The following is a 55,690-nucleotide window of genomic DNA, read 5'->3' as shown; positions in this document are numbered from 1 at the left end:
CGAGCGCGGAAAAATCCAGCGATTCGATCAGGTCGCCCTGCTGGAGCAGCAGAGTGTAGACGGCGGGCACCGCGCCCGCCTGCGTGCATTTGTACTCCGCGAGCGTGCGCAGGAACCGCCGGGGTTCGAAATCCGGCAGCAGCACCACCGAGCCGCCGCAATGCAGCATGGGCTTGATCGCGCCGGCCATGGCGTTCTTGTGATAGAGCGGCACCGCCGCCAGCGCCCGGGATCGCGCCTCGCCCGGCCAGTATTTCTGGCAGGCCCTGATCCACCACAACTGCCCGGCATGGGTCAGCACCACGCCTTTCGGGCGGCCGGTGGAGCCCGAGGTGTAGGGCTGGAACGACGGGTGATCGTCGGCGATCGCCGGCGGGTCGAAGGCGTCGGACGCCGCCGCCAGCGCCGCGTCGTAGCCGATCCAGCCCTCGGTTTCGTCGCCAAGGGTCAGGCGCACCCCCAGACCGGCGGCCTGCGCCACGCCCATGGCGGCGGGGTTGCAGGCGGGGTCGATCACCGCGCCCTTGCAGCCGGCGTCGCGGATGATGAAATCCAGCGCCTCGCCGCCCAGCTTGGTGTTGAGCGGCGTCGGCACGACGCCGGCGCGCATGGCCCCATACATGATTTCGACGAATTCGAAGCGGTTGCCGACGACCATGGCCATGCGGTCCCCGGGGGCCAGCCCCAGACCGGCGATCAGCGAGGCGAAGCGGTTCATGCGGCTGTCGATCTCGCCGTAGCTGAGGCTGCGCGGGGCGTCGCCGCACAGGTCGATCATCGCCACCCTGTCAGGGGCCTGCGCCACGGGCGCGTCGCACCAGTAGCCCATGTTGTTGTCTCGATTGGTCATCGCCGATCCTGCCTTTCCACTGCGCGTTTGGCGGCCTGCGCGCCGGCGATCTCGCCGCCGATGAAGCATTCCGCGATGTTCCCGCCCGACATGTAGAGAAACCCGAACGCGCTGCCGAGTTCGCCCGCCGCGTAGAGCCCGGCGATCGGCGCGCCGCGCACGCCGAGCACCCGCTGGCGCGGGTCGTGCACCGGCCCGCCCTGGGTGTTGTTCACCACCGGCCAGATCTGCGCCGCGTAGAACGGCGGCCGGCGGATGGGCGTCATGCTTCCGGCGGGGCGCGCGAAATCCGCGTCGCCGGGCATGGCGCACATCCGGTTCCAGCGGTTCAGCGTCGCCTCCAGCGCGCCCGGCGCGAGGCCGGTGATCGCCGCCAGTTCCCCCAGATCGTCGGCGCGGCGCAGAATGCCCAGCCCGACCTCGCGCAGGTTGTCGGGGCTCCAGTCGAAATCCATCCCGGCCTGATGATAGGCGGGGCGCCCGAACGCCATGCGCCGACGGCCGTCCTCGTCGGCGATCAGCCAGGCGGGAATGCGCGGAAAATCCTGGATCTGCGGATCGAAATGCGCGAAGGGCCGCGCCCCGGTGTCCTGAAGATAGGGGTCGTATTCATTCATGAACCGCCGCCCGGCCCGGTCCAGCAGGATCCAGGGCATCTTGACCTCCGGGCCCGGCGGGCGGCCCGGGACCCAGTCGGGGAACCGCTTGGTGCGGATCGCCAGCCGCTGCGCCGGGTCGGCGTGACGGAACCCGTAGGTCCCGTGATAGTGCCACATGTGCCAGAGATCGGCGCCCACGGATTGCGCCATCCTGATCCCGTCGCCGGTATTGCCGAGAAAGGCGGCGCTGCGCGCCGTGACGCCGTTCCAGTATTGCCGCTGCATGGCCTCGTCGGCCTCGAAACCGCCGCAGGCCAGCACCACGCCGCCCGTGGCGGCCAGGCGCAGCGCCCGCCCGCCGCGTTCGACGATCACCCCGTCGACGCGCCCCGGGACCGGGGCGGCCAGCGCCGTCGCCGGGGCGTTCAGGCGCAGTTCGACGCCGCGCCGGGTCAGCGCGGCCTCCAGCAGCCGGAACAGCCGGTGGCCATCCGCGCCGCCCCTGATCCCGGGGGGCGGCGGCGCCATGCGGGCCAGCGCGGTCACCGTGGCGAAACCGAAGGTGCGATGCCCGTCAAAGGGGTAATTGGCGTCGGCTTGCCGCAGCGCGACCTCGGCGCCGCACTCCCGCGCCAGGGCGCGCAGCCTGTCCGCCAGCCCCGCCATGCCCTGCGCCAGCGTTTCCAGCACGTCGTCAGGGGTCGCGCCGCGATTCGTCGCCTTCAGATAAGCGAAGGCCTGCCCGGCGTCCTCGGCGATGCGCAGCCCGCCGGCCGAGCAGATCGAGATCCCGCCCGCGTCCGGCATCTTTTCCACCACCAGCACCCGGGCGCCGGCGTCATGGGCGGCGATCGCCGCCATGGCGCCGGCATAGCCGCAGCCGACGACGATCACGTCCCATCGCTCGTCCCAGGCCGCGCCCACGCACCGCGCCCCTATGTCCAGCGGGTGAGGAATTCGCGCACCTCCGGGCCCCAGACCAGCGCGCCGGCCTTTTCGAACAGGTGGCCCTCGTCCTTGCTGATGCCGAAGGCGGGGTAGATCCGGGCCTTTGAATCGGGCTTTTCCCGGGCCACGATCTCGCCCAGTTCGCGCGTCGGCGCGGTGCTGTAATCGGTTTCCGATTGCAGGAAGAAGATCGGCCGGCCGATGCGCCGGGTCGCGGTTTTCATGGAGTCGCGCAGCTTGGGCGTGCGTTCCCAGTTCATCGCCGCGCCGGCGAATTCCACCGCGCAGGCGAACCGGTCGGTCCGGGAGGCGGCCAGCAAGGTGACCGTGCCGCCGAACGAGCTGCCCATCACCGCGATGCGCATCGGGTCGATCTCGGGCTGCGCGCCGACCCAGTCCAGCGCGGCGAGCACGTCGTCGCTTTCGCGCCCCAGCCGCGCCGCGAGCTGGTCGTCGTAGTCCGGGGTTCCAAAGGGCGCGGAGACCTCCTCCAGCCACGGCGCCCCCGGCGAGGATCCGTAGCCGGCGCGATGGGGCAGGAAGGACGCGAACCCCCAGCTGAGCAGCAGCGAGGCGGCGCCCGGCCGGCACAGATCGCTGCTGCCCTGGCTGATGGAGCTGCCGTGATTGGTGATCACGCAGGCGAAGGGCCCCGGCCCCGGCGGCAGATACAGGAACCCGGTCAGCAGCTTGTCGCCCGATCGGAACGTCACCTCGCGCGGGACGATGGGCGCCCCGGCGACCGAAACCGGCGCCAGCCCCGGGCGCGCCGCCTCGATCCGGGCGACATGGCGTTCGAACCGGTCGATCAGGCCGCCGATCTCGGCGCGGACATCGCCGAAATCGCCGCTCTCGGCGCGCGCCCGCATGTCGCGTTCATGCGCCGCCACATCGGCGAAGCGGCATTCCCAGGTGACGTCCGGCCCCTCGCCCTGCGCGCCGTGCTTGACGTGGATGGCGCCGATCGGCAGTCCGAGGCGGCGGCGCACCTCGCAGGCCTTGCGCCGCACCGCAAGAACCCTGTCCGCCATTCCGGGCTTGGCAAAGTAGTTCGTTCTTTCGACATACATGGCTTGGCGCCTTACTGTTGCAACGGGTGCATGAATTCACCGGGCTTGTGGCAGCGGACCTTGCGCCCGACGCCGATGTCGATCAGCGGCGGCATGGCCTTGCGGCAATGGTCGTCGGCGATCGGGCAGCGGGTGGAGAAAAAGCATCCCGGGGGCGGGTCGAGCGGGCTGGGGATCTCGCCGGTCAGCACATAGCGGCCGGTTTTCGCGCCGCGCCCGGGTTCCGGCGCGGCCGAGATCAGGCAGCGCGTATAGGGGTGCAGCGGGTCGTCGAACAGTTGGTCGTTGCCCGCCAGTTCGACGATCTGCCCCAGATACATCACCGCGACCCGGTCGGCGATGTGGCGCACCACGCCGAGGGAATGGGAAATGAACAGGATCGTCAGGTCGTAGTCGCGCCTGACGCCCGACAGCAGATTGAGGATCTGCGCCTGGATCGACACGTCGAGCGCCGACACCGCCTCGTCGCAGATCAGCAGCCGGGGCCGCGGGGCCAGGGCGCGGGCGATGCAGATGCGCTGGCGCTGGCCGCCGGAGAATTCATGCGGGTAGCGGTTCTGGCAGTCCGGGCTCAGCCCCACCTCGCCCAGCGCCTCGCCGACCCGCGCCGCGATGTCGCGTCTGGGGGTTTTCAGGTTGCGCAGCGGCTCGGCGACGATGTCGCCCACCTTCATGCGCGGGTTCAGCGACGAGAACGGATCCTGGAACACCACCTGCATGTCGCGACGGGCGGCGTCGAGGTCGGCCCGCGAGGCCGTCGCCATGTCCACGCCGTCGAACAGGATCCGCCCCTCGCTGGGGTCCAGCAGTTTCAGGATCAGCCGCCCGAGCGTGGACTTGCCGCAGCCGCTTTCGCCGACCAGCCCGAGGCATTCGCCCGACTCGATCGCCAGATCGATGTCGTTCAGCGCCGTCAGCGCGCGCCGCGCGCCGCCGAACGCCGCCGCCCTGACCCCGAAAACCTTGGTCAGCCCCTCGACGCGCACGATCGGTCCGGCGGGGGGGGCGCTCATGGCGTCGGCCCCGCGAACCAGCAGCGCACCCGCCGGCGATCGCCGCAGGGCTGCAGCTCCGGCATGCGGGCGCGGCATTTGGCCTGCACGCGCGGGCAGCGGTCATGGAACCGGCACCCTTGGGGATAGGCGGTCGCCGCCGGGGCGTTTCCGGGGATCGCCGGCAGTTCGGCGCGGCGCGCGCGCACCGAGGGGATCGACCGCATCAGCAGGCCGGAATACGGGTGCATCGGCGTCGCGAACAGGTCGTCCACGGGGGCCTCCTCGACGATCTGGCCGGCATACATGACGATCACCCGGTCGGTGATGTCGGCGACGACGCCGAAATCATGGGTGATCAGCAGGATCGACATGCCGCTGTCGCGCTGCAGCTGGCGCAGCAGGTCGAGGATCTGCGCCTGCACCGTCACGTCGAGCGCGGTGGTGGGTTCGTCGGCGATCAGCAGCCGCGGCGCGCAGGCCAGCGCGATGGCGATCATCACCCGCTGGCGCATGCCGCCCGACAACTGGTGGGGATAGTCGTTGAGCCGCGCGGCCGGGGCCGGGATGCCGACCTTGTCCAGCAAGTCCACGGCGCGGGCCTCGGCCGCGCGCCGGCTCAGGCCCAGATGCTCGCGCAGCACCTCGGCGATCTGCAGCCCGATCGTGAACACCGGGTTCAGGCTGGTCATGGGTTCCTGGAAGATCATCGAGATGTCGCGCCCGCGCACCGCCGTCATGTCGCGTTCCGGCTTCGCCGCCAGATCCGCGCCGTCAAACACCATGGCGCCGCGCTCGATGCGCCCCTGCGCGCCGAGCAGCCGGATGATCGAGAACGCGGTCACCGACTTGCCCGAGCCGCTTTCCCCGACCAGCCCGACGATCTCGCCCCGCCCCACGTCCAGCGACACCCCGTCCAGCACCCGCACGTCGCCGCGCAGGTTGCCGAAGGACACCGCCAGGTCGCGTATTTCCAGCAGCGGGTCGTTCATTTGCCGCCGCCCTTGGGGTCGAAGATGTCGCGCAGCCCGTCGCCCAGCAGGTTGAATCCGATGATGGTGATCCCCAGCGCGCAGCTGCTGAAGATCGCCAGATACGGATCGAGCCGCAGCGACACCAGCCCGTCGCGGATCATGCCGCCCCAGCTTGGCAGCGGTTCCTGCACGCCGATGCCCAGAAAGCTCAGCGTCGCCTCGGCGGTGATGATGAAGCCGACGCCGACCGAACCGCGCACGATCAGCGGCGCGACGATGTTGGGCAGGATGTGGCGCCACAGGATCAGCCAGGACGGCGTGCGGCTGACGATCGCCGCATCGACATACAATTCGTCGCGCACCGACAGCGCCAGCGAACGGGTCAGCCGCGCGATCCCCGGCCACCAGACCAGCGACAGCGCCACGATCACCGTCGACATCCCCGGCCCCATCACCGAAGCCACGAGGATCGCGAAGATCAGTTCCGGGAACGCGAAGATGACGTCGACCACCCGCATGATGACCGCGTCGAGCCAGCCGCCGTAATAGGCCGCGATCATGCCCAGCGCGATGCCGACGGTCATCGTCGCGGCCAGCACCGACAGCGCGATGATCAGCGTCACCCGCGCGCCCACGATCAGCCGGCTGAGGATGTCGCGGCCCAGTTCGTCGGCGCCCAGAAGGTGATCGCCCCCCGGCGCCGCCCAGACCGCGAGCAGATCGGTTTCCTTGTAGTCGATCGGCGCGAGCGCCCCGGACGCCAGCGCCACCAGCGCGATGGCCCCGACGATGGCGGCGCCGATCACCGCGTTGCGGCTGCGCCGGAATTTCAGCAGCCAGTCGCGGCGCGGCGGCGCGCCCGCGCCCGCGCCCGCCGGCGCCCCGCCGCTGTCGCCGATGACCGCCATTCAGGCGTCCCGCCCCAGCACGCGGATGCGCGGGTCGATCACCCCGTAAAGCAGGTCGATGCCGAGATTGATCAGCGAATAGATCACCGTGAACACCAGCACGATGGCGATGGTCACCGGGTAGTCGCGCGCGAAGATCGAATCGATCGCCAGCCGCCCGAGGCCGGGAATGTTGAAGATCGTCTCGACGACGAAGGTGCCGGTGATCATCACCCCGAAGATGATCCCCACCGTGGTCACCAGCGGCACCAGGACGTTGCGCAGCGCGTGGCGGTTGATCACCAGCCGTTCGCGCAGGCCCTTGGCGCGGGCGGTGCGGATATAGTCCTTTTCCAGCACCTCCAGCATGTAGGTCCGGCTCAGCCGCGCCAGATAGGCGATCGGGTGCAGCGACAGCAGCAGCACCGGCAGCACCGCCTGATCCCAGCTTCCCCATCCCGCCACCGGAAACCAGTCGAGCCGGATCGACAGCAGGTAGACCAGAAACGCGGCCATGGCGAAATTGGGGATCGAAATGCCGACCAGCAGCAGCAGCATGACCGAGGTGTCGGCCCAGCTGTTGTGGCGCAGCGCGGTGAAGATCCCCAGCGACACCCCGATCGGCGCCGAGATCAGGATCGCCAGCGACGCCAGCAGCGGGCTGATCCTGAGCCCCGGGGCGATGATTTCGGTCACCGGCACCCCGACGTATCTGTAGGACAGGCCCAGATCGCCAACGAACACGCCGCTGACATAGTTGACGAATTGCCGCCACAGCGGCAGGTCCAGACCGTATTGACGGCGCAGCGAGGCGGCCAGCGCCTCGTCGCTTGAACGGTCGTCGAGCATGATCAGCACCGGATCGCCCGGCGTCAGATGATTGGCGACGAAGGTCAGAAGAAGAACCGCGCCGAGGATCGGTATCAGGCCCAGAAGCCTCCTGACGGCGTAGATCAGCATTGCGCTTCTTCCCCTGTTTCGCGGCCAGCCTCCCCGATGGTCAGTTGATCGTCACGTCCCAGAAGGGCATGTAGCCCATGGGCGTCAGATGGACGTTCTTGACCGAAGGCTTGACGATGCCGACCTGCATGCGCACCGTCGTCGGGATGGTGCCGAAATCGTTGATCAGCACCCGATCGGCCTGATTGTAGAGCGCGAAGCGCGCCGCGTCGTCGGCGGTCTCCAGCGCCTGGTCGATCAGCGCGTCATAGGCGGGGTTGCTGTAGCGCACCCGGTTCCATTTGCTTTTGGAATAGTAGAGGTCGCGCAGGAAGGTCGCGGGATCGGCGTAATCCGCAGTCCAGCCCCAGGGGAAGAACGCCACCTGACCGCCGTTCATGTCCTTGATGTGGGTGCCGCGTTCGACCACCTTGACCGTCACGTCCATGCCGAGGGTCTTGTTGTAGTTGTTGGCGTAGAAGGCCAGCAGCGTCTTGTCCCGCGGCGTGCCCTGGATGGTGAGCGGCGGCAGGCCCTTGCCGTCGGGGAAGCCGGCCTCGGCCATCAGCGCGCGCGCGCGGTCCGGATCGTAGGGGATTTTCGGCGTGTCGGCGTCATAGCCCGGAAATTCCGGCGGGATCTGGCCGTAGGCGGGGAAGGCCGCGCCGCCGTAAAGCCCCTTGACCATGGCGTCCCGGTCGATGGAGATCGCCATCGCCTCGCGCACCCGGATGTCCTTGAACGGCGCGTAGAGGGTCTGGTTCATGCCCAGATAGGCCACCTGCGCGGCGGGCTTCTGGATCAGCTGGCCGTCAAAGCGCGGGTCCTTGATGGCGTTGCGGACCGAGGAGCGCGGCACCGAGACCAGGTCCAGCTCGTCGGCCTCGTACATGGATTGCGCGGTCTCGATGTTGGGCACCACCAGGAAGGACACGCCGTCGATGGTCGCCGCGCCCTGCCAGTAATCGTCATGGCGCGCGATGTTGACCGCGACGCCCCGATCCCATCCGGCGAACTTGAAGGGGCCGGTGCCGCCCGAGGCCTTCTGGGTCCAGTCGGCGCCCAGCTCGGCCTCGATGCCGCTGTCCACCACGAACAGCTCGTAAAGCGGAAACACCACGACGGGCTGCTTGAAGCGCACCTCGAAATTCAGATCGTCGATGATCTTGAACCCCGCCAGTTCGGTGGCGGCGCCGTCGAGCATGGCCTGCGCGCCGACGATGCGATCAAGGGAATCGACCATCAGGCCGCCCTTCTTTTCGGGCGTGAGCACCTGTTCGAAGGTCCATTTCACATCCGCCGAGGTCATCGTCCGGCCGGAATGGAACTTGACGCCCTCGCGCAGGGCGAAGCGGAACCCCTTGCCGTCGTCGAAGCCTTCCCACGACACCGCCAGCCCCGGCACGACGTTGCCGTCGACATCCAGCGTGGTCAGGGTTTCGTAGATGTTGGAGATGATCCGCCCCGAGATCAGTTCGGAATTCTGGATCGGGTTGAGCGTCTTGGCGTCGGCGCCGATATTGGTGCGCAAGGTTTTCGCGTCAATGCCGGTCGTCGACAGCGCCATGCCGGCGGCGAAGGCCAGCGCGCTGAAAAACAACGATGTCTTCCTGTGCATGATAAGTATTCCACCCCCTGTTGCGAAGCTCTGGAAAGCGGCGCTGCCGATAGCGCCGCCGATTCGAGACTTTGCTGCTGTTATGGCTCCCCCGCCGCCGCGAATTCAGATCGGCGATATGCGCGAGAACAGGCTTTTTTTTCGGCAGAATTACCGTAATCTGCGCTCAACTCGGCTTCAACCCGGCAATACGCTGGATATTCGGCGTAAAAAGTCAAAACGACGGAGTTTGACGCGCAGATGGACAAGATTGATCGGGATCTGATTCTGCTGCTGCAATCCAACGGGCGCGAACCGACCGCCTCGCTGGCGCGCAAGCTGAACCTGTCGCGGACCACGGTTCAGGAACGCATGACCAAGCTGGAGCGCAACGGCGCCATCGCCGGCTACATGGTCAAGCTCGGCGCCGGCGCGGGCGTCGACCGGCTGCGCGCGGTGGTGCGCATCACCACCAGCCCGAAGATGAGCAAGACCATCATCACCCATCTGAAGGCCATGCCCGAGGTCGAGGTCTGCTACGCGGTGTCCGGCGCCTATGACCTGATCGCGACGCTGGGCGCGGAAAACCCGTCGCACCTGCACCAACTGCTTGGGGAACTGGGGAAAATGCCCGGCGTGGAGCGCACCACATCCTCCATCGTGCTGGCCACGGAAATCGACCGGCGATCATAGGAAGGCAATCACTTGACCCAAGTCGCGAACCCGGCCCCCGCCCGCGGGGCCTATCTCGAAGACCTGACCTGGCCGGAGGCCCGGGACTGGATCGCCGGCGGCGCGCAGGTGGTCATCCCCATCGGCGCCCTGTCCAAGGAGCACGGCCACCACCTGCCCATGAACACCGATTTCCTGCTGGCCCGGGCGCTGGCGAAAGGCGTCGCCGACGCAATCCCGGCGCTGATCGCGCCGGTGGTCGGCTTCGGCTACTACCCGGCGTTTCGCAACTACCCCGGCAGCCAGCATCTGCGCGCCGAGACCTTCATGGCCCTGCTGCGCGACATCATCGAAGGGTTCATCGCGCAGGGCGCGCGAAAGATCGCCATCATCAACACCGGCGTCTCCACCGAAGGCCCGATCCAGATCGTCGCGCGCGAAATCCTCGCCGCGCATGGCGTGCGCCTGTCGGTGGCCGACATCCGCCGGCTGGGGGCCGCGACCGACGGCCTGTTCACCCAGAAGATCGGCGGCCATGCCGACGAGCACGAAACCTCGATCATCATGGCGATCAAGCCCGAGGCCGTGCGGCTCGACCGGGCGGTCGAGGATTACGGCAATCAGCTGACGCAGCCCGACACGGTTTTCTATCAGCCCAGCATTTTCAGGAACGACCCCGCTTCGGGCCCCGATCACAGCGCCCAAGGCGCCCGCGGCGACCCGACCCGCGCCAATCGCGAAAACGGCCAGGCGGCGCTGGCGGCGATGATCGACGACCTCGTCACCGGCCTGCGGCTGCTCGATCGCGCGCCATAGGCGGCGGCGTTGGCGCGTCAGCCCGCCCCCATGGCGTAGATGCACCGCCCCGTCGCCACCAGCCGGCGCTCGGCGTCGAACACCTCGATATCGGCGTGGCCGATGGTCCGGCCCTTGCGCAGCGCCCGGGCCACGACCCGAAGATCGCCGGCGGCGGGGCGCAGATAATCCGTGCGCAGATTGATCGTCGGCACGAAATGGCCAAGTCCGGTCGACAGCGCGTAGTCGCCGGCGATGTCGATGATCGACGCCACCACGCCGCCATGCACCTGCGGTCCGCGCGCGGACCGCGCCAAGGCGGGCTTGAACGGCAGCAGCATCTCGACGACCCCCGCTTCGGGATCGACAGCCAGCGCGCGCAGGCCCAGAACCGCCTGAAACGGCGACTGGCCAAGCGCGATCTGGATATCCTCGACGGTCTTCAGGGAAATCTCGACCATCCGCAGCCCCCGCCAATGACGTTCGGGAAAATCAGGCGATCGGTAGCACCGGCGCGGCAAAGCGTCAATGAACGCGGCCGGAGGGGTGGGGGCTGCGCATGCGGCGCTGATTGATTCGGATGGTCCGGGTGGGGAATGGTGGAGCCAAGGGGGGTCGAACCCCTGACCTCTTGCATGCCATGCAAGCGCTCTCCCAACTGAGCTATGGCCCCATTTCCAGTCGCCGGATCCGCGGTGCGGGGACCTTGCCCCGCGTCTCTCCGGCTGAGACGCTGTGTATGCAGAGGCGCGGGGAGTATCAAGCGAAAAATTCGCCCTTTTCCGCGTGGTCGCGCCAGACGCCGCGCGCCCGGCCGATGCGCCGCGATCGTCGCGCGCCAACCGGGCGCGCGGGCCGACAGCAGGCGCGGCGGGCGCGGCGGCGGTCAGGTGTCCTCGTCGTCTCCGGCGGGCTTCTTGATGGCGATCGGCGCGTCCCCGTCATCATCGTCATCGACGAGCAGCGTGTCGTCGGCGACCTTCAGATCGGCCTCGACATCCTCGTCATCGTCGATCAGCTTCGCGTCTTCGACCTCGGCGACCGCCACGGGCGCGGCCTTGGCCTTGCGGCGCGGCGGCGCCGGCGCGAAGATCTTGCGCGCGCTCAGCGCCGAAAGCTTGTGGCTTTCGCCGCAGGCGGGACATACGGTCGGGTCGTTGTTCAGGTCGTAGAAACGCGCCGAGCAACTCGGGCACACGCGTTTGACGCCCCATTCAGCCTTGGCCATCGAGACCCCCATTTCGTCCGGATCCGCGCGCGGCGGCGCCGGAGATCATCAAAGTTGCGAACGCGCCTGCTGACACATGTTCGCGAGGCTGTCAAACGCAAACCGGCGCCGCGGCGCCCTGCGCCTGGCGCGCGCGCGCGGATCCCGCGCGGATCCTGCGCGGGCCGCCCGCTGCGCCGGCGCGGAAACTTGTTTGTGCACTTGCAAAAAAATCTTGTGTGCAGCGCGACAAGCGCCTAGCTTCGCCGTAAATGGAATATGAACGAATGTGGATTATCGTTAACGCCGGATCGAACACGGCGCGAAACGCGGGGCCGACTTCATGCTGTACTACGCCTATGAACTCACGCACGCCGCCATCTCGCCCATGCGCGCGGCGGCGCAGATGGGTCAGCGGGCGCTGCGCAACCCGATGAACCCGATGTCCATGACCTATCAGGCCCGCGCGACCGCGGCGGCGTTCGAGATGTTCGTGAACGCCACGCGGCGCTACGGCAAGCCGGATTTCGGCATCGACGCGGTGGAGATCGACGGCCGATCCCACGCGGTGACCGAGGAGGTCGCGCGCACCCGCCCGTTCTGCGATCTGCGGCATTTCCGGCGTGAAGGCGTGGCCGAGGGCGCGCAGCCCAAGGTGCTGATCATCGCCCCCATGTCCGGCCATTTCGCCACCCTGCTGCGCGGCACCGTGCAAAAGATGCTGATCGGCCATGACGTCTACATCACCGACTGGACCGATGCGCGCAACGTGCCGCTGACCGAAGGGCGCTTCGACCTCGACGACTACGTGGACTATCTGATTGATTTCTGCCGGTTTCTGGGCGAGGGCGGCGAGCGGCCCGCGGTGCTTGCGGTGTGTCAGCCGGGCGTGCCGATGCTGGTCGCCGCGTCGATGATGGCCGAGGATGCGGATCCCTGCCGCCCGGCCTCGGTCACGCTGATGGGCTCGCCCATCGACACCACGCGCAATCCCAAGCAGCCCAACGAACTGGCGACGCAGCGCCCGCTGAGCTGGTTCGAGAAAAACGTCGTGGTCACCGTGCCCTACCCGAACATGGGGTTCATGCGCCGGGTCTATCCGGGTTTCCTGCAGCTCTCGGGCTTCATGGCGATGAATCTCGACCGCCATGTGGACGCGCATGTGAACCAGTTTCGCCACCTGATCAAGGGCGACGGCGATTCCGCCGCCGCGCATCGCAGCTTCTACGACGAATACCTCGCGGTGATGGATCTGACCGCCGATTTCTACCTCCAGACCATCGAGCGGGTGTTCCAGAAACACCTGCTGGCCGAGGGCAGATACCTGTATCGCGGCGACCGGCCGGCGCGCCCCGAATGCATCGCCGACATCGCGCTGATGACCGTCGAGGGCGAGAAGGACGACATCACCGGGCTGGGCCAGACCCGCGCCGCCCATGACCTGTGCGTCAACCTGCCTGCGGCCATGAAGCTGCATCACGAACAGGAAAAGGTCGGGCATTACGGGGTGTTCAACGGATCGCGCTGGCGCCAGAACATCCAGCCGAAGGTGCAGGCCTTCATCCAGGCGCATCGCGCGCCGGTCGCCGCGCCCGTCGCCGCGCCGGCGGCGAACGTCACCCCGATCCGGGCCGCCGAATGAGCGCCGCGCGCGCGCGCGCCTGAGCCGCGATGGTCGAGCATCTGACACTCGACCATCCGCCGGTGAGCGTGCGACTGCGCCGCTCGTCCCGCGCCCGCCGGCTCACCCTGTCGGTGAGCCGCGTCGACGGGCGCCCCACCCTCACCCTGCCGAGCCGCGCGCCGCTGGCGCAGGCGCGCATGTTCCTGCTGCGCCAGTCTGACTGGCTGGCGGGCGCGCTGGCGCGCGCGCCGGGCGCGACGCAGGTGGCCGACGGCGTGTGGCTGCCGGTGCGCGGCGAGGATCTGCGCCTGACCGCGACCCCCGGCCCGCGCCGCCGCGCGCCCCGGGTCAACGCCGACCGACTGGAGGTCCCCGGCCCGCCCGAGACCGCCGCGCGCCGGGCGCTGGCCTTCCTGAAAACCGAGGCCCGCGACGCGCTGGCCCCCGCCGCCGCGCGCTACGCCGCCATGCTGGACCGGGCGCCGGGGCGCATCGCGCTGCGCGACACGCGCAGCCGTTGGGGATCGTGCAGCGCCAACGGCAACCTGTCGTTCAGCTGGCGGCTGGCGATGGCGCCGCCGGCGGTGCTCGACTACGTGGCCGCGCATGAGGCGGCGCATCTGGTGGAGATGAACCACGCGCCCGCCTTCTGGGCGCTGGTGGAGCGCATCCGCCCCGACTGGCGCGAACAGCGCGACTGGCTGAAACGCCACGGCGCCGGGCTGCATCGGTTCCGATTCGACGCCGCGCCCTGACCGCGCCGGCAGGGCGCCTCAGCGATCGGCGCCGCCGCCAACGCCGGCGCCCGACCCGCCCGACCCGCCCGACCCAGCCGACCCGCCGATCAGATCCGCCGCCTGCCGCACGCCGCGCCCGACGAAATCCGCCACCTCGCCGAGCGCCCGCCCCGCCGCGTCGCCCGCCGCCTCGATCCCGGCGATGGTCTCGCGGCCAAGGCCGGGCCCTTCGGGGGGGATCGCGTCGAGCGGGCGGATGGGGCGGCCTTCATGCACGCGCAGCATGGTCTCGCGCCAGATCGCCGCGGGCAGCCCGCCGCCGGTGACCCCGGTCAGCGGCGTGTTGTCGTCATAGCCCATCCACACGCCGGTGACGAAATCGCCGGTGAACCCGATGAACCAGGCGTCGCGCGCCGCCTGCGTGGTGCCGGTCTTGCCCGCGGCCGGGCGCGGCCCCAACGCCGCGCGCCGGCCGGTGCCGCGCAGGATCACTTGCTCCAGCATGCCGGTCAGCCGCCGCGCCGCCGTCGCGTCGATGGCTTGCCGATCGCGCGCCGCGCCGCGCGCCATCAGCGGCGTCCTGTCGCCCAGCAGGGTGATCTTGCGCACCCCGTAGGGCAGGCTCCGCAACCCGTGGCGGGCGATGGCGGCATAGGCGCCGGTCATCTCGATCAGCGTCGCCTCCGAGGCGCCCAGCGCCGTCGCCGGCCCCGGCGCCAGCGGCGAGGTCACGCCGAGGCGCCGGGCGGTTTCGCGCACCCGCGCCGATCCCACCCGCTGGAACAGCCGCACCGCCACGGTGTTGATCGAGCGCGCCAGCGCGTCGGTCAGCGTCACCCGCCCGGCGAAGCCGCCGCCGTAATTCTTCGGCCGCCAGCCCTTGATGGCGATCGGGCGGTCCTCGATCACCTCGCCGGGCATGGCCCCGGCCTCCAGCGCCGCGGCGTAGACGATGGGCTTGAAGGCCGATCCCGGCTGGCGGCGCGCCTGGGTCGCGCGGTTGAAGCGCCCCGCGCCGCCGCCGTCGTTGCGCCCGCCGATGATGGCGCGCACCGCGCCGTCCAGCGACATCACCACCACCGCCGCCTGCGCCCTTGACCCGGGGCGCACCCGGTTTTCGAACACCCAGTCCAGCGCCGCCTCCGCCGCCCGCTGCACCGCCGGGTCAAAGGTGGTGGCGATGCGCACGTCCTCGGCCGTTTGCCCGGTCAGATAGGCCGGCCCGGCCTCCATCACCCAATCGGCGAAATAGCCCCCCGCGCGGGCCGAGGCGGCGCGCGACAGCGCCGCCGGGCTGGCCAGCGCCCGCGCCGCCTGCGCCGCGCTCAGATAGCCCTGATCGCGCATCAGCCCGACGATCACCGCCGCGCGGCTTTGCGCCTGGTCGAGATCCGAGGTCGGCGCATAGCGCGAGGGCGCCTTCAGCAGCCCCGCCAGCATCGCCGCCTGCGCCGGGCTGACCTCGCGCGCGGAAATGCCGAAATAGCGCTGGGCGGCGGCCTCGAACCCGTAGGCGCCGGCGCCGAGATACACGCGATTGAGGTAGATCGAAAGGATCTCCTCCTTGGTGTATTTCAGCTCCATGGCCAGCGCCATGGGCAGCTCCTTGAGCTTGCGCTCCAGGGAACGCTCGTTGCTGAGGAAAACGTTCTTGGCGGTCTGCTGGGTGAGCGTCGAGCCCCCCTGCACCAGCCCGCCGGCGATGAAATTGGCGTATATGGCGCGCGCCAGCCCCAGCGGGTCGATGCCGAAATGATCCCAGAACCGGCGGTCTTCGGTGGCGATCACCGCGTTGACCAGATAGGGCGAGACCTCGCCCGCCCGCAGCGCCCCGCCGAACTGCTCGCCGCGCCAGGCGAACACGTCGCCGTTGCGATCGAGCAGCGTCACCGAGCCGCGGTCCCGCCCGTCGAGCAGCGCGCGGGCCTCGGGCAGCTGGGTGAGAAACCAGACGGTGGCCGCCGCCAGCATCAACGCCAGGCCAAGCGCAAAACGCGAGCCCAGCCGCCAGATCCACCGCCCGGCGAACAGCACCGCGGCGCGCACGCCGCGATCCAGCCAGCCGCCGCGCCGCCGCGATGCGCCCTTGTCCTTGCCCTTGCCCTTGGCGCGCAGGCGCGCGGGCCCGCCGGCGGCGGGTTTCGGGGATCGGTCGCGCCGCGACACGGGCGGCTCCGCCCGGGCGGCTGATTTTCGTTTTCGCGCCACGCTCTTTGTTCTTTGTCGCCATCGGTTTCGACGGAGGGATTCGGCCTGCTCGACCGAGCGCATTGTCGCCGGCAACAGACTACGCCAGCATGGCCGATTTGTGGAGCGACGTTTTCGCGGCGCCGCGCCAACTGGATGCATATTTCTTAGTCATATATTATTTTTTGCTTATTTTTATGGCGACTTGCGCCGATTTCGGAATGGTCTCATTTGGTATTTCGATATTTTTTTACTATTTTTCAGTTATTTACAAGACTGATTAAAAATTGGCCTGAAACTTGAAATGCCTTCTGCATGCAATACGCATCGCCAACAGCAGAGGGAGCGGAATGAAGCTCATCATCGCCGTCATCAAACCATTCAAGCTCGAGGAGGTGCGCGAGGCGCTCACCGACGCGGGCGTTCAGGGGCTCATGGTGTCCGAGGTCAAGGGCTATGGCCGGCAGGCCGGGCACACCGAAATCTACCGCGGCGCGGAATACGTCGTGAATTTCATCCCCAAGATCAAGCTGGAGATCGTCGTCGACGCCGCCGATGCGGACCGCGTGACCGAGGTCATCGCCGGCGCCGCCAGGACCGGCAAGATCGGCGACGGCAAGATCTTCGTGCTCGACGTCGAACAGGCCCTGCGCGTGCGCACCGGCGAGCAGGGCGCCGAGGCGATCTGACCCGCCCCGCCCCGCCATCCAACCAACCTGTCTGCAAGGATTTCCAAATGCTCAAGACAACCGCCCTCATCGCCGGGCCGCTGGCGCTGGCCGCCGCCCCGGCGCTGGCGCAGCAGGACCCCGCGCCGGTGTTGGTGCCCGCGCATTCCGTCTTCGTCTTCAACACGCTGCTGTTCCTGATCGGCGGCATTCTGGTGATGTGGATGGCCGCGGGCTTCGCCATGCTCGAAGCCGGGCTGGTGCGCTCCAAGAACGTCACCATGCAGCTCACCAAGAACATCACGCTGTTCGCCATCGCCGCCGTCGCCTACTACCTGATCGGCTACAAGCTGATGTATCCCGGCGACGGATGGTCCCTTGACGGCGTGATCGGCGCCTTCGGCCTCACCGAGCTTGAACCCGTCGGCGTGTCCCCCGACAAGGCCGATGATCTGGGCTACGCCTCCACCGCCTCGGATTTCTTCTTCCAGCTGATGTTCTGCGCCACCACCGCGTCGATCGTGTCGGGCACGCTGGCCGAGCGCATCAAGCTGTGGCCCTTCATGGCCTTCACGCTGACGCTGACGGCGCTGATCTACCCGATCCAGGCAAGCTGGAAATGGGGCGGCGGCTGGCTCGCCAACGAGGACGCCGACGGGTTCATGATGTCGACCTTCGGGCAGGTGTTCCAGGATTTCGCCGGCTCGACGCTGGTGCATTCGGTGGGCGGCTGGGCGGCGCTGTCGGGGGCGCTGATCCTCGGCGCGCGCATCGGCAAGTACAAGAACGGCCGCGTGCACCCCATGCCGGGCAACAATCTGCCCATGGCGACGCTGGGCGCCTTCATCCTGTGGCTGGGCTGGTTCGGCTTCAACGGCGCCTCGCAGCTGGCGCTGGGCTCGGTGGGGGACGCGGCGGACGTGTCGCGCATCTTCGCCAACACAAACACCGCGGCGGCGGGCGGGGCGATCGCGGCGATGATCCTCACCCAGCTGAAATACGGCAAGATCGACCTCACCATGGTGCTGAACGGCGCGCTGGCCGGGCTGGTGTCGATCACCGCCGAACCGCTGACCCCCGGGCTGGGCGCGGCGACGCTGATCGGCGCCGCGGGCGGCGTGCTTGTGGTGCTGGCGGTGCCGATGCTCGACCGGCTGAAGATCGACGACGTGGTCGGCGCCATCCCGGTGCATCTGTTCGCCGGAATCTGGGGCACCGTCGCGGTGGTGTTCACCAACCCGGACGCGACCCTTGGCGGCCAGTTGCTGGGCATCGCCGCGATCGGCGTTTTCGTGTTCGCGGTCTCCGGCGTCATCTGGCTGCTGCTGGCCAGGACGGTGGGCGTCCGGGTCAGCGCCGAGGACGAGGCGCTCGGGCTCGACGCCTCGGAGCTGGGGCTCGAGGCCTATCCCGAATTCGGCAAGGGATCGCAGATCATGTGACCGCCGCAGGGCGCCGCGCGCATGGCAACTTCGGAACAGGCATAACCGAAGACCGCGCCGGAACCGGTTCCCCCAGACCTCCCGCTTCTGCGGCCCGGCCTCGCGCCGGGCCGTTTTTCATGCGGGCGCCAGGCGTCGCAAAACGAAAAACCACGCCGAATCGGGGCCTGAAATCCAGGTTTCGGCCCCAGCCCCGGTTGACCATCACCGGGCCGCCCTTAAGGATGAGGCGGAGAAAAACAACAGGGAGACTCCCATGAAGCATCTATTCGCAGCCAGCGCCGTTCTGGGCCTTGCGCTTGGCCTGACGGTGTCCGCGGCCGGCGCGGCCGATCTGAAGATCTGCGTCGAGGGCGCCTATCCGCCGTTTTCCGAAACCACCCCGTCGGGCGAACTCAAGGGCTTTGACATCGACATCGCCAACGCGCTCTGCGCCGAAATGGGCAAGAGCTGCGACATGGTGCAGACCGAATGGGACGGCATCATCCCGGCGCTGCTGGAACGCAAATGCGACGCCATCATCGCGTCCATGTCGATCACCCCGGACCGCCAGAAGATCATCGACTTTTCGGAAAAATACTACAATTCGCCGGGGCGTTTCGTGGCCAAGGCGGATGCCGACTGGAGCTTTGACAAGGCCGGCCTCGCCGACAAGGTCGTGGGCGTGCAGCGCGGCACCATCTATCACGATTTCATGAACGCCGAGATGCCGGACACGGAGCTGAAGCTCTACGGCACCCAGGACGAGGCCTATCTCGACCTTGGCGTCGGGCGCGTCGACGCGATCATGGCCGATGCGCTGGCCATGGACGAAGGGTTTCTCAAGACCGACGCGGGCAAGGGATTCGCCTTTCACGGCCAGGATTACTCCGACCCGAAATATTTCGGCGAGGGCGCCGGGATCGGCGTGCGCAAGGGCGACAGCATGAAGGACAACTGGTCCGCGGCGATCAAGGCGATCCGCGCCTCCGGCGAATACGACACGCTCCAGAAGAAGTATTTCGCCATCGACATCTACGGCGGCTGACCGCCCTTCGCGCCGCCCCTCGCCCCGTCGCGGGACGGCGGGCGGCGCCGCGTCAACGGCGCCGGGCGCAAGGCCCGGCGCCTGAGCCGAGGTTCGATCCGCATCGAACCCGCCGCCCGACCGGGGAGTCCCGCGCACATGGAACCGTTGCTTGAATACGTTCCGCTGCTGGCCAGCGGCGCGCTGGTCACCATCGCGCTGGCGGTGATCTCGCTGCTGCTGGCGACCACGCTGGGGGCGCTGGGGGCGGTGGCGCGGCTGGGCGGCGGACCGATCGCGCGCAGCGTCACCTTCGCCTACACCACCATCGTGCGCGGGGTGCCGGACCTGGTGCTGATCCTGCTGATCTATTTCGGCGGCCAGCGGCTGATCAATCAGATCGGCGCGGCATTCGACTGGGACTACATCGAGATATCGAAATTCTGGTCCGGGGTGGCCTCGATCGGCTTCATCTACGGCGCCTATCTGACCGAGACCTTCCGCGGCGCCTATCTGACCGTGCCCAGGGGCCAGGGCGAGGCCTCCTCGGCGCTGGGGCTCAGCCATTTCGCCACCATCTGGGCCGTCACCGGCCCGCAGCTGATCCGCTTCGCGCTGCCGGGCTACGGCAATGTCTGGCAGGTGCTGGTCAAATCCACCGCCGTGGTGTCGGTGATCGGGCTCAACGATCTGGTGGGGCTGGCCGACAAGGCCGGCAAGACCACGCGCGAACCGTTCCTGTTCTTCATCGCGGTGATCCTCGTCTATCTGGCCATCACCTCGGTGTCCAACTGGCTGATCGCGCGCGCCGAGGACCGCTTCAGCCTCGCCGAGAGGACCTGAGCATGGATATCAGCCTCACCCTCGAAAACTGGGATCTGTTCGCGCGCGGCGTCTGGACGACGCTGGAGCTGACCTTCCTGTCGCTGCTGTTCGGGTTCCTGATCGCCCTGCCCTGCGCGCTGTCGATCTGGCGCAAGGGCCCCGGCCATCGCATCGCCAGGGGCTACGCCTACGTGTTTCGCGGCACGCCGCTGCTGGTGCAGACCTACTTGATCTATTACGGGCTGGCGCAGCTCGACATCATTCGCGAAACCTGGGCCTGGGTGATCTTCAAGGAGGCCTGGTGGTGCGCGCTGATCGCGTTCTCGCTGAATTCCGGGGCCTATGCGACGGAGATCCTGCGCGGCGCCTTCCAGACCACCCCCAAGGGCGAACTGGAGGCCGGCGCGGCGCTGGGCTTCACCCCGCGCCAGATCACCTGGCTGGTCCTGCTGCCCTCGGCGATGCGCCGGGCGATGCCGCAGTATTCCAATGAAATCGTGTTCATGCTGCACGGGTCGGTGGTGGCCTCGGTGATCACCATCCAGGACATTCTCGGCGCCGGGCGCACGCTGAACGCCAAGTATTACGTGGCCTATGAGGGGTTCCTGACAGCGGCGGCGCTGTACATGACCATCACCTTCACGCTGATCGGCATCTTCCGGCTGCTGGAAAAACGCTACATGCGCCACATGGCGCCGCCATCCCACGCGGCCCGGGGCGAGCCCGACGCCCCGATCCCCGCACCCGTCCCGCAGATGATCCGTTAGGCCGGCGCGGCGCCGGGCGGCGCCCCCCGGGTCAGGCCCGGGGCGGCATGCGGGGCCAGCATCGCGGATCAGCCGTCATGGGCGGCGCGGCTGTCCGCGGGCGCCTCGTCGCGGGTTTCCATGCCGTAATCGCGCAGCACCGCGGCGACGCGCAGGCGATAGCCGAGGAACAGCCCCGCCCGCCCGGCGCTCTGGGCCTCGCGATGGGCCATGGTCTCGCGCCAGGCGCGCACCGCGGCCTCGTCGCGCCAGAAGGACAGCGACAGCAGCTTGCCCGGCGCGGCGAGGCTTTCGAAGCGCTCCACCGACAGGAAGCCGTCCATTCGTTCCAGCAGCGGCTTCAGTTCGGCGGCGCGGGCCAGGTAGGCCTGCCGCTGTTCGGGGTCGGGGGTCAGTTCGAAAATCACGGCGATCATCGCGGGTTTCCTTCGGCCTGCACGGGCGCGGTCATGCCGCGCATCCATGCATACGCCAACCCTTGCACTGGCGCGAATCCTTCGCTAAACACCTGCAACCCGGACGTTGTCGCGCCCGGGACTTGTTATTTTCAGGCGCCGCCCCGATCGGCCCCCTGGCCCGGCCAGACCATCGGGCGAGTCGTCGGGACGCCCCCGATGCGCCGCGCCAACCGCCACGGAGAGAGAGAATGAAAGTCAAGAATTCGCTTCGCTCCCTGAAGGCGCGCCATCGCGATTGCCGCGTCGTGCGCCGCAAGGGCCGCGTCTATGTGATCAACAAGACCCAGCGTCGCTTCAAGGCCCGCCAGGGCTGAACGCCGCGCCGGCGCGACGTGAGCGAACCGAAAAGGGCCGCGCCTCCTGACCGAGGCGCGGCCCTTTCGCTTGCCGCGGGCATCGCCGATTCGAAGCCGGCGGGCCGGCGCGCGGCGGGCGCCGGCCGCATGCAAAGGATTCAATCGTAGCTGCGGGCGTCCTCGATCACCTTGCCGTCATTGGGCAGGACGCCGGGGGCGACCAGTTCGACCGCGCCTTTCAGCTTCAGCGTCGCGGTCACGCTGGCGGCGACGGCCTCGGCGAAGCCCGCGTCGCCGGTCTCGGTCTCGACCTGCACCAGCATGGAATCCTGTTCGCCGACGCGGCTGGCGATGACCCGGGCGCGGATGATCTCGCCATGGCGGGCCACCAGCGCGGCGACCTGCTCGGGGCGCACGAACATGCCCTTGATCTTGATGGTCTGGTCGGCGCGCCCCATCCAGCCCCTGATGCGCATGTTGGTGCGCCCGCAGGGGCTTTGCCCGGGCATCGCCGCCGACAGGTCGCCGGTGGCGAAGCGGATCAGCGGGTAGTCGGGGTTGAGCGTGGTGACGATCACCTCGCCGACCTCGCCCTCGGCCACCGGGTCGCCGGAACCGGGGCGCACGATCTCCACGATCACGCCTTCGTCGACGATCATGCCCTCCATGGCCGGGCTTTCATAGGCGATGTTGCCCAGATCGGCGGTGGCGTAGCATTGCATGCAGGCGATGCCGCGATCGGCGTATTCCTGGCGCAGCGACGGGAACAGCGCGCCGCCGCCCACCACCGCCTTGCGGATCGAGGACAGATCGACGCCCATGGCCTCGGCCTTGTCGAGGATGATCTTCAGATAGTCCGGCGTGCCCGCATAGGCCGTCGTGCCGATATCGGCGGCGGCGCGGACCTGCAATTCGGTCTGGCCGGTGCCCGCGGGCAGCAGGGTCGCGCCCACCGCCGCGGCGCCGTTCTCGAACATCATCCCCGCCGGGGTGAGGTGATAGGAAAAGCAGTTCTGCACGATGTCCTCCGCGCCGATCCCCGCGGCGTGCAGGAATCGACCCAGACGCCACCAGTCGGGCGCGTCGCCGCCCGGCTCGTAGATCGGGCCCGGGGACTGGAACACGTGACGCAGCCCGGTGACGCCGGCGGCGGCGAAGCCGCCAAACGGCTTTCGCGCCATTTGCGCCGCGCCCAGATCGGACTTGCGCAGCACCGGCAGCGCCGCGAGCGCCGCGCGATCGGTCACCGCGCCCGCGTCCACGCCCCGCAGATGCGCCGCCATGCCGGGCGCGCGGGCCTGCGCGCGGGCGATCTGCGCGGGCAGCGCGGCGGCGAGATCGGCCTCCCGCGCCGCGGGCGAGCGGGCTTCGAGCGCGTCAAAGAAGTCGGTCATGGCTGTCTCCGGGACTGCTGTCGGGCCGGGCCCGTCTGGTAAGCGGCGGCGCCGCCGGGACGCGCCGCCATCAGCCGCCGCGCCGGCGAAAAGGCCGTGGATGCCAAGCGCGCGCGAAACATGGGCTGGGGGGGCTTGGGCGCGCCTGCGCCGGCCCGGATCAGTTGAGCCAGCGCTTGCGGCGGCGATACGAGCGCACGTCGCGAAAGCTCTTGCGCCCTCCCTCGGACATGCCGAGATAGAATTCCTTCACGTCCTGGTTTTCCCGCAATTCCGCCGCGGCGCCGTCCATCACCACGCGGCCGCTTTCCAGGATGTAGCCGTAATGGGCGTAGCGCAGCGCCACGTTGGTGTTCTGTTCGGCAAGCAGGAAGGACACGCCTTCCTTTTCGTTCAGCGCCTTGACGATCTGGAAAATGTCCTCGACCAGCTGCGGCGCGAGCCCCATGGAGGGTTCGTCGAGCAGGATGGTCTCCGGGCGCGACATCATCGCCCGGCCGATGGCGCACATCTGCTGTTCGCCGCCCGAGGTGTAGCCGGCCTGGGATTTGCGCCGTTCCTTGAGGCGCGGGAAATAGTCGTAGACCATCTCCAGATCCTGCCTGATCGCCGCCGCCCCCTCGGTGCGGGTGTAGGCGCCGGCCAGCAGGTTTTCCTCGATGGTGAGATGTTCGAAGCAGTGGCGCCCCTCCATCACCTGGATGACGCCGCGCTTGACCAGCGTCGCCGGGTCCAGATCGGCGATCGGTTCGCCGCGATAGGAGATCGAGCCCTTGGTGACCTCGCCGCGTTCGGAATGCAGCAGGTTGGAGATCGCCTTCAGCGTCGTGGTCTTGCCGGCGCCGTTGCCGCCCATCAACGCGGTGATGCCGCCCTTGGGCACATGCAGGCTGACGCCCTTCAGCACGAGGATCACGTGATTGTAGATCACCTCGATGTTGTTGACTTCCAGCAGGGTGTCGGCGCCGACCGGCGCCTGTCCTTTGGGCTGGTCCGCCCCGGTCATCACGTTCATCCCGCGCCTTCCCCTGGCTTGGGTCCGGCGCCGCGTCGCGCGCCGGACCCGCCTGTTGCGTCTGCGCCGGCCCGGTCACTGCGACCGGGCGGCGATCGGTCAAATGTCAAAACGAATGAGCAGCGAAGGCGCCCCGGCCCGACCGGCCGGGGCGCCGGTTCTTCAGGTCACTTGCAGTCGCGCGGCGTGACGTTGTTCTCGGCCGCGTAGGCCGCCGAGTCCTCCTCGATCAGCGCATCGACGATGTCCCGGTCCGAGCCGACGAAATCGGTGATCAGGGTCCAGGTCTTGGTCTTGGCGTCCCACTGCTGAATGGCGCCGAGCCCCGGCCCGCCATGGTTGGCGCAGGTCACCTGCACCGTCGGGGCGAAGTTCGGCAGGCCGATTTCGGCCCAGCGCGCCTCGTCGATCAACGTGGCCTCCATGCCGTCGCGCATCATCGCCGGGGTGATCTGGGCGGTGTCGTGCAGCTTCTGGGCGGTGCGGATGCCCTCGGCCACGGTGATCGCCGCATACATGCCGCGGTTATACAGCACCTCGCCCACATGGGATCCGTCGCCAGCCGCCTTGCCCGCGTCCACGATGTATTTCTTCATGTCGTCGAACAGCGGGAAATCGGAACCCGGCGCGTGGAAGGCGATGGACTTGTAGCCGGTGGCGCCGTCGCCCGCCGGGCCCACGTCGTTCTCGGAACCCGACCACCAGACGCCGATGAACTTGTCCATCGGGAAGCGGATGTTCACGGCCTCCTGAATCGCGACCTGGTTCATCACGCCCCAGCCCCACATGATCACGTAGTCGGGGCGTTCGCGGCGGATCTGCAGCCACTGGGATTTCTGTTCCTGACCGGGATGGTCGACGGGCAGCAGCGACAGCTTGTAGCCGTGCTTCTTGGACAGTTCCTCAAGCGTGCGGATCGGTTCCTTGCCATAGGCGGAGTTGTGATACAGCAGCGCGATCTTCTTGCCCTTCAGGTCGCCGCCTTCAACGTCGTTGATGTGCTTGACGATGATCGAGGCCGCGTCCCAGTAGGTGCCCGGGTAGTTGAAGATCCACTTGAACACCTTGCCGTTGGCGGCCGAGGTGCGCCCGTAGCCCATGGAATGGATCGGGATGCCGTCGGCCGAGGCCTTGGGGATCAGCTGGTAGGTGATGCCGGTGCTGAGCGGGTGATAGACCAGCGCGCCCTCGCCCTTGGTGGCTTCGTAGCATTCAACGCCCTTCTGGGTGTTGTAGCCGGTCTCGCATTCCGAGACCCTGACCTTGACGCCGCCGATGCCGCCGTCGCGCTCGTTGAGCAGGTTCAGGTAATCGGTGAACCCGTCGGCGTAGGGAATGCCGTTGGGGGCGTAGGGGCCGGTGCGGTAGCTGAGCAGCGGCACCGTCAGTTCCGCCAGCGCGGGCGCCGCGGTCATGACGGCCGCTGCCATCAGCGCCGCGATTTTCGTCAGTTTCATGTGGTTACCTCCCTTGAGTGTCGTCGGAAACGTCGTTGGATCTTTCAGCCCCGGCTGACCCGGGATCGAAGGCTTGGCGCGCCGTCGCCCGGATCAGTGGGGGAACGGCCACAGGCGCAGTTTGTCCTTGGCGACCCGCCAGAGCTGGGCCAGTCCGTGCGGTTCGGCGATCAGGAACGCGACGATCAGCCCGCCCACAATGATGAACTGGAAATTCTCGGCAATATCTGTAGGCCACCCGAGCCCGCCGACCAAGACGTTCTTGAGCAGCACCGGCATCAGCACCAGAAAGGCCGCGCCGGCGAAACTGCCGAAGATCGACCCGAGCCCGCCGATGATGACCATGAACAGCACCAGGAAGGACTGGCTGATGCCGAAGGCCTCGGTGACTTCGACCGCGCCCAGATAGGCGGTGAAGAACAGCGCCCCGGCGACGCCGATGTAGAACGAGGACACCCCGAACGCCGTCAGCTTGGCCTTCAGCGAATTCACGCCGATGATCTCGGCGGCGATGTCCATGTCGCGGATCGCCATCCAGCTGCGCCCGGTCTTGCCGCGCGTGAGGTTGCGCGCCATCCAGGCCATCAGGAACACGAAGACCAGGCAGAACAGGTAGGTGGCCCAGGGCGCCGCGTGCGGGCCGATCACCGGGATCGAGAACACCGTGCGTTCGGGGGCCGTGATCTGGCCCGACGCCGAATAGTTGTAGAACCACGGCGCCTTGTTGAACAGCCAGACCAGGAAGAACTGCGAGGCCAGCGTCGCCACCGCCAGGTAGAATCCCTTGATGCGCAGCGACGGCAGGCCGAAGCCGATCCCGACGAGGGCGGTGATCACGCCCGAGATCAGCACCACGAAAAAGATGTTGAGGCCGGGGAACGCGGTCATCAGCTTGTAGGCGGCGAAGGCCCCCACCGCCATGAAGCCGCCTGTGCCCAGCGACACCTGCCCGCAATAGCCGGTGAGGATGTTGAGCCCGATCGCCGCGATCGACCAGATCAGGAACGGCACGATCACCGCGCTGGCCCAGTAATCGTTGATCAGGAACGGCACGACGAGAAAGGCCACGATCAGCACGCCGTAGTAGCGCCAGCGGTCGAAGGCGATGGGAAAGGTCTGGCTGTCATCGGCGTAGGTGGTCTTGAAATCGCCGGCTTCGCGATAAAACATGGGCTCAGACCCTCTCGATGATTTTTTCGCCGAACAGGCCCTGCGGCCTGAACACGAGGAACACCAGCGCCAGCACGTAGGCGAACCAGTTTTCGGTTGCGCCGCCGATCATCGGGCCGATGGAGAATTCGAACAGCTTTTCGCCAACGCCGATGATCAGCCCGCCGACGATGGCCCCGGGGATCGAGGTGAAGCCGCCCAGCATCAGCACCGGCAGCGCCTTCAGCGCGATCAGCGACAGCGAGAACTGCACGCCGGACTTGGCGCCCCACATGATGCCCGCGACCAGCGCCACGAAGCCGGCGATCGCCCAGGTGATGACCCAGATGGTGCGCAGGCTGATGCCCACGGACAGCGCCGCCTGATGGTCATCGGCCACGGCGCGCAACGCCCGCCCGGTGGAGGTGTATTGCGAGAACAGCGTCAGCGCCGCCACCAGCAGCACCGCCACCACCGTGGCCCAGACGTCGAGCACGTCGATATACATGCCGTAGTAGTCCTGGCCCTCGGCCGCCCAGCCGATGCTCAGGTCCTCCAGCCATCGCGATCCGCCCGAGGGGATGCCCACGTCCAGCTTCTTGATGTCGGAGCCCCACATCAGGTCGCCGAACCCCTCCATGAAATAGGCCAGCCCGATGGTCGCCATGAACAGGATGATCGGGGCCTGATTGACCAGATGCTTGAGGATCACCCGTTCGACGATGATCGCGAACAGCACCATCACCCCCAGCGTCAGCACGATGGCCGCCACCGCGGGCAGTTCGAAGCCGAATGTGTGGACGTTCACCCCGAACATGGCGTCGATCAGCGGCGCGAACGGCACCTGGCCTTTCTGGAACGCCACCAGGGTCATCGCCGCGAACAGCGCCATGACCCCCTGCGCGTAGTTGAAGATGCCCGACGCCTTGTAGATCAGCACGAAGCCGAGGGCGACCAGCGAATACATGATCCCGGCCATCAGCCCGTTGAGGATCACTTCCAGGGTGTAGAGAATTTCGATGCTCATGCTGGCGTCCTCAATCGTGGCTCACGCCGAGATAGGCGTCGATCACGTTCTGGTTGGCGCGCACCTCGCGCGGGGTGCCATCGCCGATCTTCTTGCCGTAGTCGAGCACCACCACCCGGTCGGCGATGTCCATCACCACGCCCATGTCATGCTCGATCAGCGCGATCGTCGTGCCGAATTCGTCGTTCACGTCGAGGATGAAGCGGCACATGTCCTCTTTCTCCTCGACATTCATGCCGGCCATGGGTTCGTCGAGCAGCAGCAGCTTGGGCTCGGCGGCCAGCGCGCGGCCCAGTTCCACCCGCTTTTGCAGCCCGTAGGGCAGGCGCGACACCGGGGTCTTGCGGATGTGCTGGATCTCGAGAAAATCGATGACCTTCTCGACCTTCTCGCGGTGCTCGATCTCCTCGCGCTCCGCCGCGCCCCACCACATGGCCTGCTGGAGCATGTTGGTCTTCATCAGCGTCAGGCGCCCGGACATGATGTTGTCGAGCGTCGACATGCCCTCGAACAGGGCGATGTTCTGGAAGGTGCGCGCGATGCCCTGGCGGGCGATGTCCGACGGTTTCATGGAGCCGCGCTTCTTGCCGCGAAACCAGATCTCGCCTTCCTGCGGGTGGTAGAACCCGTTGATCACGTTGAGCATCGACGATTTTCCGGCGCCGTTGGGGCCGATGATGGCGCGGATCTCGCCCTCGCGGATGTCAAAGGAGATGTCGCTGATCGCCGTCACCCCGCCGAAGCGCAGGGTGATGTTCTTCATCTCCATCACCGTTTCGCCCACATGGCGCGGCGCGATGCCGTGGTCGATTTCCTTGTGCGCGTATTCGAGGTCGTCGGCGGCGGCCTCGGCGACGGAATGGGTCATGCGGCGTCCTTTCGGGCGGCGACGGTGGCGGCGTCGCGGATTTCGAGCGTCGCGGAGATCTTGCCCTTGCGCCCGTCCTCGTAGGTCACTTCGGTCTCGACGAACACTTCGCCGGACCCGTCATACAGCCCCTCGATCAGCGCCGCGTAGCGGTCCTCGACGATCGGGCGGCGCACCTTGCGGGTGCGGGTGATCTCGCCGTCATCGGCGTCCAGCTCCTTGTGCAGCACCAGGAAGCGGCGGATCTGGCAGCCCGACAGCATGGGATCCTCGGCCACGGAACGGTTCACCTCCTCCACGTGCTCCTGCACCATGGCGTAGACGCGCGGATGCGCCGCCAGCTCCTGATACGAACCGTAGGCGATGTTGTTGCGCTCGGCCCAGTTGCCCATGGCGTGCATGTCGATGTTGATGAAGGCGGTGCAGTAGTCGCGCCCGGCGCCGAACACCACGGCTTCGAGGATCGAGGGGTAGAATTTCAGTTTGTTCTCGACGAATTTCGGCGCGAACATGCCGCCGTCGGCCATCTTGCTCACGTCCTTGGCGCGGTCGATGATGCGCAGATGCCCGGATTTCTTCTCGATGAAGCCGGCGTCGCCGGTGGCGACCCAGCCCTCCGCGTCCTTGGTGTCCGCCGTGGCCTTCTCGTTCTTGTAGTATTCCTGGAACACCCCCGGGGATCGGTAGAACACCTCGCCGTTGTCGGCGATGCGGATCTCCACCCCCGGCCCCGGCACGCCCACGGTGTCGGCGCGCACCTGCCCGTCGGGCTGGATGGTGATGAACACCGTCGCCTCGGTCTGGCCGTAGAGCTGCTTGAGGTTGATGCCGATGGAGCGGTAGAAGGAAAAGATCTCCGGCCCGATGGCCTCGCCCGCCGTATAGCCCACCCGCACCCGGCTGAGCCCGAGCGTGTTCTTCAGCGGCCCGTAGATCAGCAGCTCGCCGAGCCAGTACTTGACCCGGTCCATGGCCGAGACCGGGTTGCCGTCGAGGATGTCGCCGCCGACCCTGGCCGCATGGGCCATGCAGACCTTGTAGAGCCATTTCTTGAACCGGCTGGCGTCCTCCATGCGGATCGAGACGTTGGTGAGCAGGCTCTCGAACACCCGGGGCGGGGCGAAGAAATAGGTCGGGCCGATCTCCTTGAGGTCGGACATCATGGTTTCCTGGCTCTCCGGGCAGCAGACGCAGAAGCCGATGGTGTAGGCCTGCCCCATGGAGAACACGAAATCCCCGACCCAGGCCATGGGCAGATAGGCCAGCACGCTGTCGGTTTCGCTCAGGCTGTCGAATTCCGCCGCGCCGCGCGCGGTGACGATGACGTTGTCATTGGACAGCACCACGCCCTTGGAGCGCCCGGTGGTGCCCGATGTGTAGAGCATCACGCAGGTGTCGGCGCCATTCTGCGCGGCGGCGACGGCGTCGATCCTGGGTTCCAGCTCCGCCCTGCGGTCGCGGCCCAGCTGCTCCACATCCGACATGCGGTGCAGCGTGGCGTGGTCGTATTTGCGCAGCCCGCGCGGGTCCAGATAGATCACCTGGCGCAGATCGGGCAGCTGATCCTTGATCGACAGCAGCTTGTCCACCTGCTCCTGATCCTCGCAGACCGCGAAGCTGACCCCGGCATGCTCCAGCGCGTAGACCATCTCGTCGGCCACCGCGTCCTGATACATGGGCACCGGGATGGCGCCGCAATACTGGGCGGCGACCATGGACCAATACAGCTTCGGCCGGTTCTTGCCGACGATCGCCAGGTGCTCGCCCGGCGCCAGGCCCAGCGCCATCAGGCCCATGGCGAGGTCGCGGGTCTCGGCGCGCACCTCCGCCCAGGTCCAGCTCTGCCAGATGCCGTAGGATTTTTCGCGATTGGCGGGGCGGCCGCCGATCCGGCGCGCATTGGCGTCGAGCAGCTTGGGGAACGTGTCGAGCGAAGTGTCGAGCGCGACGCCTTGGTTCACGGCGAGATCCTCCCTCGGATGCGCGACGGGCGCGCGGTCCGGCCTGTCGTGGCGCGGCGGCGATCGCAGCCGCGCCCAAGTAACCCGCGCAAGCGCGCGCCGGTCAAGACCTGTCGCGGCCGCCGGAATCGAATCCCCGTGATCCGATCCCATGCCGCGCCCCGGCCCGCGTCTGTTAAAGCCGCCAATCATTGCGCGGGTTTTTCCGACTTCCAACGAATTGTAACAGCCGCGCCGCGGCGCTTTACGCCCCCGCCCCGGCGGTGCTAGCGCTGAAGGCATGATCCCGCCCGCCCCCATATCGCGCCAGGCCGAGGACCAGCGCCCCGCCCCCCGGGGCGGGGACATGCCCGACGACGACATGCCGGCGGTGGATCTGGCGCTGATCCAGGCCGGGTTCAACCTGATCCAGCAGGGGCTGACCATCTTCGACGCCGATCTGCGGCTGGTGGGCTGGAACGCCAAGTTCACCGAGATGTTCGATCTGCCCGAGTCGCTGGTGCATCGCGGCGCCGGCTTCGATTCGATCATCCGCTATCTCACCGAGCGCGGCGAATACGGCCCCGGCCCGGTGGACGAGATGGTGCGCCAGCGGGTGGAGCGCGCCCGCGCCTTCGAACGCCATTATTTCGAGCGCGACCGCCCGAACGGGCGCACCCTGTCGATCGAGGGCCACCCGCTGGCCGGCGGCGGCTGGGTGGCGGTCTACACCGACATCACCTCGCAGCGCCGCCAGGAACGCATGCTGCGGGCGCGCTCCGAGGACCTGTCCGAACAGCTCATCGCCCATTCCGCCGATCTGGCGCGGGCCAACCGCGAACTCGCCGCCGCCAACGCCGCGCTGGTGGAAACGCAGCGCGCGCTGATCCGCTCCGAGGCCCGCGCCCGGCTCGCCACCGAGGCGACCCCGGCGCATATCGCCTATGTGAAGCGCGACTACGCCTACCACTATTCCAACAAGCGCATCGGCGTGGTCATCGGCCCCGATCTCGCCGCCGCGCCGGGCGGCAAGGCCGGCAGCGACATCGTCGGGCGCAAGATGCGCGACGTGCTCGGCGACGAGGCCTTCGCGGCGATCAGGCCGGCGCTGGACCGGGCGTTTCAGGGCGAACAGACCCGCTGTTCGTTCAATTTCCGCCGCCGCAACGGCCAGATCGCCGCCATCCGCGCCGCCTTCACCCCGGTGCGCGAACCCGGCGGCGGGGTGCGCGGGGTCTATATCCTGTCGCTCGACGACACCGAGGAACAGCGCGCCGCCGCCGCCCTGCTGCATTCCAAGAAGATGCAGGCGGCGGCGCAGCTGACCCGCGGGCTGGCGCATGATTTCTCCAACCTGCTGACCGTCATCCTCGGGCTGCAAAGCCAGATCGCCTCCACCGCGCATCTGCCCGACAGCGTTTGCGAGGCGGTCGAGGGGACCCGCGCCGCCGCCCGCCGCGGCGCCGACCTGATCGAACGCCTGTCGTCGATCTCCGCCGAGCGCGAACAGCGCCGCCGCAAGGTCGATGTGGTGGAGCTGCTGTCGGGGCTGGTGGAGATCTTCGCGCCCTCGGCGCCGCCCGACCTTGCCATCACCCGCGAAATCCCCGCCGCCCTGCCCCCCGCCTGGCTCGACGCCGGTCAGTTGCAGGACGCGGTGCTGAACCTGCTGTTCAACGCCCGCGACGCGGTGGCGGGGCGGGCCGGCGGCGAGATCATGCTCTCGGCTTCGGCCGAGCGCGGCGCCGCGGGCGGGGCGCTCAGCATCACCGTGCGCGACAACGGCCCCGGATTCGGCGCCGAGGCCATGGAGCGGGCGTTCGAGCCGTTCTTCACCACCAAGGGGCGGCAGGGGTCCGGGCTCGGCCTGTCCATGGTCTACAATTTCGCCACCGGCGCCAATGGCGACCTGTCCATCGACAGCAGCCCCGGCGTCGGGGCGGCGGTGACGCTGCGTCTGCCCCTGGGGGCGCCTGACGCCATGGACGAGGACGCCATGGACGAAATCGCCCCCGGCCCCAGCCTGCCCGCCGGGCCCGACCCGGCGGCGCCGCGCGGCATCGCGCTGGTGGCCGACGACGATTCCGACCTGCGCCGCATGGTGCGCGAGACCCTGCGCGGCGCCGGCTGGCCGGTGCTGGAGGCCGCCAGCGGCGAAGAGGCGCTGGAACTCGCCACCCGCATCGAGGACGTGGCGCTCGTGGTCTCGGACATCGACATGGGCGCGGGCATGACCGGGGTCGATCTGGCCGAGCGGCTGGCCGCCATCCGCCCGGGCCTGCAATTGCTGCTGGCCACCGGCCTGCCCGCCGAGGCCCCGGAACGCCGCCGCGCGCAGGACCGTTTCACGCTGATCTCCAAGCCCTTCGAGCCCGAGGCGCTGATGGCCATGCTCGCCCGCCCCGATTCAAGCCCCGATCCCGGTTCAGGGGCCGGTTCGAATGCCCGCCCCGCGTCCAGGCCGGCGGCCGCGTCATGAACGCCGCGCCGCTGATCGCCGTGCTCGACGACGAACCCGATGTGTTGTCGATCCTGCGCACGGCGCTGGAGGCGGCGGGATTTCGCGTGCGCGGCTTTTCCACCGCCCGCAGCTTCGAAGACGCATTGCCGCGCCTGAATCCGGCGCTGTGCCTGGTGGATCTGGGCCTGCCCGACAAGGACGGGCTGGCGCTGGTCTACAAGCTGGCGCAGGACCACGGCACGGCGGTGATGATCGTGTCGGGGCGGCGCGGGGTGCAGGACAAGGTGGCGGGGCTGGAACTGGGCGCCGACGACTACATCGTCAAGCCCTTCGACCCCGCCGAGGTCGTGGCCCGCATCCGCGTGCTGCTGCGCCGCGTCGATCGCGCCGCCGCGCCGGGGCGCCGCCGCGCCGCGCGCTTCGCCGACTGGCGGGTGGATTTCGACCAATTCGCGCTGACCGCGCCCGACGGCGCCGAATCCCGGCTCAGCCGCGCCGAAAGCGATGTCCTGCGGCTGTTTCTGGAAACCCCCAACCGGCTGCTGTCGCGCGCCCAGATCCAGGACGGCATCGGCGGCGCGGCGGGCGAAGGCTTTGACCGGGCCATCGACGTGCGGGTGTCGCGCCTGCGCACCAAGCTCGGCGACGATCCCAAGAAGCCGACGCTGATCCGCACCATCTACGGCGCCGGCTACATCTTCGTCGGCGACGTGAGCTGGGAGGGCTGAGGCCGGGCCAATCCCGCCCCCTCCCCCGCCCGGCGAGACCCCCGGCGACCCCCGGCGACCCCCGCCCCGATCCGGCCAGGCCCTGAACATGCAAAACCCGCCCCGAACCTTCGGGGCGGGCGCTGCAAACGACGCTACGCAATGCGATTGATCAGTTGGCGCGGCTCTTCTTGCCTTCAACCGCCTGGGCGGGCGCGATCTCGATCCGCCGCGGCTTCAGGGCCTCGGGAACCTCATGCACCAGATCCACATGCAGCAGGCCGTTCTCGGTCCAGGCCGAGGTGGCGCGCACATGCTCGGCAAGCTGGAAGCGCTTTTCGAAGGCGCGCGCGGCGATGCCGCGATGCATGTAGCTGCGCTCGCCATCCTCCTCGGTCTTGCGACCGGCGATGACCAGCTGGCCGTCGCGGGATTCGATGGTAAGCTCATCCTCGGTGAAACCCGCCACCGCAACGGTGATCCGATAGGCGTCCTCGCCGATCTTCTCGATGTTGTAGGGGGGGTATCCGGGCTGGGCGGAATCGGCGCTCAACGCGCTGTCAAGCAAGCCGGCGAGCCGGTCAAAGCCGATGGTGGACCGGTAAAGGGGGGTCAAGTCGAAGTTTCGCATGTGTCATATCCTCCTGACGAGCGATACGTTGTCGTGACGGGCCTTCCGAATGGACTGGCCCCGGGTTCGATCACCGCCCCCGGGCATCCGGCGGGCGATGGCCATTATCTGGGGATGGCGGCGCGCCGGTTCAAGGGGGGGCATGGCGTGATGACCGCGTGACATCGCCGGGCGGGGGCGGCGCGGCCGCGGCCCCGCGCCTGCGCGCGCTCGACGCCCTGCAACAGGCCGCCGAGAACAAGTCCAACCCCAAGATCGGCATGATGCTCTCGGCGCCCCGAAACACCGTGCGGTTCCACATGAAGACCGCCTTTCGCAAGCCTGGCGCGCATTCGCGCCTGACGGCGGCGCAGCTTCAGGGCGCCGTGGATGATTTCCGCAATGCGCTCGGGGCGCTCAACCCGCCGGTTCCGCAGGATTTCGCCGCGGGAATGCGGTGGGATCGGAAATGGCGTCGGGGCCGCGCCCCGGTTGATCTGGCCCCGGTCGCCGGCGCTGCCGCACGGGCGGTCGGCTGGGCGGTCGGCTGGGTTTCCAGGCGCCCGCGCCGCGCGGCGCGGCGGCCTGCGCCCGCCCGGGGACGGCGCTGGTCTTGCGCCGCGCGCTCAGCCCGGTCAGCGCCGTGCGCAGCGCCGGCAGCGCCTCGGACAGCACCACCGCGTAGGCGGACCCGCGCCCGCCCGCCGAAATCACCGCCACCACCCGCGGCGCGCCGTTCACCCGCGCGAAGACCGGCGACCCCGAGGACCCCGGCGACACCTCGCAATCCAGCCGCGCCACGCGGGGCCACCGCGCCTCGACGCGGCACGGTTCCTGACGCGACAGCGCGTAGGATCGCCCGCGCCCGTAGCTGAGCAGCGCCACCGCGCCGCCGACCGCGGGCATGACCGCGGGCGGATAGCTGGGGATTTCCGAGGTCAGCACCGGTTGGTCCAGTTCCACCAGCGCCACATCGGCGGCGATGGCGTCGTAATCGGCCATGGGGCCATCGTAGCGGTAGGCGGGATGCACGGCGCTGCGCGCCACCTGCCGGATCGACTGGAAGCGCCCCTCGCGCCAGCCGGCGGCGAAGAACAGATCCGCGTCCTGGCGTCGGCGCCCGGCGCGGTCGAACAGACAATGGGCGGCGGTCAGCGCCAGGCTCTCGGTCAGCAGGGTCGCGGTGCAATAGCCCTCGCCGGCGATGTCGAGCCGCCCGACGCCTTTCCAGATCGCCTGCTCATGGGGCTTGAGCAGCCGGCGCGGCGCGGTGTCCCCGCCCGCCCCGGCGGGCGCGGCCGCCAGCGCCAGCGCGGCGACCGCGAACAGGCGCGGGATGACGCGCGCGGCGCTCATCGCAATCTTGCCCGCAGGATCGGCAACAGTTCGTCGATCGCCGCCGCCAGCGCCGCGCCGCGCACCCGCCCGCCCATGGCCGAGATCACGCCGATCACCTCGCCGCCGCCCGCCCCCCCGCCCGCGCGCAGCAGCGGCGCGCCGGACACGCCGGGCGTGGCCTCGCAGGTGGTGGAGAGGATCGCGCGCACCCGCTGATACACCGCGCAGCCGGTCTGGCGCGACAGCGCCTCGGGGCGGTCCATGCCGTAGGACACCACCTGCGCAGGGTCGCCCGCGACAGCGCAGCAGCCGGTCTTCAGCGGTCGGATCAGCGCCGCGGGGATAGGTTCGGCCAGTTCCACCACCGCCAGATCGAGCGGCAGGTTGTCGCCGGGGCGGCCGCCGGGATCGTAGCGGCGGCTGACCGCCACCCGGGCGCCGCGCCGCAGCGCCACGTAGCCGCCCATGCGATAGCCGGCGACGAACACCATGCTGCGCGGGTTGGTGGCGACGCGGGTCAGCGGGTTGAACATGCAATGCGCCGCCGTCAGCACCAGATCCGGCGCGATCAGCGTCGCGGTGCAGAACCCGCGCCCGGCGATGTTGAGCCGCCCGACCGCGGGCCAGCGCGCCTGCTCCGCCGGGCTGGTGAGCTTGCGCGGCGAGGGCGCGGCCGCCCCGGCGCCCCGCGGCGCCAACGCCGGAACCGCCATTGCGGCCATAAGCGCCGCGATCAGGAAAGCTGAACGAAACATGGCGCCAGAGTGCCGCAGACAGGGTTTTCAAGCAACCGGCGCGCCGCGACCGCCCGTGTCAACCGACCGCGATCCGGCGCCCCGCCCGGGCCTTCAAAATCCCGCATCCGCCAGCGCCGGGGGCTTCGGCCCGCCGGTGGCCCAGTCGAGCAGCTCCGTCGTATGCACCACCGGCACGTCGGTCCCCGAACCGATCTGCATCATGCAGCCGATATTGCCGGCGGCGATCACCTGCGGCGCGGTCGCCGCCAGCGTCGCCAGCTTGCGCGCCTTCAGCCGGGCCGAGATCTCGGGCTGCATCAGATTGTAGGTCCCCGCCGATCCGCAGCACAGATGCGCGTCGGCGGGCTCCACGACCTCATACCCCGCCGCCTTCAGCAGCGCCTTGGGCTGGGTCTTGATCTGCTGCCCGTGCTGCAGCGAACAGGCGGCGTGATAGGCGACGCGCAGCCCGGGCGCCCGCCCGGTCGGGGCGACGCCCAGATCGGCCATCACCTCCGACACGTCTTTGGCGATCGCCGAGACCCGCGCCGCGTCGGCGGCCAGCGGGCCCTCGCGCAGCATATGCCCGTAATCCTTCACCGTGGTGCCGCAACCCGAGGTGTTGATGACGATCGCGTCCAGCCCCGCGCCGTCCATCTCCGCCGCCCAGGCGCGGATGTTGCGCGCCGCGCTGGCATGGCTTTCGCCGGTCTTGCCCATGTGATGGGTGAGCGCGCCGCAGCAGCCCATGCCCTTGGCGATCACCACCTCGCAGCCATGGCGGGTCAGCAGCCGAATGGTGGATTCGTTGATATCCGCGTTCAGCGCCCGCTGCGCGCAGCCGGTCATCAGCGCCACCCGCTTGCGCCGCCCGCCCTGCGCGGGAAAGGTCTGCGGGTCGTCCATCCGGGTCGGCGGCGCGACGCGGCGGGGCGCGATCTCCACCATCGCCCGCAGCCGCCCCGGCAGCAGCCGCGCGAAGGGGCGCGCCAGCTGCGCCCCGATCATCGCCAGCCGGAAGCGCCCCGGATAGGGCAGGATCCGCGCCAGCATCCAGCGCAGGGCGCGATCCGCCGGCGGGCGCCTGTAGGTCCGCTCGATGTATTCGCGCGCGTGGTCCACCAGATGCATGTAATGCACCCCCGAGGGGCATGTGGACATGCAGGCGAGGCAGCTCAGGCAGCGGTCGATATGCTTGACAGTGCGCGCGTCCGCGGGACGCCCGCTCTCCAGCATGTCCTTGATCAGGTAGATGCGCCCGCGCGGGCTGTCGAGCTCGTCGCCGAGCACCTGATAGGTCGGGCAGGTGGCGGTGCAGAACCCGCAATGCACGCAGGATCGCAGGATCTCGTTGGACCGCGCAACGGCGGAATCTTTCAGTTGCTCAGGCGTGAACAGGGTCTGCATGGATCAGCCGCCTCCGCGTCCCGGGGCCATGCGGCCCGGATTAAGAATGCCCTTGGGGTCGAATTTCTCGCGCAGCGCGGCGGCGATGCCGTCAAGCCCCGGCTGCGGATGAAAGACGCCGACCCGCGCGCGCAGCGCCGCGGGCGCGCGGACCAGCGTCGCATGACCCTGCGCCGCCTCGGCCGCGGCGCGGATGACCCCGGCGCCCGCGTCATCCGCCGACGGCGTCAGCAGCCAGACCAGCCCGCCGCCCCAGTCATAAAGCGCCTCGACCGCGCGCGCCGCGCCGATCGCCGCCACCGCGCCGGGCGCCGCCGAGGGTTTCAGCGACAGCCGCCAGACCGCGCCGTCGCGCCCGGCGAAAGGCGCGCAATCGCGCAGATCCTCCCAGCTCATCGGCCCCCGTTCGCCGATCTCCACCGCGCCGAATCGCGCCAGCCGGTCGCGCAGCCGCGCCGCGCGATAGGCGACGGACGCCTCCAGCCCCTCGAGCCGCAGCATGGTCGCCCCCCCCGGGACATGCCCGGCGCCGGTCACGTCATAGGGCGAGGTCAGCGCCGCGGACATCGCCGCCGCCGCCGCGTCGTCGTCGAGCCCCTCCAGCCACAGCGTCGCCGCGGCCTGCGGCGCCGGCAGCACCTTGAACGCCACCTCGCTCAGCACCCCGAGCGTGCCATGTGCCCCGGCCATCAGCTTGACCAGATCATAGCCGGTGACGTTCTTCATCACCCGCCCGCCATTCTTCAGCGCCCGGCCCAACCCGTCGACGAACCGCACGCCCAGCAGAAAATCCCGACACGCCCCGACCTGCACCCGTCGCGGCCCCGAAACGTTGCACGCCGCGACGCCGCCGACGGTCGGCGCGCCATCCGTGCCCAGCAGCCGCCGATGGTCCATGGGCTCGAAGGCCAGCCGCTGGCCCTCGACCGCCAGCGCCGCCTCGATCTCCGCCAGCGGCGTCCCGGCCCCGGCGACCAGCGTCAGCGCGCCGGGATCATACAGCGAGATCCCCCCCAGCCCGGCCAGCGACAGCGCCTCGCCGTCAACCGGCCCGCCCAGAGGCAGGCGCGTGCCGCCGCCGCGAATCGCCAATGGCCCGGCCACGCGCGCGGCTTCGGCCACCATGCCGGCCAGTTCGGTCTCGTTCTCAGGTCGCAACATGCGCTATCCTCGACATTGGGCGCGGCGAAGCCACGGCGGCGGGGCTCCCCCCTTCCTTCAAGGGGGGAGACGGGACCCGTCGCCGTCCGCCCCTCCCCGATCGGCGCGGCGCCCCGCGCTGGCGTCAATCGGAAACACCTTCGCCGGGTTCATCAGCCAGTCCGGGTCGAACACGTCCTTCACCGCCATCTGCGCATCCAGATCCTCGGGCGCGTATTGATGGGTCATCAGATCGCGCTTTTCCACGCCGACCCCGTGTTCCCCGGTCAGGCAGCCGCCCACATCGACGCACAGCTTCAGGATCGCGGCGCCGAAATCCTCGGCCTTCTGCAGATCGCCGGGCTTGTTGGCGTCAAACAGGATCAGCGGATGCAGGTTGCCGTCCCCGGCATGGAACACATTGGCGACGTCGAGCCCGCATTCCGCCGACATCTCGCCCATGGCGCGCATCACCTCGGGCAGGGCCGAGGTCGGTATCGTGCCGTCCATGCACAGGTAATCGGCGATCTGCCCCATGGCCCCGAAGGCCGCCTTGCGGCCCTTCCAGATCGCCGCCGACTGTTCGTCGCTCTCGCTCTCGCGCATCTCCATGGGGTCGTGGCGGGCGGCGATCCGCTTGATGCGGTCGAGCTGGTCGGAAATCTCGTCGGGCGAGCCCTCGACCTCGACGATCAGCAGCGCCTCCACGTCAAGCGGATAGCCCGCGCCGACGAAATCCTCCACCGCATGCACGCATTTGCGATCCATGAACTCGATCGCCACCGGCAGCAGCCCGGCCTTGATGATGTCGGCGACGCAGGCGCCCGCGACCTCGTTCGACCCGAAGCCCAGCAGAATGGGGCGCGCGCCCTCGGGTTTGGGCAGGATGCGCAGCACCGCCTCCGTCACCACCCCCAGCTGCCCTTCCGAGCCGCAGATCAGCCCCAGCAGGTCATAGCCCGGCGCATCCATCGCCGGGCCGCCGATCCCGACGACCTCGCCATCCATCTTCACCAGCGTCACGCCGAGCAGGTTGTTGGTGGTGACCCCGTATTTCAGACAATGCGCGCCGCCGGAATTCATCGCGATGTTGCCGGCGATGGCGCAGGCGAGCTGGCTCGACGGGTCCGGCGCGTAGAAAAAACCATCCGATTCCACCGCCCCGGTGACGCTGAGATTGGTGCGCCCGGTCTGCACCCGGATGAAACGGTTGTCGTAATCGGTCTCCAGCACCGCGTTCATGCGCGCCACCCCAAGCACCACCGAATCCTCGGTGGGCAGCGCCCCGCCCGCCAGCCCGGTGCCCGAGCCGCGCGGGATCACCTTCACGCCCTCGGCATGGCAGATGCGCAGCACCGCCGCCACCTCGTCGGTGGTTCGCGGCAGGGTCACCGCCAGCGGCTGGCAGGCATAGGCGGTGAGCGCGTCGCAATCATAGGCGCGGGTCTCGACCGGATCGCTGATCAGCCCGTCGGCGGGCAGCGCGGCGGCAAGCCGCGCGACGATCGCGTCCCGGCGCGCGAGAACCCCGGTGTCGGGCGCTGGCATCTGCATGGCGGCTTGCCTCCTGCTTTCCATGGCGCGGGCGGTCGATTTCAACCACCAGAGCAAAACTGGTAAGAAAAAATGACCAATTTCCCCATTTGCTAGGCCTTCCTGCGAGGATACACCATAGCCATGGATGCAATCTCCCAGTTTCCGCCGCGATTTTTCACGTGGTGGGACGTCGCGGCGCTGGCGACGTTCCTCTGCGTCTGGGTCGGCATGACCTGGCTGATCGAACGGCCCCGCGACGCAGGGCTGTCCACGCATCAGATGATGGCCGACTACCGGCGCAAGTGGATGCAGGCGATGCTGCTGCGCGATCCGCGCATCATGGACGCCAATCTGCTCACCGCGCTGCGCAACGGCGCGGCGTTCTTCGCCTCGGGCGCGATGATCGCCATCGGCGGGGTGTTCGCGCTGCTGGGCCAGACCGAGCGCATGCTGACCATCGCCCAGGACCTGACCCAGGACACCACCATCATCCGCGCCGCATGGGAGGCCAAGCTGCTGATCCTGGCGCTGATGCTGGTCTCGGCCTTCATGAAATTCGTCTGGGCGCACCGGCTGTTCGGCTATTGCATGGTGCTGATCGGCGCCGTCTCGCCGGACCCGGCGCTGCCCGAAAACCAGCGCATCGCCCGCAAGGCGGCGCGCCTCAACATCACCGCCGCGCGCACCTTCAATCGCGGGGTGCGCACGATCTATTTCGCGCTGGCGCTGCTGGCGTGGTTTCTCGGGCCCTTCGCGATGGTCGCCGCCGCCCTGGTGACCGCGGCGATGCTGCACCGGCGCGAATTCCGTTCGGAATCCCGCGCGGCGCTGCTCGACGACTAGGGCGCCTCGCGGCGCGGGCTTTCAGGGGGGCGCCTCGCGGCGCGGGGGTTCAGGGGGCGGCGCCGCGGGGGGTCAAGGGTCGCCTTGCGCGGCTCAGGGCGTGACCTCGACCCCGGCGTCCCGGGCCCATTCCAGCAGCGTCGAGCGCAGGTTGACCTCGCCCCGGGCGATGCCCGCGTCGATGGCCGCGCGCGCCGCGCTCAGATCCACGTCGCGGATCAGCCGCTTCACCGGGCCGATCGACGCGGGGCGGATCGACAGCGCCCGCAGCCCCATGGCGCACAGCGCCAGCGCCTCGATCGGGCGCCCCGCGTCCTCGCCGCAATAGCTGAGCGGCGTGCCGTGCTCGGCGCAGCGCGCGACGATCATGGAGACGAAGCTCAGATACGAGGCGTTGAGCGCGTCATAGCGCTTGCGCACGAATTCGTTCTCGCGATCTGCGGCGAAGAAGAACTGCTTCAGGTCGTTGCCGCCGATGGAGATGAAATCGGTCTCGCGGAAAAACCCGTCCGGGGCGAAGGCCAGCGACGGGGTTTCCAGCATCACCCCGATGCGCAGCCCGTCGGAGACCGGGCGGCCATGGGCGCGCTCGCGCTCGATCTCGGCCAGCAGAATCTCCCGCGCCTCGGAAAACTCGCTGGCCTGCGCCACCATGGGAAACATGATCGAGAGCGCCCGCCCGGCGGCGCCGCGCAGCAGCGACTGCAACTGCATGCGCAGGATCAGCGGCCGGTCCAGGCTGACCCGGATCGCCCGCCAGCCCAGCGCCGGGTTGGGTTCGTCGGGACGGCGCAGATAGGGCAGCACCTTGTCCGAACCGATGTCCAGCGTGCGAAACACCACCGGCTTGTCGCCCGCCGCCTTCAGCACCCGCGAATACAGCGCCGCCTGTTCGGAACGCCGCGGCACCGTGGTGCGGATCAGAAACTGCAATTCGGTGCGGTAGAGCCCCACGCCCTCGGCGCCGCTGCCGATCAGCGAGGGCAGGTCGCTCATCAGCCCGGCGTTCATGCACAGGATCACCCGGGCGCCGTCGCGGGTCTCGGCGGGCAGGTCGCGCAGCCCGCGATAGACTTCCTGCGCCTGGGCGCGCATCTCCATCTTTTCGCGAAACGCGTCCAGCACGCTGTCGCTGGGACGCAGATGCACCAGCCCGAGATCGCCGTCCACCAGGATCGCGTCGCCGGCGCGCGCCTCGGTGGCGATGTGATCCGCCTGAATCACCAGCGGCACCCCCAGCGCCCGCGCCACGATCACCGCGTGCGACCCGATGGAGCCTTCCTCCAGCACCACGCCGCTCAGCGCGGCGCCGTATTCCAGCAGATCCCCCGGCCCGATGTTGCGCGCCACCAGCACGGCGTTGTCGGGCACGTCCACCCGTTCGCCGTCGCCGGTCAGATGGCGCAGCAGACGGTTGGCGAGGTCGTCGAGATCGTGCAGGCGTTCGCGCAGATAGGCGTCCGAGACCCGTTCCATGCGCGACCGCGCGGCGGTCTGTTCCCGTTCGACCGCCACCTCGGCCGCCAGCCCGCTTTCGATGGAGCCGAGCATGCGCCGCAGCCAGCCCTTGTCATGGGCGAACATGCGGTAGGCCTCCAGCACGTCGCGATGCTCCCCCGGATGCCCCAGCAGGTCGGCGGAAACCATCTGATCCACCTCGCCGCGCAGCGACGCCATGGCGGCTTCGAGCCGGGCGCGTTCGACCTCCGGATCCTCGGCCACCGGGTTCTGCACCGCCACGTTGGGGTTGTGCAGATGCACCACGCCCATGGCCGCGCCCTCCTGTCCGGCAACGCCGCGCGCGAAGAACGGTCGCTGATGGGCGCCGGCGACATCGACGTCGCCCTCGCCCAGAAAGGCCCCCAGCTCGGTCATCTCCGCCAGCACCATGGCGATGACTTCAAGCCCGTGGATCTCGTCCTCGGTGAACACGCGGGCATCGCGGTTCTGCACCACCAGCACGCCGAGCACCGCGCCGAGGCGCTGGATCGGCACGCCGGCGAAGGCGTTGTAGTGCTCCTCGCCGGTCTCGGGCAGATACTGGAACCCGCGCTCGGCGCTGGCGTCGGCGGTGTTGATCGGTTCGGCGCGCCGGGCGATCTGGCCCACCAGCCCCTGCCCCACGCGCAGGCGGGCGCGGTGCACGGCCTCGGGGTTCAGGCCCTCGGTGGCGCAGAGCTCAAGCGTGCGTTCGCCCCGGCGCAGGTAAATCGAACACACCTCCGCCTCCATGGACGAGGCGATGAGCTGCACGATGCGGTCCAGGCGCGCCTGTCCGTCGCCGGGCTGCGCCAGCACGGCGGCGAGGTTGCGCAGCAGCCGGCGGGATCCGCCGCCGTCGGACCCGTCGCCGTTCTGCGCGGTCTGGGCCATGTCGGACGCCATGCGGCTCTCCTGTCAGGCGGCGGGCGCGGATTCAGGCGCCTTGTCGAGCCCGAAGGCGTCGTGCAGCGCCTGCACCGCCAGTTCCATGTATTTGCGATCCACCAGCACCGAGACCTTGATCTCGGAGGTGGTGATGACCTTGATGTTGACGCCCTCGTCGGCCAGCGCCTTGAACATCACCTGCGCCACCCCGGCGTGAGACCGCATGCCGATGCCGACCACCGACACCTTGGCCACGTCGGTGTCGGCGACCAGATCGCGATAGTTGATCTCGCCCGCCGCCATGGCGCCTTCCAGCGCCTTGCGGGCCAGGGGCACGTCCTCGACCGAGCAGGAAAACGTCATGTCGGTGCGCCCGTCCTCGGAGATGTTCTGCACGATCATGTCCACGTTGACGCCGCCTTCGGCCAGCGGGCCGAAGATGGCGGCGGCGACGCCGGGGCGGTCGGCGACCGAAATCAGGGTCATCTTGGCTTCGTCGCGCTGATAGGCGACGCCGCTGATCACGTTGGATTCCATGATCTCCTCCTCATCGCAGACCAGCGTTCCCGGTTCGTCGGAAAAGCTTGATCGCACCATCAGCCGCACCTTGTTGCGCAGCGCCAGTTCGACCGACCGCGTCTGCAGCACCTTGGCCCCGAGCGAGGCCAGCTCCAGCATTTCCTCATAGGCGATGCGGTCCAGCTTGCGCGCCTTGCTGGCGATCCTCGGGTCGGTTGTATAGACGCCGTCCACATCCGTGTAGATGTCGCAGCGGTCGGCCTTCAGCGCCGCCGCGAATGCGACGGCGGTGGTGTCCGAACCGCCGCGCCCCAGCGTGGTGACCCGCCCGTCGGGGCCGATGCCCTGGAACCCGGCGATCACCGCGTGCAGCCCTTCGGCGAATTTCTGGTCCAGCGCCTCGGTGCCGATGGAGACGATGCGCGCCGCGCCGTGGGCGGCGGAGGTGCGCACCGGCACCTGCCAGCCCAGCCAGGACCGGGCGGGCACGCCCATCTGCTGCAGGCTCAGCGCCAGCAGACCGGCGGTCACCTGTTCGCCGCTGGCCACCACCGCGTCGTATTCGCGCGCGTCGTAGAACCCGGTGTCGCCGGCCCCCGGCGGCGCGCAGCTTTCGCGCACCCAGCCCACCAGTTCGTTGGTCCTGCCGGACATGGCCGAGACGATCACCGCCACCTCGAACCCCGCATCCACCTCGCGTTTCACCTTGGCGGCGGCGTTGCGGATGCGGTCGAGATCCGCGACCGAGGTGCCGCCGAATTTCATCACCAGTCTGGGCATGGTCCGGATCGCCCCCATCTGCCCGCGTCGCCGGGCCTTGGTCGTCGGCTCGGGTCTTAGAGGATGGGACGGGGACGTGCAAGGCGAGCCGATCTGATCTAGAACGGGCCCAGGACGCAGCGGCAAGGGAACAGGACGATGATCTGGCGCATCTATCTATCGGGCGAAATCCACAGCGACTGGCGCGAGGAAATCGCCGCCGGGGCGGCGGCGCGCGGCCTGCCGGTGGAATTTTCCGCCCCGGTGACCGACCATGCGGCCTCGGATGATTGCGGGGTCGCCATCCTCGGGCCCGAACCGAACAAGGTCTGGCACGACCGCAAGGGCGCGCAGCTCAACGCCGTGCGCACGCGCACGCTGCTGGAAAAGGCCGATGTGGTGGTGGTGCGCTTCGGCGAGAAATACCGCCAGTGGAACGCGGCCTTCGACGCCGGCTGCGCCGCAGCGCTGGGCAAGCCGCTGATCGTGCTGCACCCGCCCGAGCACGCCCATGCGCTGAAGGAGGTGGACGCGGCGGCGCTGGCCGTGGCCGAACGCCCGGCGCAGGTGGTCGACATGCTGGATTACGTGATCAACGGCAGGCTGCCCGGCTAGCAGGCGCCGCCCTGCCCGCGGTCGGCATCCGCCGATCTTGCGCCCATCGCCGTCCCGGGCCTGACCCGGGGCCGCCTTGCGCCGCCCATGCGCCCGCCCGTGGGGGCCGCCCATGCGCCCGCCCGTGGGAGCCGCCCATGCGCCCGCCCGTGGGGGCCGATTGTGGGCGGCCTGTGCGCCGCCGTCATCGCAGCGGCGCGATTTCGTGCGCAGACCCGGCCCGAACAGCCGGCGCGCCCGCCTTGCCGGTCAGGCCGTCGCGTCAGACGAACGCCATGGCGAGACCGCCGATGGCGAAGGAAAAGACGATATCGGCGACGAACAGCCCCAGATTGCGAACAACAACGTTACCGGTCATGATGCATACCCCTATGCGCTAGAACTCCAATACCCGCATTGTATGACATGTTTCAAATTCTGGATAAATTCATGACGTGTTTAACGCGAAAGGAATCAAAGTTAAGGCAATTCGGCAGGTTCTCGCCGCATTGCCCGCTTTCGCGCGATTGCCTTGGGTCGATCATCGCCCTGCGCGGGCATTGGCCGCGCCCGGCGCCGGCGCCAACGCGCCGCCGGGCGGACCTGGACCCGCCAAATGAAAACGCCCCCGAAGCGGCGCTTCGGGGGCGTCTGTCTGTCGCGCGACCGGCGGGGCGCGCGCCCCGCGCGCCGGTCAGTGCCCGAGAATCTGACTGAGGAACAGCTGGGTGCGCTCGCTTTGCGGGTTGTTGAAGAAGGCCTCGGGCTCGTTCTCCTCGATGATCTGGCCCTCGTCCATGAACACCACCCGGTTGGCGACCTTGCGCGCGAAGCCCATCTCGTGGGTCACGCAGATCATGGTCATGCCCTCCTCGGCCAGTTCCACCATGGTGTCGAGCACCTCGGCGATCATCTCCGGATCCAGCGCCGAGGTGGGCTCGTCGAACAGCATGATCCGCGGACGCATGCACAGCGAGCGCGCGATCGCCACGCGCTGCTGCTGGCCGCCGGACAGCTGCCCGGGGTATTTGTGCGCCTGATCGGGGATCTTCACCTTTTCGAGGAAATGCATCGCGGTTTCCTCGGCCTCGCGCTTGGGGGTCCTGCGCACCCAGATCGGGGCCAGGGTGCAGTTTTCCAGGATCGTCAGATGCGGGAACAGGTTGAAGTGCTGGAAGCACATCCCGACCTCGGAGCGGATCTTGTCGATGTTCTTCAGATCCGAGGACAGTTCGGTGCCGTCCACCACGATCGAGCCCTTCTGGTGCTCCTCCAGCCGGTTGATGCAGCGGATCAAGGTCGACTTGCCCGACCCCGAGGGGCCGCAGACCACGATCCGCTCGCCGCGGTTCACGGTCATGTTGATGTCCTTGAGGACGTGGAATTCGCCGTACCACTTGTTCATGTTGGTGATCTGGATGGCCACTTCGTCGGAGACGGCCATGCCAGCAGTGTCGATCGCAGTTTCAGCCATGGTTCTAATCCCTTGTCAGTGACCGGTTTTCAGCTTGCCTTCCAGGTACATCGAATACCGGGACATGCTGAAGCAGAAGATGAAGAAGAACAGCGCCACGAAGCCGTAGAGCTCCCAGACGATGCCGTTCCAATCTGGAGAGGCGCGGATCGGGTTGAGAATGCCCACCGGATCGAGAAGCCCGATGATCGACACCAGCGTGGTGTCCTTGAACAGCCCGATGAAGGTGTTGACGATGCCGGGGATGGAGATCTTCAGCGCCTGGGGCAGCACGATCAGGCGCATGGATTTCCAGTAGTTGAGCCCCAGCGAATCCGCCGCCTCGTACTGCCCCTGGGGCAGCGCCGCGAGCCCGCCGCGGATCACCTCGGCCATATAGGCCGCGGAGAACAGCGTCACCATGATCACCACCCGCAGGATCAGATCGAAACTGGTGCCCGGCGGCAGAAAGTAGTTCAGCAGCACCGAGGCCACGAACAGCAGGGTGATCAGCGGCACGCCGCGGATGAATTCGATGAAGGTCACGCAGATGGTCTTGACGATGAACAGGTTCGACTGGCGCCCCAGCGCCAGCAGGATGCCCAGCGGCAGCGACAGCACGATGCCCGACACGCCGAGAACCAGCGCCAGCATGAACCCGCCGAGCTTGGCGCTTTCCACCGGCGCCAGCCCCAGCCCGCCCCAGATCAGCCAGTAGGCGATCACCGGGAAGGCCAGCGAGAACCACAGCATCTGGCGCGGCAGCCCGTTGAACAGCACCGGCGCGATGGCGATGCCCAGCAGGATGAAGGTCAGTATCGGGCGCCAATACGATTCCGGCGGGTAGAAGCCGAACATGAACTGGTTGAAGCGCTCGTTGACCACCGCCCAGCAGGCGAAGCTGTCCTCGACCCCGGCGGCGCGGGCGATCTCGCGGCACTGGCGCAGCGAATCCGCCGACCAGACCGCGTCGACGAAGGCCCAGCGGATGAATTCCGGCACCACCCACAGGATGACCAGCACCGACAGGATGGTCAGCGCCGCGTTCAGCGGCGTCGAGAACAGGTGCTTGCGCGCCCAATGCACCGGCCCCACCTCGCCCGGCGGCGGCGGCGACGGCGGGATCTGCCGTTCGGCGATGAAGGCGACGGAGCGGTTTGCGGTCGCGGTCATTGGCTTCCCTCCTTCACGCGGTTGAGATAGGTGAGGTTCGGTCGCTCGCCGAGCATCAGATAGACGATCGCGGCGACCTGCAGCGCAAAGCCGCCGAACACCACCGCCGCGCCGGGCAGCGACGAAACCAGCCCGCCGATATCAACCCCGGCCAGCAGCGCCAGCACCCACATGATCAGCGTCATCACCGCGAAATCGACGCAGCGGTAATGCTTGAACACGCAGGTGAGGAAGGTCGCCAGCGACATGATCATCAAGACCAGAAACGCCACCTGCGTCACCGTCGGCCACAGGAAATACGGCACGCGTTCGGCCGGCGTGTCCATCAGGAACAGATAGTTCAGCATCGCCGCGAGAATGCCCGCATAAAGCAGCGCCACCAGATTGAGCAGCCCCGCCACGCCGTAATTGGCATGATGCGCGGCGTCGCCCTTCTTCAGCGTCTCGTAGGGGCCGCCGATCGAATCCAGCAACCGCGCGAAGGTCATCCCCATCGTGGCGGCGGAGGTGCGCTCCACCAGCTTCACCTGTTCGTTGTAGAGGTTCATCACCATGGAGATGGTCAGCGAGATGGTCAGGTAGAACCCCATCAGCAGCATCAGGGTTTCGAATTCCTTGCCGGTCTGGTTGAGCGTGATGCCCCCCAGCGTGCCGGTGGCGTCCATGTAGCCCACGGCGATGGCCAGCGACGAGTTCTTGGTCAGGTTCAGATATTGCGAGATCAGCGGCGGGATGATCACCCGCAGCGCCTGGGGCAGGATGATCAGGCTCATGGTCTTGTTGGGGCGCAGGCCCAGCGCGAAGGCCGCCTCGGACTGTCCCTTGGACACCGCCTGAATGCCGGCGCGCACGTTTTCGGCGATGAAGGCGCCGGTGTAGAAGGACAGGGCCAGCCACAGCGCGATCAGCGAATTGCGCATGAAGATGCCGCCCTTGTAGTTGAAGCCCTTCAGCACGGGCTCCTCGATGGTGATCGGCGTGCCCGATATCATCGAAATCGCAAGAAACACGATCAGCGGCGGCAGGATCCACAGCGCCAGCTTCACGCGCATCACCGGCAGTTCCTGTCCGGTGTCCTGCTGCACCCGCACCGCGTGGCGGCCATAGGCGATCGCGGCGCAAACCCCGGCGACCAGCGCCAGCACCACCCATATCGCCCCGTCGCCGAACACCGGGCCCGGGATGTAGAAGCCGCGATTGGTCGGGATGATGCCGGTGTCGATCATCCCGAACAGCTGCACCATCTCGGCCTTTTTCGGGCTTGGCAGCATTTCGTCGAACACCGCCGCCAGCAACAGGATCTGGATCAGCACGGGGACGTTGCGCACGCCCTCGATATAGACCGTCATCAGCTTGGACACGATCCAGTTGTCCGACAGCCGCAGCACGCCCGCCGTGACCCCGACGACCGTTGCCAGCGCGCAGCCCATCACCGCCACCAGCAGCGTGTTGAGAATGCCCACCACCGCCGCCGTCGCATGGGAGGAGCGCGAGGTGTATTCGATCAGGCGCTGATTGATGTCATAGGAGGCCGGGTCGGTCATGAACCGGAAGCTGAATTCCTTTCCCAGCGCCGCGAGGTTCTGGATCACGTTCTGGAACAGCCAGTAGCCGGCGGTCAGGAACAGGATCAGGGCGATGATCTGGATGGTCGTGGATCTGTAGCGCGTATCGGACAAGAGCATGCCGATGCGAAAATTCGCCGATGGCGGGTCAGTGACGGCGGTCATGTCGTCCGCTCCCTCAACCTGTTGTTGGAAATAGTCCGGGCCAGCGCTTGTTCGCGGCTTCCGGTTTCGCCCGGAATGCCAGCGCGGCGCCGCAGATGCGAAAAGGGGCGCGCCGCTTGGCGCGCCCCTTTCCGTCAGCCGCTCAGCGGAACGGCGGCGAGTAGATCAGGCCGCCCTGGGTCCACTGGGCGTTCAGCCCGCGGGCCAGGCCGATCGGCGTGTCCTCGCCGATGTTGGCGGCGAAGATCTCGCCGAAATTGCCGCCCGCCTTGATGGCGTCCACGGCCCAGGAATTGCCGAGCCCCATCATGCCGGCGTATTCGCCTTCGGCGCCGAGCAGACGATTGATCTCGGGATCGTTGGTGCCCTTGGCCATGTCGTCGACATTGGCGGCGGTGATGCCCTTTTCCTCGGCGATGATCAGCGCGTTCAGCACCCAGCGCACGATGTCGCCCCACTGGTCGTCGCCATGGCGCACGAGCGGGCCGAGCGGCTCCTTGGAGATGATCTCGGGCAGGATGACATGCGCCGAGGGATCCTCGAAGGTCGAGCGCGTGGCGGCGAGGCCGGAGGCGTCCGTGGTGTAGACGTCGCAGGCGTTGGCCAGGTATTTCTGCTGGGATTCCGCGTTGGTCTCGATCGGCACCGGCTCATAGGACATGCCGTTGGCGCGGAAATAGTCGGCGAGATTCAGCTCGGTGGTGGTGCCGGTCTGGATGCAGATCGTGGCGCCGTCCAGTTCCTTGGCCGAAGTCAGGCCCAGATCCTTGCGCACCATGAAGCCCTGGCCGTCATAGTAGTTGACGCCGACGAAGGTGAATTTCAGGTCCACGTCGCGGCTGTAGGTCCAGGTGGTGTTGCGCGCCAGCATGTCGATCTCGCCCGAGGCGAGCGCCGAAAACCGGGTCTTGCCGGTGGTGGGCGTGAACTTGACGGCCTTGGGGTCGCCGAAGATCGCGGCGGCGACGGCGCGGCAGACGGCGACGTCATAGCCCTCCCACTCGCCGGCGGCGTTGGTGAAGGCGAAGCCGGCGACGCCGGTGGACACGCCGCATTGCAGCGTGCCCTTGGCCTTCACGTCGTCAAGCGTGCCCGCGGCGGCGGCGCCTGCGGCAAGGCCGGCAACGGCGAGCGCGCCGAGAAATACCGAACGTTTCATGTATTCACCTCTCTGATGGACCTGCGCGCGGTTTCCGGCGCAGGTCAGTGCTGGGCATTTCGCCCTATTTTGGACAGGGCGCGAGGGCCCGGTGTTTTGCGGACCCTTCGGTTGATCCATCACAGACAATGAACAGCCCCTTCAATGACAGTCAAGACCCCGGCGCCGCGGTTGTTTCTCAGGGCTTCACGCCGTTGATCGACAGGAAACAAGGTCAACATGACCGACGCATTTTTGCCGGGAACGGCATGGGTGACCCCAAGTCATGCGGTCCAGGGCGCGCCGACGGCGTCCGCGCGGGACGGGCATCGCGCGGCAGGCTGTCGCGAGAGGCGAGTTCAGGGCGGCATTCTACCGCACCAGTCGGTGAACCTGACATGACTTGGGACAGGGAGGGTCTGCGGGCGCCGCAATGGCAGCGATGCTGACCAACTCAGCGGGCCCCGACCCCGGCGCGGCGACAGCGGCGCTTGCGTCCGCCGCCGTCACGGGCGAAATTGCCGAACATCGCTGCCGCCGGGGCGCGATCGGCGCCCGAAACCTCGCCAGACTTTGGCCAGACGAGCGTCAAACTTCGGTGACGTCAGGGCCGAACCGAGGCCCGAACCGCCATCGCGCCGCCATCGCGCCGCCCCCGGGCGCGCCTGCGGGCGCCGACAACGGAGAGTCCGAGCAGAAATGCCATGTTTTCGCCGCATTCGATTCGGTTTTTTCGCGCTGCTGGCGTGGCTTGCCACCCCGCCCCCGGCCCCGGCCGAACCGCTGCGGGTGTTCGCCGCCGCCTCGTTGAGCGAGGCCGTCGACGAGGCGCTGGAACGCTGGGGCGAAGACGGGATCGGCGTCTATGCCGGGTCGGCGACGCTGGCGCGACAGATTTTTCAGGGCGCCCCGGCGGACCTGTTCCTGTCGGCCAATCCCGACTGGATCGCCTGGCTCGACGATCGGGGCGCGCTGCGCGGCGCGCCCCGGGATTTCGCCGCCAACCGGCTTGTGGTCGTGGCCCATGACGCGGCCCCGCGCGCCGCGCTGCTGGCGGCGGCGGCGGGGCGAAAGCTCGCCATCGCCGATCCCGGCGCGGCGCCGGCGGGGATCTACGCGCGACAGGCGCTGAAGGCGCTGGGGGTCTGGGACCGCTGGCGCGGGCGCATCCTGATCGGCGCCTCGGTGCGCGACGCGCTGGCCTGGGTGGCGCGGGGCGAGGCGGATCTGGCGGTGGTCTACGCCACCGACGCGCGGCTGTCGCCGGGCCTCGCCAGCGCGCCGCTGGCGGCGGATCTGCACGCGCCGATCCGCTATCGCGGCGCGGCGGTGGCCGGCGGCGCCGAACGCGCGGCGGGGTTCATGGCGTATCTGCTTTCGCCGCAGGGCCAGGCGGTGCTGGCGCGCCACGGCTTCGCGCCGCCGGCGCCGCCCCGGGAGAGCGCGGCGCAATGACCCGACGCCGCGTCAGCCGAGGATGCGAAACCCGACCAGCGGGCCGGGATCCGGTTCGGCGGCGACCTCGACGCCCGAGACCTCGGCGAAGCCCGGCCCCGATTTGCAGGCTTCAAGAAAGCCCATCACCGCGGCTTCCTGTCCGGCGGCGAGGATCTCCACCGCGCCGTCATTGCGGTTGCGCACCCAGCCCGTGACGCCGAGCGCGGCGGCGCGGCGCGCGGCCCAATCGCGATAGCCGACCCCCTGGACCCGGCCCAGAACATGGGCGCGAACGGCGATTTCGGTCATGGGCGAAACCTTTCGATGCGGCGCCCGGCATGGCGCGGGGTTGCGGCTGACGCGCGCCCCGGCGCCGGGGCGCGCGCATCTGCGGACCGGCGGTCAGCCGCCCCGGTTCTCGGCCACCTGACGCTGCTGGCCCAGGCCCTCGATGCCCAGTTCCATCACCTCGCCGGCCTTCAGGTAGCGCGGCGGCTTTTGCCCCATGCCGACGCCTTCAGGCGTGCCGGTGGTGATCAGATCGCCCGGGACCAGTCGCATGAAGCGGCTCATGTAGCTGATGATCTCGGCCACCGAAAAGATCATGTCCGCAGTGTTGGAGAGCTGCTGGGTCTCGCCGTCCAGCTCAAGCCAGAGCGGCAGCGCCTGGGGATCGGGGATTTCATCCGCCGTGACCAGCCAGGGGCCCACCGGGCCGAAGGTCGGCGCGGATTTGCCCTTGCACCACTGGCCGCCATGATCGAGCTGGAACGCCCGCTCGGACACGTCGTTGACCACGCAATACCCGGCGACGCAGGCCAGCGCGTCGGCCTCCGACACGTTGTCGACCTCGCAGCCGATGACCACGCCGAGCTCGACCTCCCAATCGGTCTTTTCGCTGCCGCGCGGGATCGTCACCGGATCGAACGGCCCGCTGAGGCAGCTGGTGGCCTTGGAGAACAGCACCGGTTCGCCGGGCAGCGGCATGCCGGCCTCCTCGGCGTGCTTCACGTAGTTGAGGCCGACGCAGTGGAAATTCGGCGCGGAGGCGAGGCAGCAGCCGATGCGCTCCGCCTCCACCACCGGCAGCTGGTCCAGTTCCACCGCGCGCATGGCGTCGAGCGAGTCCAGCGACAGGGTCGCGCCGCCCAGATCGCCGATCACCCCGCTGATGTCGCGAATTTTCCCGTCATCGCCGAGCAGCCCCGGTTTTTCCCGCCCCGCCGGGCCGTAGCGCAAAAGCTTCATGTCTCGCTCCCTCCGTTTTCCGGCGCCGCGCGCCGTCTTGTCCCCTGCAGCGCCATCACCAGACAGGTGGTGGAGCCGGTGGCGTAAAGCTTTCCGTCCGCCTCGCCGATCATGCGCCCCTCGGCGACGCCGGTGCTGCGCCCCACATGCGCGGCTTCGCCCACCGCCAGCAGGGGGCCGGTGCTTTCGAAGACCGGACGGATGATGTTGATCTTGTATTCGAGCGTCGTGTAGCCCCGCCCCCTTGGCAGCAGGGTCTGCACCGCGCAGGCCATGCAGCTGTCGAGCAGCGTGCCGAACCAGCCGCCATGGGCGGCGCTCATGGGGTTGTAGGCGGCGAAGGGCGCGGCGCCGCGAAAGGTCACCCGGCCCTTCGCGACCTCGTGCAGCCGATAGCCCAGCGCGATGGAGATCGGCGGCGGCGGCAGATCGCCGTCGAGCATCGCCTGCACGAATTCCAGCCCGGACATGGCCGCGGCCTGGTCGCGCGTCGGCATGTCGGCTCGGGCGGGGAAAGTCATCGGCTGGTCTTTCGCTGGCGGCGCGATCGCGGCCGGGTCGCACCGGGGCGGTCGCAGGTCTCGGGGCGGTCGCGGGTCTCGGGGCGGTCGCGGGTCGCGGGGTCGCTCAGGCGGCAAGCAAATCCAGAAAACGCGCGGCGTCAAGGAAATCCGCGCGCTTTTTCGCGGCGTGGGCCGCGGCCTCCTCGTCCGCGCCCCACAGTTCGGCCTGAAAATCCTCGTCGATCCGCGACAACGCCCAGGCGCCGGGCGCGTCGAGCCGGCCTTCGGCCACCGCCAGCCCAAGCAGCAGCGACCCGGACATGGCCACCAGATCGTGCAGCGCCGTCAACCGAAACGCGTCGAACGCATCCACCGCCCCGGCCAGCGCCGCCACCGACGCCGGCGGCTGATCCCTGTGCATGACGCCGGTGATCCGGCGCAGCGGCGCGCCGTAGCGGTCCCGCGCCCAGTCGAGCAGCGGATCCCATCCCGCCGCCTGGCGCGCGATCAGCGGGTCGGGATGCGGGGCGCGGTAGCACAGCAGGTCGCTGGCGCCGTAGGCGGCGATCATCGCCGCCACCTCGTCGCGCCGCGGCGTCACCCGGTCGATGGCGGAATTCACCGTGCGGGTGAGCGGCATGGACGCCGGATCGATATCCTTGATCTGCGCGTCCCATTCCGCGGCCACGGCCCGCGCCAGCGCGGCGCTGGGGGCGATGAATTCGGCGCCCGCCGGGGTGCGGACCGGCTTGCCGTCCAGCGTCACTCCGTGGCCGCCGTCGCGGGCGACGGTCGCCGCTTGCCGCCAGAAGCGTTTCTTCGTCAGGCTCATGGCGCACCAGTCACATCAGGGCCGCGTTCAGGACCAGAGCTTCTCGAGCGCCGCGTCCAGATCGTCGAAATGGTCGATCACCGCATCCGCCCCGGCCGCCAGCAGACGATCGACCGGGTGATAGCCCCAGCTCACCGCGATGGCGGCCATGCCCGCGGCCTTGCCCATGGCGATGTCGAATTCGGTGTCCCCGATCATCACCGCGGCGGCGGCGGCGACGCCGGTCTCGTCCATGGCGGCGTGCAGCATCGAGGGATGCGGTTTCGAGGGATGCCCGTCCGCCGATTGCAGGGTGTGGAAATGGCCCGTCAGGTCATGGGCGTTCAGCGCGTGGTCGAGCCCGCGCTGCGCCTTGCCGGTGGCGACGCCGAGCAGCACTTCGTCACGCGCCGCCAGCCGCTCCAGCGCCGCGCGGGCGCCGGGATAGAGCGGGGCGTTCGCCTCGCCGCCCTTTTCCGCCCGCAGCCCGACGAAGCTTTCCTTGTAGAGCCCGGCGACGCGGTCGATTTCGGCCGCGGGCAGACCGGGGGACAAGGTGCGCACCGCCTCGTGCAGCGACAGGCCGATGATGGCCAGCGTCTCGGCCTCGGAGGGCGGCTGCTGGCCGGCGGCGCGAAATCCGCGCTCCATGGCCTCCAGAATGAAGGCCTTGGAATCGATCAGCGTGCCGTCCATGTCGAAAACGGCGAGGCGAATGGGGTTTTGCAAAGGGCGCTCCAAGGTTGGTTGGGGCAAGGGATAGTGCGGGAGCGATCGGGTGTCGAGTCG

The 55,690-nt window shown here is 68.6% G+C and carries 50 protein-coding genes, 1 tRNA gene and 1 pseudogene (1 of these 52 cut by a window edge); 15 read left to right on the top strand and 37 right to left on the bottom strand.

The window, feature by feature from the left end; genetic code table 11:
- The 8 genes in view from AC1HC7_RS08500 to AC1HC7_RS08465 are tightly spaced (at most 40 nt apart) and all read right to left on the bottom strand, a layout consistent with a single transcriptional unit that may run on beyond the window.
- Positions 1-850: the 5' portion of a class I adenylate-forming enzyme family protein gene (locus AC1HC7_RS08500; protein ID WP_479497122.1), read on the bottom strand. The gene continues 725 nt to the left of window position 1, outside the view; only the first 850 of its 1,575 coding nucleotides appear in the window; its start codon is at positions 848-850; the stop codon falls past the left edge of the window.
- On the bottom strand, positions 847-2,373 hold the full coding sequence (locus AC1HC7_RS08495; RefSeq protein ID WP_479497121.1) for an FAD-dependent oxidoreductase: 1,527 nt from the start codon (positions 2,371-2,373) through the stop codon (positions 847-849). The genes AC1HC7_RS08500 and AC1HC7_RS08495 overlap by 4 nt, the downstream gene beginning before the upstream one ends.
- A gap of 11 nt (positions 2,374-2,384) precedes the next feature.
- Positions 2,385-3,467 (bottom strand): alpha/beta hydrolase family protein, encoded by a 1,083-nt coding sequence (locus AC1HC7_RS08490; protein ID WP_479497120.1) that lies wholly within the window; start codon positions 3,465-3,467, stop codon positions 2,385-2,387.
- An 11-nt stretch (positions 3,468-3,478) separates the two neighbouring features.
- Positions 3,479-4,480, bottom strand: a complete 1,002-nt coding sequence (locus tag AC1HC7_RS08485; protein WP_479497119.1) for an ABC transporter ATP-binding protein — start codon at positions 4,478-4,480, stop codon at positions 3,479-3,481.
- Positions 4,477-5,451 carry an ABC transporter ATP-binding protein gene (locus tag AC1HC7_RS08480; RefSeq protein WP_479497118.1) on the bottom strand — a complete coding sequence of 325 codons (975 nt, stop codon included), beginning with the start codon at positions 5,449-5,451 and terminating at the stop codon, positions 4,477-4,479. Before AC1HC7_RS08480 ends, AC1HC7_RS08485 begins: the two co-directional genes overlap by 4 nt.
- Positions 5,448-6,341, bottom strand: coding sequence for an ABC transporter permease (locus AC1HC7_RS08475; RefSeq protein ID WP_479497117.1), 894 nt, complete (start codon positions 6,339-6,341; stop codon positions 5,448-5,450). Before AC1HC7_RS08475 ends, AC1HC7_RS08480 begins: the two co-directional genes overlap by 4 nt.
- Positions 6,342-7,280: an ABC transporter permease gene (locus AC1HC7_RS08470; RefSeq protein ID WP_479497116.1), complete on the bottom strand. Its 939-nt coding sequence runs from the start codon at positions 7,278-7,280 to the stop codon at positions 6,342-6,344.
- Positions 7,281-7,320: 40 nt separating this feature from the next.
- Positions 7,321-8,877, bottom strand: a complete 1,557-nt coding sequence (locus tag AC1HC7_RS08465; RefSeq protein WP_479497115.1) for an ABC transporter substrate-binding protein — start codon at positions 8,875-8,877, stop codon at positions 7,321-7,323.
- A gap of 240 nt (positions 8,878-9,117) precedes the next feature.
- Between AC1HC7_RS08465 and AC1HC7_RS08460 the strand changes: the two genes are divergently transcribed.
- Both AC1HC7_RS08460 and AC1HC7_RS08455 read left to right on the top strand, forming a co-directional pair.
- The gene (locus tag AC1HC7_RS08460; RefSeq protein WP_479497114.1) at positions 9,118-9,549 is read left to right on the top strand and encodes an Lrp/AsnC family transcriptional regulator; all 432 of its coding nucleotides are present in this window, start codon (positions 9,118-9,120) and stop codon (positions 9,547-9,549) included.
- 12 nt (positions 9,550-9,561) lie between these two features.
- Positions 9,562-10,344, top strand: a complete 783-nt coding sequence (locus AC1HC7_RS08455; protein WP_479497113.1) for a creatininase family protein — start codon at positions 9,562-9,564, stop codon at positions 10,342-10,344.
- 17 nt (positions 10,345-10,361) lie between these two features.
- Here the strand turns inward: AC1HC7_RS08455 and AC1HC7_RS08450 are convergent, their stop codons facing one another.
- The 3 genes from AC1HC7_RS08450 to AC1HC7_RS08440 form a co-directional block, all read right to left on the bottom strand.
- Positions 10,362-10,784: a PaaI family thioesterase gene (locus AC1HC7_RS08450; protein WP_479497112.1), complete on the bottom strand. Its 423-nt coding sequence runs from the start codon at positions 10,782-10,784 to the stop codon at positions 10,362-10,364.
- A 136-nt stretch (positions 10,785-10,920) separates the two neighbouring features.
- A tRNA-Ala gene (locus AC1HC7_RS08445) sits at positions 10,921-10,996 on the bottom strand.
- A 213-nt stretch (positions 10,997-11,209) separates the two neighbouring features.
- Positions 11,210-11,551: a TIGR02300 family protein gene (locus AC1HC7_RS08440; RefSeq protein WP_479497111.1), complete on the bottom strand. Its 342-nt coding sequence runs from the start codon at positions 11,549-11,551 to the stop codon at positions 11,210-11,212.
- A gap of 322 nt (positions 11,552-11,873) precedes the next feature.
- Here AC1HC7_RS08440 and AC1HC7_RS08435 point away from each other — a divergent pair, with 322 nt between their 5' ends.
- Together AC1HC7_RS08435 and AC1HC7_RS08430 are read left to right on the top strand one after the other, a co-directional pair.
- Positions 11,874-13,172 carry a polyhydroxyalkanoate depolymerase gene (locus tag AC1HC7_RS08435; RefSeq protein WP_479497110.1) on the top strand — a complete coding sequence of 433 codons (1,299 nt, stop codon included), beginning with the start codon at positions 11,874-11,876 and terminating at the stop codon, positions 13,170-13,172.
- A 29-nt stretch (positions 13,173-13,201) separates the two neighbouring features.
- Positions 13,202-13,909 carry a M48 family metallopeptidase gene (locus AC1HC7_RS08430; protein WP_479497109.1) on the top strand — a complete coding sequence of 236 codons (708 nt, stop codon included), beginning with the start codon at positions 13,202-13,204 and terminating at the stop codon, positions 13,907-13,909.
- 18 nt (positions 13,910-13,927) lie between these two features.
- On the opposite strand, the gene AC1HC7_RS08425 is transcribed toward AC1HC7_RS08430, so the two are convergent.
- Positions 13,928-16,057: a transglycosylase domain-containing protein gene (locus AC1HC7_RS08425; RefSeq protein ID WP_479498926.1), complete on the bottom strand. Its 2,130-nt coding sequence runs from the start codon at positions 16,055-16,057 to the stop codon at positions 13,928-13,930.
- Positions 16,058-16,428: 371 nt separating this feature from the next.
- On the opposite strand from AC1HC7_RS08425, the gene AC1HC7_RS08420 reads away from it, so the two are divergent.
- The 5 genes from AC1HC7_RS08420 to AC1HC7_RS08400 all read left to right on the top strand — a co-directional run bounded on the left by AC1HC7_RS08420 (position 16,429) and on the right by AC1HC7_RS08400 (position 20,786).
- On the top strand, positions 16,429-16,767 hold the full coding sequence (locus tag AC1HC7_RS08420) for a P-II family nitrogen regulator (protein WP_479497107.1): 339 nt from the start codon (positions 16,429-16,431) through the stop codon (positions 16,765-16,767).
- Between the two features lie 47 nt (positions 16,768-16,814).
- Positions 16,815-18,188, top strand: a complete 1,374-nt coding sequence (locus AC1HC7_RS08415) for an ammonium transporter (protein ID WP_479497106.1) — start codon at positions 16,815-16,817, stop codon at positions 18,186-18,188.
- Between the two features lie 256 nt (positions 18,189-18,444).
- Positions 18,445-19,215: a transporter substrate-binding domain-containing protein gene (locus tag AC1HC7_RS08410; protein WP_479497105.1), complete on the top strand. Its 771-nt coding sequence runs from the start codon at positions 18,445-18,447 to the stop codon at positions 19,213-19,215.
- A 138-nt stretch (positions 19,216-19,353) separates the two neighbouring features.
- Positions 19,354-20,037: an ABC transporter permease gene (locus AC1HC7_RS08405; RefSeq protein WP_479497104.1), complete on the top strand. Its 684-nt coding sequence runs from the start codon at positions 19,354-19,356 to the stop codon at positions 20,035-20,037.
- Between the two features lie 2 nt (positions 20,038-20,039).
- The gene (locus AC1HC7_RS08400; RefSeq protein WP_479497103.1) at positions 20,040-20,786 is read left to right on the top strand and encodes an ABC transporter permease; all 747 of its coding nucleotides are present in this window, start codon (positions 20,040-20,042) and stop codon (positions 20,784-20,786) included.
- A gap of 68 nt (positions 20,787-20,854) precedes the next feature.
- Here the strand turns inward: AC1HC7_RS08400 and AC1HC7_RS08395 are convergent, their stop codons facing one another.
- Positions 20,855-21,202, bottom strand: coding sequence for an antibiotic biosynthesis monooxygenase family protein (locus AC1HC7_RS08395; protein ID WP_479497102.1), 348 nt, complete (start codon positions 21,200-21,202; stop codon positions 20,855-20,857).
- A 230-nt stretch (positions 21,203-21,432) separates the two neighbouring features.
- On the opposite strand from AC1HC7_RS08395, the gene ykgO reads away from it, so the two are divergent.
- On the top strand, positions 21,433-21,558 hold the full coding sequence (gene ykgO, locus AC1HC7_RS08390) for a type B 50S ribosomal protein L36 (RefSeq protein WP_072746485.1): 126 nt from the start codon (positions 21,433-21,435) through the stop codon (positions 21,556-21,558).
- Between the two features lie 140 nt (positions 21,559-21,698).
- On the opposite strand, the gene AC1HC7_RS08385 is transcribed toward ykgO, so the two are convergent.
- The 7 genes from AC1HC7_RS08385 to AC1HC7_RS08355 form a co-directional block, all read right to left on the bottom strand.
- Positions 21,699-22,934 (bottom strand): phenylacetate--CoA ligase family protein, encoded by a 1,236-nt coding sequence (locus AC1HC7_RS08385; protein ID WP_479497101.1) that lies wholly within the window; start codon positions 22,932-22,934, stop codon positions 21,699-21,701.
- 160 nt (positions 22,935-23,094) lie between these two features.
- Entirely contained in the window at positions 23,095-23,940 is an 846-nt protein-coding gene (locus AC1HC7_RS08380) for an ABC transporter ATP-binding protein (RefSeq protein WP_479498925.1), read from the bottom strand.
- A gap of 176 nt (positions 23,941-24,116) precedes the next feature.
- Positions 24,117-25,406 carry an ABC transporter substrate-binding protein gene (locus AC1HC7_RS08375; protein ID WP_479497099.1) on the bottom strand — a complete coding sequence of 430 codons (1,290 nt, stop codon included), beginning with the start codon at positions 25,404-25,406 and terminating at the stop codon, positions 24,117-24,119.
- 93 nt (positions 25,407-25,499) lie between these two features.
- Positions 25,500-26,576, bottom strand: coding sequence for a branched-chain amino acid ABC transporter permease (locus tag AC1HC7_RS08370; RefSeq protein ID WP_479497098.1), 1,077 nt, complete (start codon positions 26,574-26,576; stop codon positions 25,500-25,502).
- A gap of 4 nt (positions 26,577-26,580) precedes the next feature.
- On the bottom strand, positions 26,581-27,582 hold the full coding sequence (locus AC1HC7_RS08365; protein WP_479497097.1) for a branched-chain amino acid ABC transporter permease: 1,002 nt from the start codon (positions 27,580-27,582) through the stop codon (positions 26,581-26,583).
- A gap of 10 nt (positions 27,583-27,592) precedes the next feature.
- Positions 27,593-28,351 (bottom strand): ABC transporter ATP-binding protein, encoded by a 759-nt coding sequence (locus AC1HC7_RS08360; protein WP_479497289.1) that lies wholly within the window; start codon positions 28,349-28,351, stop codon positions 27,593-27,595.
- Positions 28,352-28,446: 95 nt separating this feature from the next.
- Positions 28,447-30,411, bottom strand: coding sequence for an AMP-binding protein (locus tag AC1HC7_RS08355; RefSeq protein WP_479497096.1), 1,965 nt, complete (start codon positions 30,409-30,411; stop codon positions 28,447-28,449).
- 346 nt (positions 30,412-30,757) lie between these two features.
- Here AC1HC7_RS08355 and AC1HC7_RS08350 point away from each other — a divergent pair, with 346 nt between their 5' ends.
- Positions 30,758-32,869, top strand: coding sequence for a hybrid sensor histidine kinase/response regulator (locus AC1HC7_RS08350; RefSeq protein WP_479498924.1), 2,112 nt, complete (start codon positions 30,758-30,760; stop codon positions 32,867-32,869).
- A complete protein-coding gene (locus AC1HC7_RS08345) occupies positions 32,866-33,579 on the top strand; it encodes a response regulator transcription factor (protein WP_479498923.1) in 714 nt (237 codons plus the stop codon). Before AC1HC7_RS08350 ends, AC1HC7_RS08345 begins: the two co-directional genes overlap by 4 nt.
- A 151-nt stretch (positions 33,580-33,730) precedes the next feature.
- Here the strand turns inward: AC1HC7_RS08345 and AC1HC7_RS08340 are convergent, their stop codons facing one another.
- The 6 genes from AC1HC7_RS08340 to AC1HC7_RS08315 form a co-directional block, all read right to left on the bottom strand.
- A complete protein-coding gene (locus AC1HC7_RS08340; RefSeq protein WP_479497093.1) occupies positions 33,731-34,189 on the bottom strand; it encodes an Hsp20 family protein in 459 nt (152 codons plus the stop codon).
- Positions 34,190-34,585: 396 nt separating this feature from the next.
- Complete coding sequence (locus tag AC1HC7_RS08335) at positions 34,586-35,524, bottom strand: trypsin-like serine peptidase (protein ID WP_479498922.1); 939 nt, start codon at positions 35,522-35,524, stop codon at positions 34,586-34,588.
- The gene (locus AC1HC7_RS08330) at positions 35,521-36,261 is read right to left on the bottom strand and encodes a trypsin-like serine peptidase (protein WP_479497091.1); all 741 of its coding nucleotides are present in this window, start codon (positions 36,259-36,261) and stop codon (positions 35,521-35,523) included. The genes AC1HC7_RS08335 and AC1HC7_RS08330 overlap by 4 nt, the downstream gene beginning before the upstream one ends.
- A 93-nt stretch (positions 36,262-36,354) precedes the next feature.
- Positions 36,355-37,650, bottom strand: coding sequence for a glycolate oxidase subunit GlcF (glcF, locus tag AC1HC7_RS08325; protein WP_479497090.1), 1,296 nt, complete (start codon positions 37,648-37,650; stop codon positions 36,355-36,357).
- 3 nt (positions 37,651-37,653) lie between these two features.
- Entirely contained in the window at positions 37,654-38,808 is a 1,155-nt protein-coding gene (glcE, locus tag AC1HC7_RS08320; RefSeq protein WP_479497288.1) for a glycolate oxidase subunit GlcE, read from the bottom strand.
- A 60-nt stretch (positions 38,809-38,868) separates the two neighbouring features.
- Positions 38,869-40,344: an FAD-linked oxidase C-terminal domain-containing protein gene (locus AC1HC7_RS08315; protein ID WP_479497089.1), complete on the bottom strand. Its 1,476-nt coding sequence runs from the start codon at positions 40,342-40,344 to the stop codon at positions 38,869-38,871.
- Between the two features lie 123 nt (positions 40,345-40,467).
- On the opposite strand from AC1HC7_RS08315, the gene AC1HC7_RS08310 reads away from it, so the two are divergent.
- Positions 40,468-41,169, top strand: coding sequence for a DUF599 domain-containing protein (locus AC1HC7_RS08310; RefSeq protein ID WP_479497088.1), 702 nt, complete (start codon positions 40,468-40,470; stop codon positions 41,167-41,169).
- Between the two features lie 93 nt (positions 41,170-41,262).
- On the opposite strand, the gene ptsP is transcribed toward AC1HC7_RS08310, so the two are convergent.
- Together ptsP and AC1HC7_RS08300 are read right to left on the bottom strand one after the other, a co-directional pair.
- Entirely contained in the window at positions 41,263-43,554 is a 2,292-nt protein-coding gene (gene ptsP / locus AC1HC7_RS08305; protein WP_479497087.1) for a phosphoenolpyruvate--protein phosphotransferase, read from the bottom strand.
- A 12-nt stretch (positions 43,555-43,566) separates the two neighbouring features.
- Positions 43,567-44,835 (bottom strand): aspartate kinase, encoded by a 1,269-nt coding sequence (locus tag AC1HC7_RS08300; protein ID WP_479497086.1) that lies wholly within the window; start codon positions 44,833-44,835, stop codon positions 43,567-43,569.
- Between the two features lie 138 nt (positions 44,836-44,973).
- Between AC1HC7_RS08300 and AC1HC7_RS08295 the strand changes: the two genes are divergently transcribed.
- The gene (locus tag AC1HC7_RS08295; RefSeq protein WP_479497085.1) at positions 44,974-45,429 is read left to right on the top strand and encodes a YtoQ family protein; all 456 of its coding nucleotides are present in this window, start codon (positions 44,974-44,976) and stop codon (positions 45,427-45,429) included.
- Positions 45,430-46,102: 673 nt separating this feature from the next.
- Here AC1HC7_RS08295 and AC1HC7_RS08290 read toward each other — a convergent pair.
- The 4 genes and pseudogenes from AC1HC7_RS08290 to AC1HC7_RS08275 form a co-directional block, all read right to left on the bottom strand.
- Positions 46,103-46,882 carry an amino acid ABC transporter ATP-binding protein gene (locus AC1HC7_RS08290; protein ID WP_479497084.1) on the bottom strand — a complete coding sequence of 260 codons (780 nt, stop codon included), beginning with the start codon at positions 46,880-46,882 and terminating at the stop codon, positions 46,103-46,105.
- Positions 46,883-46,897: 15 nt separating this feature from the next.
- Positions 46,898-48,034 (bottom strand): amino acid ABC transporter permease, encoded by a 1,137-nt coding sequence (locus AC1HC7_RS08285; protein WP_479497083.1) that lies wholly within the window; start codon positions 48,032-48,034, stop codon positions 46,898-46,900.
- 509 nt (positions 48,035-48,543) lie between these two features.
- Positions 48,544-49,764, bottom strand: a pseudogene (locus tag AC1HC7_RS08280) (amino acid ABC transporter permease); the annotation flags it as partial.
- Between the two features lie 142 nt (positions 49,765-49,906).
- On the bottom strand, positions 49,907-50,923 hold the full coding sequence (locus AC1HC7_RS08275) for an amino acid ABC transporter substrate-binding protein (protein WP_479497082.1): 1,017 nt from the start codon (positions 50,921-50,923) through the stop codon (positions 49,907-49,909).
- A 678-nt stretch (positions 50,924-51,601) separates the two neighbouring features.
- On the opposite strand from AC1HC7_RS08275, the gene modA reads away from it, so the two are divergent.
- On the top strand, positions 51,602-52,357 hold the full coding sequence (modA, locus tag AC1HC7_RS08270) for a molybdate ABC transporter substrate-binding protein (RefSeq protein ID WP_479497081.1): 756 nt from the start codon (positions 51,602-51,604) through the stop codon (positions 52,355-52,357).
- Positions 52,358-52,369: 12 nt separating this feature from the next.
- Here the strand turns inward: modA and AC1HC7_RS08265 are convergent, their stop codons facing one another.
- The 5 genes from AC1HC7_RS08265 to AC1HC7_RS08245 all read right to left on the bottom strand — a co-directional run bounded on the left by AC1HC7_RS08265 (position 52,370) and on the right by AC1HC7_RS08245 (position 55,630).
- On the bottom strand, positions 52,370-52,648 hold the full coding sequence (locus AC1HC7_RS08265; protein WP_479497080.1) for an acylphosphatase: 279 nt from the start codon (positions 52,646-52,648) through the stop codon (positions 52,370-52,372).
- A 93-nt stretch (positions 52,649-52,741) separates the two neighbouring features.
- Positions 52,742-53,587 (bottom strand): fumarylacetoacetate hydrolase family protein, encoded by an 846-nt coding sequence (locus AC1HC7_RS08260; protein WP_479497079.1) that lies wholly within the window; start codon positions 53,585-53,587, stop codon positions 52,742-52,744.
- Positions 53,584-54,084 (bottom strand): PaaI family thioesterase, encoded by a 501-nt coding sequence (locus AC1HC7_RS08255; protein ID WP_479497078.1) that lies wholly within the window; start codon positions 54,082-54,084, stop codon positions 53,584-53,586. Before AC1HC7_RS08255 ends, AC1HC7_RS08260 begins: the two co-directional genes overlap by 4 nt.
- A gap of 130 nt (positions 54,085-54,214) precedes the next feature.
- Positions 54,215-54,922, bottom strand: a complete 708-nt coding sequence (locus tag AC1HC7_RS08250; RefSeq protein ID WP_479497077.1) for an ATP12 family chaperone protein — start codon at positions 54,920-54,922, stop codon at positions 54,215-54,217.
- A 27-nt stretch (positions 54,923-54,949) separates the two neighbouring features.
- Entirely contained in the window at positions 54,950-55,630 is a 681-nt protein-coding gene (locus tag AC1HC7_RS08245) for an HAD-IA family hydrolase (RefSeq protein WP_479497076.1), read from the bottom strand.
- Positions 55,631-55,690 lie beyond the last annotated feature (60 nt).

The sequence above is a fragment of the Oceanicella sp. genome, assembly GCF_056449545.1.
The sequence above is the reverse complement of the archived record's forward strand: the minus strand, read 5'-3'. Positions and strand labels throughout refer to the sequence as shown.

Excerpts from the sequence above, each read along its gene's own strand:
- AC1HC7_RS08330 (WP_479497091.1), bottom strand. The coding sequence starts at position 36,261 with ATGTTTCGTTCAGCTTTCCTGATCGCGGCGCTTATGGCCGCAATGGCG.
- AC1HC7_RS08420 (WP_479497107.1), top strand. The coding sequence starts at position 16,429 with ATGAAGCTCATCATCGCCGTCATCAAACCATTCAAGCTCGAGGAGGTG.
- AC1HC7_RS08260 (WP_479497079.1), bottom strand. The coding sequence starts at position 53,587 with ATGAAGCTTTTGCGCTACGGCCCGGCGGGGCGGGAAAAACCGGGGCTG.
- AC1HC7_RS08315 (WP_479497089.1), bottom strand. The coding sequence starts at position 40,344 with ATGCAGATGCCAGCGCCCGACACCGGGGTTCTCGCGCGCCGGGACGCG.
- AC1HC7_RS08290 (WP_479497084.1), bottom strand. The coding sequence starts at position 46,882 with ATGGCTGAAACTGCGATCGACACTGCTGGCATGGCCGTCTCCGACGAA.
- AC1HC7_RS08405 (WP_479497104.1), top strand. The coding sequence starts at position 19,354 with ATGGAACCGTTGCTTGAATACGTTCCGCTGCTGGCCAGCGGCGCGCTG.
- AC1HC7_RS08340 (WP_479497093.1), bottom strand. The coding sequence starts at position 34,189 with ATGCGAAACTTCGACTTGACCCCCCTTTACCGGTCCACCATCGGCTTT.
- AC1HC7_RS08460 (WP_479497114.1), top strand. The coding sequence starts at position 9,118 with ATGGACAAGATTGATCGGGATCTGATTCTGCTGCTGCAATCCAACGGG.
- AC1HC7_RS08310 (WP_479497088.1), top strand. The coding sequence starts at position 40,468 with ATGGATGCAATCTCCCAGTTTCCGCCGCGATTTTTCACGTGGTGGGAC.
- AC1HC7_RS08250 (WP_479497077.1), bottom strand. The coding sequence starts at position 54,922 with ATGAGCCTGACGAAGAAACGCTTCTGGCGGCAAGCGGCGACCGTCGCC.
- AC1HC7_RS08365 (WP_479497097.1), bottom strand. The coding sequence starts at position 27,582 with ATGAGCATCGAAATTCTCTACACCCTGGAAGTGATCCTCAACGGGCTG.
- AC1HC7_RS08400 (WP_479497103.1), top strand. The coding sequence starts at position 20,040 with ATGGATATCAGCCTCACCCTCGAAAACTGGGATCTGTTCGCGCGCGGC.
- AC1HC7_RS08485 (WP_479497119.1), bottom strand. The coding sequence starts at position 4,480 with ATGAGCGCCCCCCCCGCCGGACCGATCGTGCGCGTCGAGGGGCTGACC.
- AC1HC7_RS08360 (WP_479497289.1), bottom strand. The coding sequence starts at position 28,351 with ATGGAGATGAAGAACATCACCCTGCGCTTCGGCGGGGTGACGGCGATC.
- AC1HC7_RS08480 (WP_479497118.1), bottom strand. The coding sequence starts at position 5,451 with ATGAACGACCCGCTGCTGGAAATACGCGACCTGGCGGTGTCCTTCGGC.
- AC1HC7_RS08440 (WP_479497111.1), bottom strand. The coding sequence starts at position 11,551 with ATGGCCAAGGCTGAATGGGGCGTCAAACGCGTGTGCCCGAGTTGCTCG.
- AC1HC7_RS08415 (WP_479497106.1), top strand. The coding sequence starts at position 16,815 with ATGCTCAAGACAACCGCCCTCATCGCCGGGCCGCTGGCGCTGGCCGCC.
- AC1HC7_RS08295 (WP_479497085.1), top strand. The coding sequence starts at position 44,974 with ATGATCTGGCGCATCTATCTATCGGGCGAAATCCACAGCGACTGGCGC.
- AC1HC7_RS08335 (WP_479498922.1), bottom strand. The coding sequence starts at position 35,524 with ATGAGCGCCGCGCGCGTCATCCCGCGCCTGTTCGCGGTCGCCGCGCTG.
- AC1HC7_RS08475 (WP_479497117.1), bottom strand. The coding sequence starts at position 6,341 with ATGGCGGTCATCGGCGACAGCGGCGGGGCGCCGGCGGGCGCGGGCGCG.
- AC1HC7_RS08450 (WP_479497112.1), bottom strand. The coding sequence starts at position 10,784 with ATGGTCGAGATTTCCCTGAAGACCGTCGAGGATATCCAGATCGCGCTT.
- AC1HC7_RS08300 (WP_479497086.1), bottom strand. The coding sequence starts at position 44,835 with ATGCCCAGACTGGTGATGAAATTCGGCGGCACCTCGGTCGCGGATCTC.
- AC1HC7_RS08410 (WP_479497105.1), top strand. The coding sequence starts at position 18,445 with ATGAAGCATCTATTCGCAGCCAGCGCCGTTCTGGGCCTTGCGCTTGGC.
- modA (WP_479497081.1), top strand. The coding sequence starts at position 51,602 with ATGCCATGTTTTCGCCGCATTCGATTCGGTTTTTTCGCGCTGCTGGCG.
- AC1HC7_RS08465 (WP_479497115.1), bottom strand. The coding sequence starts at position 8,877 with ATGCACAGGAAGACATCGTTGTTTTTCAGCGCGCTGGCCTTCGCCGCC.
- AC1HC7_RS08435 (WP_479497110.1), top strand. The coding sequence starts at position 11,874 with ATGCTGTACTACGCCTATGAACTCACGCACGCCGCCATCTCGCCCATG.
- ykgO (WP_072746485.1), top strand. The coding sequence starts at position 21,433 with ATGAAAGTCAAGAATTCGCTTCGCTCCCTGAAGGCGCGCCATCGCGAT.
- AC1HC7_RS08345 (WP_479498923.1), top strand. The coding sequence starts at position 32,866 with ATGAACGCCGCGCCGCTGATCGCCGTGCTCGACGACGAACCCGATGTG.
- AC1HC7_RS08255 (WP_479497078.1), bottom strand. The coding sequence starts at position 54,084 with ATGCCGACGCGCGACCAGGCCGCGGCCATGTCCGGGCTGGAATTCGTG.
- AC1HC7_RS08385 (WP_479497101.1), bottom strand. The coding sequence starts at position 22,934 with ATGACCGACTTCTTTGACGCGCTCGAAGCCCGCTCGCCCGCGGCGCGG.
- AC1HC7_RS08285 (WP_479497083.1), bottom strand. The coding sequence starts at position 48,034 with ATGACCGCGACCGCAAACCGCTCCGTCGCCTTCATCGCCGAACGGCAG.
- ptsP (WP_479497087.1), bottom strand. The coding sequence starts at position 43,554 with ATGGCGTCCGACATGGCCCAGACCGCGCAGAACGGCGACGGGTCCGAC.
- AC1HC7_RS08370 (WP_479497098.1), bottom strand. The coding sequence starts at position 26,576 with ATGTTTTATCGCGAAGCCGGCGATTTCAAGACCACCTACGCCGATGAC.
- AC1HC7_RS08490 (WP_479497120.1), bottom strand. The coding sequence starts at position 3,467 with ATGTATGTCGAAAGAACGAACTACTTTGCCAAGCCCGGAATGGCGGAC.
- AC1HC7_RS08350 (WP_479498924.1), top strand. The coding sequence starts at position 30,758 with ATGCCCGACGACGACATGCCGGCGGTGGATCTGGCGCTGATCCAGGCC.
- AC1HC7_RS08470 (WP_479497116.1), bottom strand. The coding sequence starts at position 7,280 with ATGCTGATCTACGCCGTCAGGAGGCTTCTGGGCCTGATACCGATCCTC.
- AC1HC7_RS08375 (WP_479497099.1), bottom strand. The coding sequence starts at position 25,406 with ATGAAACTGACGAAAATCGCGGCGCTGATGGCAGCGGCCGTCATGACC.
- AC1HC7_RS08380 (WP_479498925.1), bottom strand. The coding sequence starts at position 23,940 with ATGACCGGGGCGGACCAGCCCAAAGGACAGGCGCCGGTCGGCGCCGAC.
- AC1HC7_RS08275 (WP_479497082.1), bottom strand. The coding sequence starts at position 50,923 with ATGAAACGTTCGGTATTTCTCGGCGCGCTCGCCGTTGCCGGCCTTGCC.
- AC1HC7_RS08395 (WP_479497102.1), bottom strand. The coding sequence starts at position 21,202 with ATGATCGCCGTGATTTTCGAACTGACCCCCGACCCCGAACAGCGGCAG.
- glcF (WP_479497090.1), bottom strand. The coding sequence starts at position 37,650 with ATGCAGACCCTGTTCACGCCTGAGCAACTGAAAGATTCCGCCGTTGCG.
- AC1HC7_RS08430 (WP_479497109.1), top strand. The coding sequence starts at position 13,202 with ATGGTCGAGCATCTGACACTCGACCATCCGCCGGTGAGCGTGCGACTG.
- AC1HC7_RS08265 (WP_479497080.1), bottom strand. The coding sequence starts at position 52,648 with ATGACCGAAATCGCCGTTCGCGCCCATGTTCTGGGCCGGGTCCAGGGG.